The organism is Bacillus sp. IT-79MI2 (genome assembly GCF_949768135.1).
GTDB lineage: Bacteria > Bacillota > Bacilli > Bacillales > Bacillaceae_G > Bacillus_A > Bacillus_A pseudomycoides.
Window position 1 is genome coordinate 1 of the sequence record NZ_CATKPV010000045.1, and the last position, 57,671, is coordinate 57,671.

Genomic DNA, 57,671 nt, shown 5'->3' on the forward strand with positions numbered 1-57,671 from the left:
CATAGGACATGCTTTTTTATATCTTATAGCGTTTCCGAATTCATATGAATGAACAAAATAATACCGGCAACCACTAATATCATAATAGAACCTGCAAATAATGTAATTGCAACAAATACGAAGCTTGTGCTCAAATTCACTGAAATACTTTCAATAAAAATAGAAGTTACATACGTGATAAGGGCAATTCCTGCAAGAATACTTCCTGGAACAAAGCGCTTTAGACCATTTTGTTTTAACGTCATATATGCAAAAACAGTAGTCATACAAAGCGTAATCATCCAAAGAACGATCATCTTTTCTTCCCCCCTCACAAACCTTTTCTTTCTATTATACATGACATTTCGTAATTGTAGGAAATTTTACTGGTGAATGACCCCCTATGTCCTGCACGTGCTTGAGGAAGGGGATGAATGTTGGAGTACTGTTAAAAAGAGTATGCTAGAGGGAAGGAGATATAGAGAATTATCATACTTTACAAATTGATGATTTGTTAACAGGATTCAAAATAACTGCACAAATGTGTATAGATAATAATTTACGTAATACAGATGAACTATGGACGTTTATTGAAAATAATTAAGATCATAATCCATGTTATTCTTTTTTATTCGTACAGCTAAGAAGAATCAGTTGCTTTGAGTAATAGAAAAGTGCAGAGTTATGAAAATTCCTTCTCATAACTCTGCACTCTCCTCTATCTTTAAGACAATTCATGTAAACGAATGACACGCGAAAAATAAGGCAATATATCTTGATTATGTGTAACAACTACTATTGTTTTTCCTTTTTCATTCAATTGTTTCAAATACTCTAGTATTACTTTTTCATTTTCAGCATCTAAGCTAGCGGTAGGTTCATCTGCTAGTATTAAATCACTTTCTTGTAGAATTAGTCTTATGATTGCAATTCGTTGCTGCTCCCCACCACTTAATTGATAGACCATTTTTTCTTTCAAGTGAGATAGTCCAAACTCATTAAGAAGGGTATCAATTTTTTCGAGTTTCTCTTTTTTACTTAACTTCTTATATTCTAGGGCCAAATTTAAGTTCCATTTTACCGTTTCATCATCAACTAGCCCATAATTTTGAAATAAATAACCTATCTTTTCCCTTCTGAACATCATCGCTTCTTTCGAATGAATCGACGGATTTTTTGTATCAAATAACAATAAATCTCCTTTATCTTTTTTCGTAATTAAGCCAATAATATTTAAGAGAGTCGTTTTTCCTTTTCCACTTTTACCAGTAATTGCGATCATTTCACCTTGTTCTACAGTTAAATGAATATTTGAAAGTACTTCTTCCTTTTCATATGTTTTCGTAACGTTCACGAGTTTTATAATCTCCATCTTTATCCACCTTTAACGATTTTGTGCGTATCGTTTTTAATAATCTTCTTATAAAAATACAATAAAATAATAAAATCAACTACAAGTATCACAAGATAGAACGGAATGTTAAACTCTATAAATACATTCATAAGAGTCATCCCTAACAACATCACATATACAATCAAATGTAATTTAAATGTTTTCATTACACTGTATCCATAAATATATTGGATTGCGTACCTTTTACTATTCGAGACAATATCTACATAATTTGAAATACAAATTACAAAAATTAATGTAAATAAGAATAGTAGTGTGAAGATGAAAGAATTGTACATAATAAATTCTACAAAATGCACTTTATCCATATAAGGTGTTAACAGTGTACCAACGTTCACAAGTTTATTTAAATGATGCTTCGCAAGTATTTGGCTAAATTCATCCCTTTGGTTTAAATGAAAATAAACGTTACCTGAACTTAACTGATCATAATAATACAAGCTGCCAAAATTCCCTTGATCAATCATGATAATTGTGTCTTTCAGTTTCATATCGGAATCATCTTCAGACATATTTTTACCTAACAATTCATATTCCTGATTATTAGCAATATAGATAACTTCTACATTATCAATGTTCTTTGATTCGGATTTAGGAAGTCCAAAATTTTCATTATAATTCAGTAACTGATTATATTGTTCAATATAAATCTTTTTAATTTTTGATTCTTGGGATTTATATTTAGCTGGCACCAAGATTGTAGGCTTTGTTACATGAAAATTTGTTATTTTTATTCCTGCTTCATTCTTAATTTTCATAAAATCATGTATATATCTTTCATTAACTACTATGTAATTATCTTTTATAGAAGTGTATAAATCTTCTTTGTTTAAACCATTCATTTCTAAATATGTCGGTTTTAATAATTCAAGAATGTAAGCATCACTCACATATAACTTTTCTTTTTCATCAAAATGATGATACATTTTCTTAACAGCCTCACCGTATTCAGCTATTAATTTAGGATTATTTCGCACTTTTTCATCCTCATTAGAGTTAAAGCCATTCGATGTAAAGTAACCCTCTAGTTTCGTATATCGCTCTAAATCTCTTGATTTAGCTTTATACTCTCTGTAATTCGTGATAAAAGAAGAAATTGAAACTGTGATAGATAATATTAAGAGGATCTTAATTGCATATAAAATATAATTTAACCTGTTCGAATATACTTTATTTTTTATCATCAAATTTATATCGATAAATCTTAAGCTAATTTGAGTAAACAATAGCATGACAACATTTATCGCAATCACTAGTACTAAAAACGCTACCAATAAATAGAAATAACGAGGTACAACGTTATCGAGGAATACATAATATAGAAAATGAACGCCTAGTGTAATAATAAGTATGATGCTTTCCATGAATATAAAGTCTTTTAATGACGCTTGTACCATTTTAAATTTCGAATAACCAAGCATCTTTTTAATCGCATTTACTTTTATTCTTGTAAATGTATAAATCAATAAAACTAATTGTGTCAGTATGAAGAGAATAACAAAGTTTAAAATATTGTATGTAACAATTTGACTATAAGCAATATCGTTATGATACGGATTAATGGTAATTCCTATTTTCTTCGATAAATCATTTAATCTATCCAATGATAAGTTCGTATAAAATACGCCATTGCTATCAACAAAATCTTCTTTTGTTAATGGATGATAATTTAAAACTGTATCAGATGAAATTGATTTCGGTTTATTTATATCCTTTTCCTGACTATGATATATGTCATAAATAAACTGATTATACTTAGATACAGGTGTTTTGATAAGTTGTAATTGGCACGTTTTATTTGATAAGCATGCCGAATTCATTTCCTCATACAATTCGTTCAACTTATTCCCGGAAACATCTTCTACAATATAACCATCAAGAGTGGTATCTCCTAAATTATTCAACTCATATATATCATAAACGGATTTATTAAATATATAAGATAGCAGAAATAGCTGCCCAATTAGAAAGATAAATAATAATTTTTTCATACTATCCTCCTGCACATCATATTCAACCTAAAAATACATTTAGGAAGGGGGAAAAGGACAAAAATTTTTTAGATATTATCTTTGGTAGTAGTCGTAATGCGAAGTTTCATCACAATACCATTTTCTGTCCGCATCTTTATAAGCTTGATCTGCTTTCCATCCAGATGAATATGTGTTGCCACAAACCTTTACAGCTGCCCATACCATATATTTTTTATTATTAGTAGGCTTCGCATCTCTAATATCAGAGTATACTTTTGAATCCGTTTGTCCGCCTTTATAAATCAATTCCCCATTTGCTACTGATGCTGCCGAAACAATTCCTACCGGGATTGCAAACGTAATAATTGTTAAGAATGCAATGATAACTCGATTCATTTTTTTCATAGTATCCACCCCTATATTTATTGTCCTTTTTCCCCGAACTCAATATAACACAATTTTTAAATTTGTGATTATTTTCCAAAAACGGAAATTATAACTTTTCTCAACAAAACAAATCTTGACAAAACATGTGTAAACGAAAATATTCTAATGAAAACCTTACAAAAAAAGCTATTATAGTTTTTAAAATTTTATTTATTAATACATTGTTTTTTTGAGAGGAGCGTTTCAATATGAGATCAATTTTACTAATGATTGTACCCGCATACTTTTTATTTGTGACTCCGAGCCAATAATTACCTTAAAAGAAAAACAGAAAAAAATGAATATTTCTCAACCTGATCTGTCATATTTTCCGTTTCAACAAATTTAAAGACGGTAAATGAAAGAAATTACATCTTATATCATTAGAACAAAATAAAAACTCACAGGGTTCCCTGTGAGTTTTCCTATTCTTACTTCGTTGAATTTCTAAATTGAATACGGTGAGGTAAGATAACTGTATGATCTTCTACGTTTTCTTTGTTCATGTATTTTGTAAGTAGACGCATTGCTACTGCACCGATGTCATACATTGGTTGTACAACTGTTGAAAGCTGCGGGCGTACCATTAATGCAAGGCGTGTGTTGTCAAAACCAAGTACTTCTACGTTTTCTGGTACATTTAATCCTGCATCTTGTGCTGCATGAATTACACCTAGTGCCATTTCATCTGAAGATACAAAGATTGCTGTTGGTTTTTGATCAAGTTCCCAAAGCTTTTCAAATGCTTCTAGACCTGAGTCGTATGTGTAATCTCCGTCGATTACAAGATTTTCATCATAAGCGATACCAGCTTCTTCTAAAGCTTTTTTATAACCTTGTAATTTCTTTGCGCTTCCCGCTTTATCAATGTAAGGGCCTGATACAAAACCAATACGTTTATGACCCTGTTCTAAGAAATGCTTCATTGCATCATAAGCTGCTTGTATATAATCTATATTTACTGATGATGTTTCATTGTTCTCATCAAATGATGCTGCTAAAACGATTGGTACTGGAGACTTTTTAAACTCTTCTACATGAGTATCTGTAATATCTTCACCCATGAATACAATACCGTCCACTTGTTTACCAAGCATTGTATTTAATAAATGGAACTCTTTTTCTTTATTTTGGTCAGAGTTACTCAAAATGATGTTATATTTGTACATTGTTGCGATATCTTCGATTCCACGTGCAAGTTCTGCATAAAATGTATTAGAGATATCTGGAATAATAACACCTACTGTTGTTGTTTTCTTACTTGCTAGTCCACGTGCTACCGCATTTGGGCGATATCCTAAACGATCAATTGCTTCTAATACTTTCTTTCTTGTTGTAGGCTTTACATTTGGATTACCGTTTACAACACGTGATACGGTTGCCATCGAAACGTTCGCTTCGCGCGCTACATCATAGATTGTTACGTTCATCTCTTCGCACACTCCTTCTATATTATGTTATTTATCTTTATGTATCGGTTCACTAAAATGAAAAAAAGACATCAACTCTACTTGAAGATGTCACTCCCGAGTCCTTTTACTAATGATACGATAAAAATGCAGGCTCATACAATATTTTCCCGCAAAAGTTTCGAAAAAATTCGCTTCTTTTCTCCTATTTTCGTATTTTTTATGTGAAAAAGAACATTTTCTGCAAAAAAGCCTATACAACAAGTATCGCATAGACCCCACAAGCCATTCTGACTATCTACCGCGAAATGCCTTTAATTCTTTCATAAACTCATTGAATTCTGGAATATCCATTTGTTGTGCTGAATCGGATAACGCAACAGCCGGGTCTGGATGTACTTCAGCCATAACCGCATCAGCACCGATTGCCATCGCTGCTTTTGCAGCTGGTAATAAGAGATCACGTCGTCCTGTAGAGTGCGTTACATCCACTACGACCGGTAAATGTGTTTCTTTCTTCAAAATTGGCACAGCAGAAATATCTAACGTATTACGCGTTGCCTTTTCATACGTCCTGATGCCGCGCTCACATAAAATAATATCTCCGTTACCTTGTGCAATAATATATTCTGCCGCATACATAAATTCTTCAATCGTTGCTGATAAACCACGTTTTAACAATACTGGCTTTTTCACCGATCCAGCAGCTTTCAGCAGCTCAAAGTTTTGCATATTACGAGCACCAATTTGAATCACATCAACATAATCTAATGCCATTTCAATATCATTCGGATTTAAAATTTCACTAATGACCGCTAAATCATATTCATCCGCCACTTGTCGTAAAATCTTCAAGCCTTCTAAGCCAAGCCCTTGGAAATCATACGGCGATGTACGAGGCTTGAATGCACCGCCGCGCATTAGCTTTAACCCTTGTTCCTTCATTGCTTCCGCAACTTGGCGCACTTGCTCATAACTTTCAACCGCACATGGTCCCATAATAAAGTGAGGATTGCCATCACCAATTTTTTCACCTTTTATATCAACAATCGTATCCTCTGGCTTTTTCTTACGTGAAACAAGAAGTGCTTTACGGTGATCATCTTCTTGTAATTCTAGGCTTGTTTGAAAAATTTGTTTAAAAATATGTTGAAGAGTTGATGTTTCAAACGGTCCATCATTCTTCTCAGCAATTAAATCAAGCATATTACGCTCACGTACAGGATCAAATCGTTTCACACCTTGTACTTCTTTCAACTTACCAACCTCTTGAACAAGACGACCTCTTTCATTTAATAATTCTAAAATTTGTAGGTTCATTTGATCAATTTGAGAGCGTAAATGATCTAATTCTTGTGATGCCATAAGAAAGCCACCTCTTTCAAGTTATATATACAGATTACCTTATTATCATGGTTAAGATAATTTATTATATCCGATAGATATCAGGTTGTCACATGATATACACTGTAAATGGAATCGTTCTCTTATTTGAAATATATATTGTTTCCTTTCACTTACATAAAGCATACTCAACCTTCACTCGTTTTCTCTCTTTGTCTTCACTTGGCATGGGAGCAGAAGAGGCTCTGACCACTTCTATGCATGAGTAGATCCTCTCTTCCACCTAAAAAGAACGGTTTTCGATCAGTTTTTCAATCTGTATTTATATAGTTCATGAATCCTAAAAAAAGAAGCAAGCGTCTCCGCTTACTTCTCCCTACTTCACATTCTCTTCTAAAGTTTGCTTCTTAATATTCCAATGTGATGTATGCCATACCGCTACTCCATCTTTTATGTATAGTACTTGCGGCGACTCATGTTTAATACCAAAGTGCTCTGCAATACGATTCGAAACATCTCTTGCATCTTGTACGTATAAATAATAAGCAGGTGTTTCTTTTGCATCTTGACAATATGCCTCAAATTCTGCGTAGGCTCCTTGGCTAATTGGACATGTTGTACTATGTTTAAAAAGAATATATGGTTCCGCTGTTTCTAATAATGCTTCAAACTCTTCCATTGTTTCGATTTTTGTCATGCTCATGTTATTCACCTCTCATACGAATTGGAAGTCTAGAACGCTTCTCTTTTTTCTCTTCCTTCTCTAACTTCTTCTCAGCTTTTTCTAATTTCTTCTCTTGTCTAGTAGCACGAAAATGATTATACACTTCAATCGCTGCACTACTCCATTGTACAACTTGTGCAACTTTGTCTGCATTATTTTCAATTTCATTTGTTACAGAATCTGATACATTGCGAAGTTTCGTATTTAAAGAATGAATTGTTGTTCCAATTCCATCTACGCCTTCTACTACCTTATTTAATGACTGAGATTTCTGCTGAATATCATCAGCTAATGCATTCGTCTTATGTAATAATTGCTCTGTCTCTACGCTTATCCCCTGCATTTGCTTTTCTAAACCTTCTAGCGTGCTTGCAACATTTTCAAGCGTCTTCTGAACGGATAGTAACGTTCTACATGTGTACACCACCAATATGGCAAAAGCAATTGCAATTATGGCTGCACTTACGTATAAAAGAACTTGCATTTCATCACTTCCTTTATCTTTTTCATACTTTCTCCTATTATACAATCATTTTCCGTTTCGTTCTAATCCTTGCAATTCCACTAGAATTTTCACACTTGTTCGTCAAATGTACCATAAATCATTAAACAAATTCCAGCAAGTAGGGTACAATAAGGAAGGATACATAATTAGTAGGGGGGCTTTACATATGAAAGATGCACGTATTGAAACTTTAGCATATAATTTAATTAACTACTCAATCCGCTTACAAAAAGGCGAAAAAGTATTGATTGAAAACTTTGGCTTGCAAAAAGAACTTGTAACTGCACTTGTAAAAGAAGCCTATGCAGCTGGTGGTTTCCCATTTGTTTCATTGAAAGATCACGGGGTCGATCGCTCATTATTGATGGGCGCTACTGAAGAACACTTCGAGCAAATCGCTGCATATGAAGCAAGCGTAATGAAAGATATGGACGCTTACATCGGTCTTCGCTCTGGCGATAACATTAACGAACAAGCCGACGTTCCAAGTGAGCGCATGAAGATCCACGGTCAAACAGTTGGTAAAAAAGTTCATAGAGACATTCGTGTTCCAAAAACACGCTGGGTTGTTCTTCGCTACCCAAATGCATCTATGGCACAACTTGCAAAAATGAGCACAGAAGCATTCGAAGACTTCTACTTCGAAGTATGTAACTTAGATTATGGCAAAATGGATAAAGCAATGGATAACCTTGTTGAACTTATGAACAAAACAGATAAAGTTCGTCTTGTTGGACCTGGAACTGACTTAACATTCTCTATTAAAGACATTCCAGCTATTAAATGCTCTGGTCATTTAAACATTCCTGATGGTGAAGTATACTCTGCACCAGTTCGCGATTCTGTTAACGGTACAGTTTCTTATAACACGCCATCACCATACAATGGCTATACATTCGAAAATGTACAGTTGAAATTCAAAGATGGAAAAATTATTGAAGCAACTGCAAACGATACAGAACGCATCAATAAAATCTTTGATACAGATGAAGGCGCGCGCTACGTTGGCGAATTCGCAATCGGCGTAAATCCATACATCTTACATCCAATGGGTGATATCCTATTTGATGAAAAAATCGACGGTAGCTTCCACTTTACACCTGGACAAGCTTATGACGATGCATGGAATGGCAACAACTCTAACATCCACTGGGATTTAGTATGCATCCAACGCCCTGAATACGGCGGCGGTGAAATTTACTTCGACGACGTATTAATCCGTAAAGACGGTCGCTTCGTTGTACCTGAATTAGAAACTTTAAATCCTGAGAACTTAAAATAAAATGTGAAAGAGCTCTCCTTTTGGTGGGAGAGCTCTTTTGGTATGTCGCGTTTTATCGGACGGTCGATATTATTTCTCCACTTCCTGTCCTTTGCTTCTGATTTGACGAGAATGGTAATAAAACAAAAGTACAACTGCTAAAATGCCTACACCTATCGACAAATACAACGGCCACTCCCAACGAACATACCCTCTAACACAAACGACCAGTACCATCAATAATTCAAAACAAAATAACAGCCGAAAATGTTTCATTCCTCGTCCTCCATTATGCTTTTAAATCTATTTTCACATGTGGATTCGCTTCTTGAATGAGTGACAACAACTTTTCTTTATCTGTTGGCATAGCAATCATATGGACTTTGTATCGGTTCGTTGTAATTTCGAGTGATTTTCCAACTTGACGCACCACTCTTATATCAGATAGTGTAACGTCTTCGTTCAATATGCCATATTTCAATACACCATTTTCGACTGTATATTTCTTAATAAATACGTCCCAAACAAGCGGTACATTTACAATGAGGCAAATTGCGCCTCCTATAAGTGCCGATCCCCAGTTTCCTTTATTCATAATCAACATCCCGATTGGTAAAACAATCATAAGAATTAACATTGCACTTACAAAAATCATAATTGGTGTGCTTCTTTGGATAGGAAATTTCATACCATCACCTCTCACCTAAATTATACCATCATTTCCATTTTCCTTAACAAAAAAATAAAGATCATTCTCGATTTGAATGATCTCTATTCTTCACAAACCATACCTATAAAATTTCTTATCTACCTGCAGCACCGGAAAACTCCCTGGTAACTCTTCCACTTTCATACTCTGAAATCCATTTTTCTCATAGAAGCGATGTGCCGCCAAAAATTGTACTGTTGTTCCAAGATAAATTCCTTCTAATTCTCTTTCTTTTGCCCAAGAGATAGCCGTTTGTAGCAACTTGCTCGCGGTATTCCACACCTTCCCCCGGAATTCTTTTTTCACAAACATTTTCCTCAAGGCTACTTGCTTATTTCCAATATCCAATAAGGCTACAGTTCCAACTACTTTCCCATCATGTGTTGCTACCCAGAAACTTCCGTTGTCCCTTTGATAAAACTGCTCAATTTCCTGTAAATCTGACTGCTCTTCCTTTGTAATTGGTACGTTATATTCTTTTTGCTGAATGTGAATAATTAAATCGACTACTTCAGATTGGTACTTACTTTCATATGACTGAATGCAAATCGTATCGCTCATCGAATCTCCTTCCATTCTGAAGCTAGTAAACTATACACAGCAAGATCATGAAAATGGTCATAAAGCCACTCTTCATCACGCATAACTCCATCTAACTTAAAGCCAAGTCGCTCCGGAATCGCACGGCTTTTCTGATTCTCTACCCCACAACGGATTTCTATCTTATTCAATTTTAGTTCTTCAAACGCATATCGAAGTACCGCTTTTACACTCCTTGTCATAATTCCTTTTCCACCTGCTTCTTCTGCAAGGTAGTATCCAAGACTTGTTGCTTTCTTAGCCCAGTTCACCTCGTGAATACCGACCATTCCAACGAGCTTTCCTTTATAACGTATACCTGTTTCAAAACCGTTTCCATCCGCATATTTCTTTAGCCACATCGGAAGAATTTCGTCATATGCATCAGCAGATTTTGTCCCCTCTACCCATGGAAGCCATTTTCTTAAATGCTCCCTGCTTCGATCCACTAATTGATACAATTCTTCTTTATGATGTTTTTCTAACAATTGAAGTTTGATTTCATCATCGACTCGAAGTGTAAACATTGCTCTATCCCCCTCTAACACTTTTCTTATTATTCTAACATTTCTAATTATAAAATGTTAAGGGTTATATATTCACACTTTCTTTTTTGGATTTTATAGCAAGAAAACCGGAAGAATATAGAACACCTGTAATGACTAAAATCATCCCTAAACATTGCGAGATTGTGATAATCACTCCTTCTACAAAAGAAACAAGCATTGTAACAACGGGAACTAAATTAAAAAATAAAGATGTTTTTGCTGCTCCAATTTGTACGATTCCTTTATTCCACCAAAGATAGCCGAGCACACTCATTCCAATCGCCATAAATAAGATAGAAAGCCATGCTAATAGAGGAATTTCTGAAATAGGCACTACACTCTTTTGCGTGAGAGATACAATAAGGAAAGCAAGCGCTCCAACAGTCATTGTATATGTCGTTGTTTGTATTGGACTTCCGTTCTTAATAAACTTCCTACCTAACACACCATACAATGCCCAGCAAATATTCCCTAATAAAATATAGAAATCCCCTTTTGAAAATGCTAAATTTTGTATCACCAAAAATGATCCTTGTGTAATAACAAAAGCAACTCCAAGTAATGCGAAACCCATTCCAATTACTTGCTGTCTCACAATTTTTTCTCGCAAAATTAACCTTGCTAATATCGTCGTAACAAGCGGATTCGTTGCCATAATAAGCGAACCATTTATCGCTTCTGTATGTTTCATTCCTAAAAAGAAAAAGAAGTTAAATCCAAATACACCCACTATACCAAGCAAAATATAATAACCAATATTTTGTTTCCACACTTCCCTCTCAAGGTTTTTTCTTATCATTAAGATACTCAGCATCATAAAAGCAGCAATTCCAAAACGCCAAGCTGCGATGTGAACCGCTGAAAAATATTGTACTGCGTATTTGGAAGCATTGAACGTTCCGCCTGTAAATATCGCAAATCCTAACAACTGTACATATACTTTATTTTTCATTGTCACCCTCCACATCTTTGCCATCTAAAAAACCGTAATAAATTTCTAATTTCTCCTCTGTTAGTTCTACTACACGCTTTAATTGCTCTTGTTGCTCCTTTAAGCGATCTAAATGCGTTGTTAAAATCGCAATGCGCTTTTTCACCTTCGCAGGAACTTCCTCTTTTCTTTGTCTAATCTCTTCTATAATGCAGCCATCACTTGCAAACTCCGCCATCTCCTCTAGTGACATACCTGTTTGTTTTAACGAATATAAAAATTTTAACAAGTGTACATCAACTTCTGTATATTGGCGAATACCACTATTTCGTGTTGGCGGTGGTAATAACCCTAATTTTTCATAATAGCGAAGCGTATGAATACTCATCCCCGTTAACTCTGCTACTTCACCAATCTTATACATGTTATCTCCCCCTTGTTTTTCACATTCTTATTTTACAACCTAGAGTTAACTCTAGGTCAACACGTAAAAATAAAACAACTATATATGATTAATATATAGATTGGAATCATATATAGTTAAAGTATGGAAAAAAATGATAATTGGGTTGTTCAGTTACGTAAAGGTGTTTTTGAAATCGCAATTTTGTCTTTAATAAGTAAGAAACCTATGTATGGATATGAAATTACAAGTGCTTTACAAGAAATCCCTGTATTTCATATCCCAAATGGTTCGATTTATCCTATATTAAATCGAATTACAAAAAACGATTGGGCTCTTTCCTATTGGGAAGAATCAGGTGATGGACCGAAAAGAAAATATTATCGGATTACAGATGAAGGGAGAGAAGTTTTACATAATCGTTTAGAAGATTATGATGCAGTTTACCACGCTCTCATGTTACTAGCAAAAGGGGATGATAAGAAATGAACAAAGATGTGCTTTTTGCAGCTCAATATGTTACTTATTTCTTACATGATTTTAATCAACCTTTAATGAATTTACCTGTAGAAATAAGAGAACAGCACGTGTTAGAAATTAAATCTGACTTATACGAACATACATCATCAATATATCAGATCTTATTAAAATATAGCGACCATTCTACAACAATCGACATGAAAAAGACGTGCAGCCACCGCTGCACGTCTTCGCTTTATTACTTCTCCGCAACTTGCACTTCTTTCACGTAAGCCGCTTCGAATTTTTGAATATCGCCTGCGCCCATGAAAATAAGAACGCCGTTTTTATGTTTCTTTAATACATTCGTTGTTGTATCGGTAATCAATTCTGCACCATCAATACGCTTTTGCAGATCTTGAATTGTTAAGTCACCTTTGTTTTCACGTGCTGATCCGAAAATATCACATAGGTATACTTGGTCAGCTTTGCTTAGGCTTTCCGCAAACTCATCTAAGAATTTTTCTGTACGTGAGAATGTGTGCGGCTGGAAGACAGCGACAATTTCACGCTCTGGATGCTTTTGACGAGCAGCTTCAATCGTTGCGTTAATTTCTGTCGGATGGTGTGCATAATCATCGATGATGACCTGTTCTCCCATCGGTTTTTCATTAAAGCGACGTTTTACGCCTCCAAACGTTGTTAATTGATGTTTTACTGCTTCTACATCAACATTTTCATAGTGACAAAGCGCGATAACTGCTAATGCATTTAATATGCTGTGATTGCCGTAACCTGTAATTTTGAATGTTTCATAATACGTATTACGAACGAACACATCAAATACAGTACCATCTGTTCTCTTTTGGATGTTACGTGCTTGGAAATCATTATCTTCACCAAGTCCATAGAAAATAACAGGTACTTTCGCTTGAATTTTTTGCAGTTCTTCATCATCACCACATGCAATAATTCCTTTTTTCACTTGAAGTGCCATCTCTTGGAATGCACTAAATACATCATTAATGTCTGTAAAGTAATCTGGATGGTCAAAATCAATATTTGTCATAATTGCATAGTCTGGATAGTAAGACAAGAAATGACGGCGGTACTCACATGCCTCAAACACAAAATACTTACTATTTTCTACCCCATGCCCTGTTCCATCTCCAATAAGGTAAGACGTTGGGTGTGCACCTTGCATTACATGGGCTAACAAGCCGGTTGTTGATGTTTTTCCATGTGCACCTGTTACAGCAACACTTGTATACTTACTCATAAGATTCCCTAAAAAATGATGGTAACGGTGTACTGGGATATTTAACTCTTTCGCTGCTACAATCTCTTCATGCGTATCAGGGAACGCATTTCCTGCGATAATCACTTGTCCTTCTTTTACATTACTTTTATCAAAAGGAAGGATGGAGATACCACGCTTTTCCAAAGCTACTTGTGTAAAGAAACGTTTTTCAAAATCAGAACCTTGAACAGTATGCTTCATGTCATGAAGAATTTGTGCTAATGAACTCATTCCTGTTCCTTTAATTCCTACAAAATGGTAAACTGTCATCTTAAAGAACCTCCAACATTTCGAACTAATACAACGGCCTATCTATAAGACAGTATATGAATCTTTTCTTATTTTGGTAATCATCATACATTCTCGATACAGCGGAACTTTCATTAGCTCTCACCAATCGGGATAAACACGTACGTACTTCTTATATGTCCATAACAAACTTATTATAGCAAAAAACAATCCGTTATACTATGATAACAGAAAAACTGATAGGGTCAATTCCCTATCAGTTTTTCCTCTTCTTACATATCTTCTCTTTTTTCTAGTTGAACACGCTCTAAACGTGGGTTTGGACGATATTTACGTCCAGCTTTCGCTTCTGGTTTTCCATTTAATTCTACATTATCACCTGTAAAACCAATGTTCATTTTTAATAAACTGCTGCCCACTCCGTATAGATCTACAGGAACATTTTGCGCTTCAAATTCATGAATACGTTTTTCATCAAACCCACCAGTTACAACAATATTTACATGCTGGAACCCTTCTTCATCAAGCGCTTTACGAAGCGCGAAAACAAGGGATGGATTTACACCACGCGGGTCAAATGTGCCAAGTACTTCTGGATGACGAATGAAATACTGATCAATCATTGTACGTGATGTATCAATGCGTACACCTTTTAATTCTGAGCCGAATTCACGTGCAACACGAAGACCATCTGTAATCACATCATTATTGTAGTCAATTAGTACAACTAAATCATCCTCTGGAAACTTTTTATAGTACGCTTTTGCAGCTTCTACAACATCTCCATTAAACATTTGAATCAATGCGTGAGGCATTGTCCCCATTCCACTCTTGCCCCACCATTCATTCATTGCATGCGTTGCTTGTGCACTCATACCACCAATATACGCAGCATACCCATCACCAGCTTGCTGTGTATAATGATCATCACGGTCTCCCATGAAAATAACAGGTTTTTCTTTTTCACCACTGCGAGCAGCTTGTACAACATTATATACATTTGTTGCAACAGATGTACGACGAGCTAAGATCCCATCGATTACACCTTCTAAAAACCCGAAATATTCATAAGGTCCAGAGATTGTTAAAACTGTTTCAAATGGATTAATATTGTCCCCATCTTTTAAAGAATGGATTTCAAGCTCTTCCGGATGTTCAGCAAATGTTTGTAACAATGCTAATACTTCATCTGTTCCGCAAAGTACCGCATGTTCCTTTTGGAAAAATTGCATTGTCACAACACTTTTCGGGCGAAATTCTTGAATAATGTCACGAGTTTTTAAAAAGTAAACGGCAGAGAACCAACCTTCCCCAACTCGTTCATCAAATTTAAATGTTTTATTTGTTAGTCGATTGATTTCACCTTTTAATTTTAATTCAATTTCTTTCATGTCGTTTACTCCCTACTTTACTATCCAACATTTTCTCTTAGTATACAGCAAAACCGCTTCCTATACATTCGTTTCCTGCATCGCAGCAAACTCATCCTCTGAAATAAGAACATCCCTCGGTTTTGTTCCCCTTGCTTCGGAAATAATACCTTGTGCTTCCATCTCTTCAATAAGACGTGCCGCACGATTATAACCGATGCGGAATTTTCTCTGTACAGAAGATGTGGACGCTCCCCCTTGTTCTACAACAAATTGACATGCATCAAAAAACAGTTCATCTTCGGCTTCATGTTGTTCTGTTTTCGCCAATAAATCCTCTTGCTTAAATAAATAGTTCGGCTTCATTTGCTTTTTCACATGTTCAACTGTTTTTTCAATTTCATCATCCGATACGTATACCCCTTGTACACGAACGGGTTTTGACGTACCGTTTCCTAAAAATAGCATATCACCGCGACCAAGTAATTTTTCCGCTCCTCCAATATCAATGATTGTACGTGAATCTACTTGAGATGATACTGTAAACGCAATACGCGTTGGAATGTTTGATTTAATCAATCCTGTAATAACATCCACAGACGGACGCTGCGTTGCAACTAATAAGTGAATACCACAAGCACGTGCTTTTTGTGCAATGCGGCAAATTGCTTCCTCTACATCACCAGGAGCAACCATCATTAAATCGGCTAACTCATCAATTACAATAACAATGTACGGCAATGTTTCCCCTGGAATTTCTCGGCTACTTACGATGGTATTATAACGAGCTAAATCACGTGCACCAGCATGCGCAAACAATTCATAACGGTGTTCCATTTCTTCTACAGCCCATTTTAACGCTGCTGTAGCAGCTTTCACATCTGTAATAACAGGTGCTACAAGATGGGGAATAGAATTATATGGTGCGAGCTCAACCATTTTCGGGTCAATCAACATCAGCTTCACTTCATGTGGTTTCGCTTTATATAAAATACTCGTTAAAATCGCGTTAATGCACACACTTTTCCCTGAACCAGTCGCACCAGCAATGAGTCCATGCGGCATCTTTCGAATATCGGTTACAATTGGCGCTCCAGAAATATCAAGTCCAAGCGCAACTGTAAGCGGTGATTCACTCTTCGTAAACACAGGACTTCTTAAGATTTCCCGAAGAAATACCGGCTTACTTTCTTTATTCGGAACCTCAATTCCGATGGCACTTTTCCCTGGAATTGGTGCTTCAATTCGAACATCCTTTGCAGCTAAACTCAGCTTAATATCATCACTTAAATTTGTGATTTTATTTACTTTCACACCCGGATCAGGTTGTACTTCGAAGCGCGTTACAGCTGGTCCTTGTGAAACATTGATAACATGAGCCCCAACATGGAAATTATTAAACGTCGTATCTAATAATTCTTTCTGTTCTTCTAACCATTCCGTATTATCTAATGTCGACTGACTTGGAATCGTCAATAGTGTTAATGGTGGCATAGCATATTCAGGCGGTGTTTGCAGTACATTACGCATATCATTCTCTCTTCGCGCTATAACGTATGCTTTCTCTTGTACTCCTGCACTTGCAACAGGTGCCTTCATTTCCGTTTGTTGAACTGGCTCCTCTGTTACTTGATCTTCCACTGCAACTCGTTCTACTGGTTTCTCTTCCACTTGAGTTTCCACTATAACTCGTTCTACTGGTTTCTCTTCCACTTGAGTTTCCACTATAACTTGTTCTACTGGTTTCTCTTCCACTTGAGTTTCCACTATAACTTGTTCTACTGGTTTCTCTTCCACTTGAGTTTCCACTATAACCTGTTCTACTGGTTTCTCTTCCACTTGAGTTTCCACTATAACTTGCTGTGCAGTTTGCGCTTTTCCTTGTGGTGCTTCTTCCACTTGTTGTACAGACTGCTCGTGCACCTTTACTGGTTCTTCAGCTTGTTTTATAGGAGTCTGCGGCGTTTTCATTCCTGCCACATGTCTCTCTATTAACTTTCTTCTATCTTGTTTTAACATCACAACATTAAACGGCACATGGCGCTTTTTCTCACGTTTCGGTTCTTCTTTTTGCTTAACAGGCTGTTCCACAGCAACTTCTTGCTTTTCTTCTGCCTCTTCGATTAATACATTTGCAAAGTTTTGAACTGCTTCCTTCGTGTGCTCGTCTGCTGCTGAAGATGTTTCTGAAACATTGTTTTCCGCTTTAGAAACCAAATTCTCTTGTTCTGTCGTTTTTTCAACTACTACTTGAGCCGTTTCTTCTGCAGACTCTTTCGCTGTTTCGGCAATTTTTGCTTCTTCAAATGTTTCTGCTACCAGCGTTTCTTCTGGTTCCTCCACTGCTTCAACTTCCGGCGTTGGTTCTTCAGCTTCTTCCACTTCTTCAACTTCCGGCGTTGGTTCTTCAGCTTCTTCCACTTCTTCAACTTCCGGCGTTGGTTCTTCAGCTTCTTCCACTTCTCCAACTTCCGGCGTTGGTTCTTCAGCTTCTTCCACTTCTCCAACTTCCGGCGTTGGTTCTTCAGCTTCTTCCACTTCTCCAACTTCCGGCGTTGGTTCTTCAGCTTCTTCCACTTCTTCAACAACATTTTCTTCTAAAGTAGTTTTCTCCACTAGCTGTTCTTCTTCTATTTCTTTCTTATATTCATTTTCTTCCGTTGACGCTGTATCCATATTCTCTACCGTAGAATCTAGCAACTCATCTTGCAAGATTTCTTCCTTCGCTTCGTTATCATATTGTGATAACGCCACTACATCTGGTTCTTGCTCAAATACCTGTACGATTTCAACAGTATGCTCTTCTTTCTTATTATCCTGTCCAACTGATTTATGTAACAAGTTATCAGTTTCAAATGGAAGAGAGTCTGAAATGACATCTACCTTTTCTTGCCCCTCTAACGAAGTGAATGAACGCTCAGAATCGTAACCGTTTTTCTCTAGCCACTGATCAACAACTGACTTTTCCTCTTCTGGGCTTTCTTGTTGCCCAGTATGCTCCAGGTTTTTCTCCTGCTTCTTAGAAGGAATAAAGGATTCGTCTGAGAAATTCGAAATAGAGTATCCTTTTTTCTCCAACCAAGCATCGACGACAGATTTTCCTTCAACGGATATTTCAAGATCTTCCTGCCCTTTTTCTTCCGTCTTAACTTCTTGTTTCTCTCTCGAAGGACGTTTATATCCAAAGATAGGCGAAATCATTTCTGTCGGGCGAAATGGTCTTCGACGGCTTTCTTGTACTGGCACAGATTTTTTTGGCACGATAGGCTCTGGCTCAATTTCTCGTTCAATTTTTGGCGGGGCAAATGTATGAACTGGTTCTGGTTCTTCTTCTACATATCTTGGCCTGCGTCTCTCCATGTTCGTTACTCTTGGCAGAGGTTGCTGCTCAAAATGTGTTGATTCTTCCACATTCTCCTCATCAAATCCATCATCAGGTATTAACGGAAATCGGCATTTCACACCTAAATTCCGACTAGCCATTTGTGCTTCTCTTGCTTCAGTGTAGTGGTTTACACGAGGAATTTTCGGCTTACTTTCAGTGTTCTTCGGTACTGCTTTATTTATCGCTGCTTTTTCTTCCTGATGTTCCTCTTTGTTAAACAGCTTTTTCATCCAATCTAACATGTTTACCACTCTTTCTACTAAATAGTAACATCCTTTATTGTATCAGCATTCGGCAAAAAGTGCAGGTAAAATTACGCTCTTGTATTTTGTCTACCATATTCAAATTTTCAGTAAGTACAATAGATTCTCAACATACAAGTCGCGGCTATGAACACAAAAGAGGGCCTACTCTCTCCTTCTCCCTTTGTTTTAAACCCGGCACGGGGCTCAAAAAGGACCTGACCGCTTCTATACATAGCCGGTCCCCTCTCTCACACCCAAAAAGAAAGGTTTTCACTTGTATTTATACATAAAAAAACAGCCTCATATATAAGACTGCCGTTTAAGCTTTACTCTTCCGATATTCTTCTACACTATCGGTTACACTTTGCAGTAAAGAGTCTAAATATTGTGTGTCTGATAGTTTCTGATCTTCTTCAGGATTCGACATAAATCCAAGCTCAAGTAAAACGCCTGGAACTTTTGACCAATTAAATCCAGAAAGATCATCTCGAAACTTGATTCCATTTACTTTTACCTGGCTGTTTTCTTTCATTTTCTTTACGATTATTTGAGAAACTTGTAAACTTTCTGCATAGATTCCTTTTGTATATGTATTTCCTTCCGCTGGCGTCAACACAGCAAACCCTTTTTGTGCTCGATTTTCTGAACCATCCGCATGAAGGCGTAAAAATAAATCTGCTTGATGCTCATTCGCAAATGTCGCTCGCTCCTTATTACTTATATCAACATCATGTGTTGTTCTTGTCATAAGTACTTGCATACCTTTTGCTTCGAGCTTCTCTTTCAATATGACAGCAGCTTCTAATACAAGAACAGATTCTCTTTTTTTCGTCACAACACCTGTCGTTCCATCAGTCACTTTATACTTTTGCTCAGTTGCCCCCGGGCCAATTGGTTCTAAATTTAAATTTGCTTTCTCTTGATGCCCTGGGTCAATTACAACAAGAAATTTTGCTTGTTTTTGCTCAGCATTTCCTTTTACCTCAAGGGTTTTGGCCGATTCCTCAGCCTGTGGTACTTGCTCTACCTTTAGCTCTTGTTTTTCATCTTGCTCCACGGATGGTTCTTGTTCAACATTTTTCTCTTGTTCTCCATTTTGTTCCACTGGTAATTCAGCTTCTATTTTCTTCTCTTTTTCCGCTTGCTTCTCTGGTGGCGTTTCTTTCGTTTGTTCTACAACCTTTTTATTCTCTTCTTGCACAGTAGATGGTATTTTCTTCTCTTGTTCCTTCGAGCACGCTCCCATATATATTCCAAGTAATACAACTACACACATCATTTTTATATATTTCATAGCTTCCTCCTCCCATCTACTTTGCGCATACTCTATTTATATATCCATTTTGGTTTCCAAGTGTATAAGTCGCTGCTATGAAAAACAAAAGGTGACCTGTACTCGTTCTCTCTTTTTGTTTTCACTTGGCATGGGACTGAAAGAGGGACTGATCGCTTCTATGCATGGCCAGATGTTCTCTCCCACCTAAAGATTGGGTTTTATGTCGGGTTTTCAATTTGCATTTATATAAAAACACCCTAAATTTCTTTTAACTGTTTCATAATCTCATCTATACTACGTGCTATACAAACTGGTTCCCATATTTCCGATCCTTGTTCAGCTGTGTAGATCGGATGGAGTGGATTATCTATATCAACAAAGATAGGATCACCCATATCTGTATCATATCCAATAACAATCCAACTCTCTTGCCAATCTCCCTTTTTCCCACTCATGAGTGAATTTTTGTTTTTATCATATCGATATCCAATTTGTCCCTTTTCCAATTCATTTTCATGCAATAAATATATTTCAAATGATTGTAATTCAATATCATGTTTCTTCGAAGTTTCGATAAGCCCCAGAAGCTCTTTCACTTTTGGAAATTGTCTCATATGTTCCTATCTCCTTCTATATAACTCCATTTTGATTTTTCAACATATAAGTCGCTGCTATGAAAAACAAAAGGTGACCTGCACTCGTTCTCTCTTTTTGTTTTCACTTGACATGGGGCAGGAAAAGGGGCTGACCGCTTCTATGCATGGCCAGATGTTCTCTCCCACCTAAAGATTGGGTTTTATGTCGGGTTTTCAATTTGCATTTATATATTTTTCTAAATTTTAACTAATTTGTTTTTGAAATACAATATAGATTTTGAGAAAAGCGTTACAATATAAGGACATGTAAATAAAAAAATAGCCTCATTTTATCATGAGACTATTTTTTCTATATAATTCTATTTTAATTTTCCGGCATATCGTTCGCTGCTACGAAGAACAAAAGATGATCGCTACTTGTTTTTTCCCTTTGTTTTCACTTGGCATGGGGCAGGAAAAGGATCTGACCACTTCTATGTATGGCCGGATGCTCTCTCTCACCTAAAGATTGGGTTTTATGTCGGGTTTTCAATTTGTAATTATATATCAATTAAAATTTGAACTCTTGTCCAACCTCATAGCTGTCTTCTAATACAAGAATACCTTTTTCCTGAGGAGCATCCGGAAGCTCTAATTCACGTGCAGAACAAATCATTCCAGAAGATGGAACGCCGCGAAGCTCAGCTGGTTTAATTAACATACCACTTGGCATTACAGCACCGATTTTTGCGACAACAACTTTTTGTCCTGCATCAATGTTTGGTGCACCACATACGATTTGTAGTGTATCTGTACCGATTTCTACTTTACAAATGTTTAGTTTATCTGCATTTGGATGCTTTTCTTTTTCAGCTACGTAGCCAACGACAAATTTCGGCGTGAGGTCTGCTTCTACTTTTTCTTCAAAGCCATTCTTTGCTAAAATGTCATTGATTTTTTCAACAAGCTCTTTTGTTAAAGTAATGTTTCCTGTTTCCTTTACTTCTACATAAGAAGACGCATTAAAGATGTTGAATCCTCCTGTTACGTTGCTTTCACGATCATAAACGCGTGCAACATCTCCTTTGCGGTCAAATGTACGGTTTTCTAATGTGATATCTTGTAAGGCAACGATTAATGTGTCGCCAATTCCTTCAAGGTTGTAAAAAACGTTCACTTTGTTCATCCTTTCTCTTTTCCATTTGTCTTCTTCCGATTCTTCGCTAAAATAAAGATTGGCTCAAAGTCCCCATCTTCATATACGAATGAAAGTGATGTAATCGGAACATGACCTTCGGCAAAAAACTTCATTGTCATTTGTGCAATAATATCATAACCGATTTCGTTCACGATATCAGCAATAATTAATACATCTTGGTGTGGAACAGCTACAACCATGTCACCTGAAATCTTTTCACGCATCGATTGTAATAATGATTCATTCAAAATACGACTCGCATCATAGCCATCATTTGTGTTTAAGAAATAAAATGTATTCCCCGCCACTTCATCTTGTTTAAATGAATGACTTAAGGAACGTACATTAAACAATGCCATTTCACGTACTTGCTGCTCTGTAAGTCCTAGTTTTTGTAACAAACGTTTATCAATTAATCGATATGTTTTATTGGAATCTAATGCATAATAAATGCGCGTTTCTGCTGTATGATCTGTCATTACGAAAGGGTTTCCTTCTTCAGCTTGCTTTGGAAAAGAAGTGGATCGAATAACCGGTAAAATTTTTGCCGCGCCGCTTTCTTCTTTATGCATCGCAAGTAGCGCCTCTTGTACGTAATACACAACATCTTCAATCGCTGCTTCCTTCTTCACTTCCCATTTCGCCACAACTCCTGGAAGCGAAACATTAATTCCCTTTTTCGTATCTTTTTGTTCAATACGGAGCGTATCCTTCTCGCTATCATAATGAAATTCCCACTCTGGACGAGCTAATCTAGTCATTAACTCGTCTTTCATCTTTTTGCTTGTCATTTTCATTTCGTTTGCCTCCCTTCCAAAAAAATAACCTCCCCCGCGAAGGTAGAGGTTGTTTTTACAATTTAATTGGCGAGATCGCCTTATTTTAACCCTTCAATAAACGCTTCGATTTGTTCTTGTGTTTTACGATCTTTGTTTACATAGCGTCCAGTTTCTTCACCTTTATTGTACGCTACAAAGCTCGGAATGCCAAATACGTCTAATTTCACGCAAAGGTCAATAAATTCGTCACGATCTACATAGTAAAATGAGAAATCGCTATATTTCTCTTCTACTTCTGGCATAAATGGATCAATAAAACGGCAGTCTGGGCACCATTCTGCTGAGAACATAAAAATGACGTTCTCTTCATTTTTTAATTCTTGAAATTGTTCCATGCTTTCTAATGATTTCATCTATATTTCCTCCTCTAACGAAGTGTATCTTTTCATCTCTAATCTTCTTTTATACTACCATACATCACGTATGGTGCAAGGTTTATGCTTGTTTTTCGTCATACTTATATTGCCCAATTAACAGCTTTACAACATGTACAAATAATTGTGTACGATCCACATAATGATCTGTAAAGATTCCGATTGCACCTTCATGGCTACGAATGTCTTTTCGTTTTACAAATGCCTCCATTACTTCACTTAACTCTTTTCCATCTTCAAGAGGAGAAAGAAAATCATCAGGAAGCATAATCCGTGCCCCGCCTGCGACAAATACTTTCCCCGCGCTTGTCGCCAAAGCACCCCAATTGCACATAAACAAACCGTGCTCTGTTTTCATTACGCCGCCTTCTAGTCCGATACCGATGTCAGCTTGTTTTTCTTCTAGTGCTCGCTTCGCTCTATTGATTGCGCCTTGCATCGTTTCCTCATCAGAAAATGGCTGTGCTGCAACTCCTGAAGGAACAGAAACTGAAGTAATACTTACCTCTTTCCATACTTCTTGTACGGCTCCTACTTTTGTTTGATTTTTTGAGCCGACTGCTACTTTCATATTGTTCACCTCTATATAAGTCATTGCTACAAAGAACAAAAGGTAATTGACACTCTTGTTCTTTCTTTGTTTTTAACTCTATATGGGATAGGAAAAAGTCTGAACTTTGCTATACATGAGCGGACGCTCTCTCCTATCTAAAAAAGAGTGTTTTGTTCAGTTCTTCATCATATGTCCTCTTCCATTTCCCAACATATACATTACGGCTATGAGACCCAAAAAAGACCTCCACTCATTGTCTCTTTTTGGTTTCACATGGTATGGGGCTAAAAAGAGCACTGACCGCTTCTATGCATGAGCGGACGCTCTCTCCCATCTAAAAAGAGTGTTTTTATTTCTTTTCATATACGAAAAGAAAAGGCCGAATTCGGCCCTTTCTTTTAAGCATTGTTCTTAATTGTTTCTAATGTTGTTTTATCTGTTGCTTTCACAAGTTTTGTAATCAATTCTTTCGCTGCTGCATAATCATCAACATGTAAAATAGAAGCATGTGTATGAATGTAACGAGCGCAAACACCAATTACTGCTGACGGAATACCTGAGTTACTCGTATGTACACGACCTGCATCTGTACCACCTTGTGAAATAAAGTACTGGTACGGAATGTTATGTGTTTCTGCTGTATCTAAAATAAATTCACGCATTCCTCTATGTGTTACCATTGTACGGTCATAAATGCGAAGAAGTGCTCCTTTTCCTAATTGACCGAACTGCGTTTTATCCCCAGATGCATCATTTGCTGGACTCGCATCAAGCGCATAGAAAATATCTGGCTGAATCATATTAGCTGCTGTTTGTGCGCCGCGAAGACCAACTTCTTCTTGTACAGTCGCACCAGAGTATAACGTGTTTGGTAATGTTTCATCTTTTAATTCTTTTAACAATTCAATCGCAAGACCACAGCCGTAGCGATTATCCCAAGCTTTCGCCATAATTTTCTTTTCGTTTGCCATTGGTGTAAACGGACAAATTGGAACAATTTGTTGGCCTGGTTTCACACCAATCTCAAGCGCTTGTTCATAACTATCTGCACCTATATCAATTAACATATTTTTTATATCCATTGGTTTCGCACGTTGTGCATCACTTAATAAATGAGGTGGAATCGAACCAACAACCCCAACAACCGGGCCGTTTTTCGTCATAATTTGTACACGCTGCGCCAGCAATACTTGACTCCACCAGCCACCTAGCGTTTGAAAACGAATCATCCCGTTTTTCGTAATTTGCGTAACCATAAAACCAACTTCATCCATATGACCAGCTACAAGTACACGTGGGCCATTTTCATCCCCTTTTTTCAGACCGAACACGCTACCTAAACCGTCTTGGACGATTTCATCTGCATATTTACTTAACTCCTCTTTCATAAAACGGCGCACATCATGTTCAAATCCTGATGTACCTTGTAATTCTGTTAACGTACGAAATAATTCTAATGTCTCTTTATTCACGAAGTTCCCTTCTTTCAAACCTTAGTAGAATACCTCTTTTATTGTAACGAAATTTTCGAAATGTTTCTAGTTTCTTCTTTTTTCGTTAAAATTGCATTATAATTATCATCAATACACTACTTTATAGAATTGAGGTGAATATATGAGCTGGAAAGGTTTACTAGCTGGTGTTGGTGTTGGTTTTGCAGCTGGTTATCTTGTTGCAAACAAAGTTCAAGAACAATCCCATATTTCTTCAGAGAAAGCATTAAAAATGGTGAAACAAGCATTAAGTCATAAAGGCGAAATTACTGGCTCTTGGGTACATATGGTTCCAGAGACGTTTGAAAAATATGATGTCGCGTACGAAGTATACCGCGGCGGTCTTACAACAATTTTAAATGATATACAAGAACGATTTGAATTTTTAGTAGATGCAAAAACAGGTACCGTTTTAGAAGTAACGGCTGCTTAAAATAACTTAGAAAATCAAAAAGCATAAAGTGAAATTTTGATCAGTGGAGGGCCTCATTCCCACATTGATTATTCACTCCCGGCCAATTAGATTGTTACGGACAATAATACTCCGCTTGCATAACTTTGAGGTGAGGGCTACCACTCATGAGTAGTGAGATTAAAGTGTGCAGATGAATTTCTGCACACTTTTTCACATTCTTTCAATTATCATCGCTGTCGACATCCCATGTCCGATGCAAATTGTCAGTAGGCCGTACCTTCCCTGCCTCCGCTCCAATTCATGAAGAAGAGAAGTCATTAATTTCGCACCAGTTGCCCCAAGTGGATGACCTAGCGCAATCGCACCACCATTAACATTCACCTTTTGTAAATCCGCTTCCATTTCCTTTTGCCATGCTAAAACAACCGATGCAAATGCTTCATTGATTTCTACAACATCCATATCACGAATTGTTAAATTTGATTTTTGTAGCACTTTTTTTGTTGCAGGGATAACGCCATCAAGCATTGTTGTCGGGTCAGAACCAACAACCACTTGATTAACAATACGAGCACGTGCTTTACAACCTAGCTCTTTAGCCTTTTCACTATCCATCAGCAAGATTGCTGCAGCACCATCACTAATTTGACTTGCATTCCCTGCTGTAATCACTCCATTTTCTTTAAACACTGTTTTTAAATTTGATAACGCTTCATAAGAAGTATCCCTTCTCGGACCTTCATCATTTTCAACTAATATTTCATTGCCTTCTTTATCTACACCACGCAGTGGTACAATCTCTCGCTGAAAGTGTCCAGATTCAATAGCTTGAAGTGCGCGTCTATGACTTTCTAGCGCGTAAGCATCTAACTGTTCACGTGTAATACCATATTTTTCTGCAATCATCTCAGCAGATACACCTTGATGCACAATTTGATACTTTTCGTGAAGACTACTCGGGATCGTCTGCTCATTTCCATCACTTAAAATAGGAACTTTTGTCATATGCTCAACACCAGCTGCAATCGTAATGTCCATATCCCCTGATTTAATTTCTTGCGCAGCAAAGTGAATAGCCTGTTGCCCTGAACCACAGAGCCTATTAATCGTTACTGCTGGAACCGTTATAGGAAAATCTGCTTCAAGTGCCGAAAGTCTTCCAATATTAAAACCTTGTTCGTTAATTGGCGTTACACACCCCATAACTATATCTTCTATAAGTCCTTTTTCTATATTCCCCCGTTTTGTTACTTCACTCAGTGCAACTGCCGCAAGTTGTATGGGGTGAAGTAAACGAAATGCCCCATTTCTTTTACCAACTGGCGTACGTACAGCTTCAACAATAACAACGTCCCGCTTCATATTTTCTCGCCTACTTTCCCTTTTGAATAATCATAAAAACCTTTCCCAGTCTTTCTTCCAAGATGTCCTGCCTCTACAAGTTTCACAAGTGTTTGCGGCGCTCTAAACCTATCGCCAAATGCTTCCATTAGTCCTGTACTCGCAAATAGCATCGTATCTAGCCCTACATAATCCGCTAATTCAAATGGTCCCATTGGATAGTTCAAACCAAGCTTAATTGCCTTATCAATGTCCTCTTTACTTGTAATTCCTTCTTCATACATACGCATGCACTCTAACATATGAATAGCAATTGCCCGCGACGTCACAAATCCTTGCATATCTTTCACAACAACCGTTTCTTTCCCAATTCCTTCTGAGACTGTTCTTACTGCTTGTATCGTACTTTCTGCTGTAACCACTCCTCGTACAATTTCAACGAGCTTCATAACAGGAGCGGGATTAAACCAATGCATCCCCACTACTTTTTCTGGACGACTTGTTACACTTGCAATTGCAGTTACACTTAATTCAGACGTATTCGTTGCTAGAATAGTAGATTGCGATGTATACAAATCTAGCTTTTGAAAAATCTCCTTCTTTAACTGTAATATTTCTGGTACTGCTTCAATAACAAGCTCTACATTTTGGCAAGCTTCTTCCAATATAACTGTAGAAGTAATATGAGCTAGAATGCCATTTTTTTCTTCCTCTGTCATACGTCCTGCGTTCACGAAACGACTCAAGCTTTTGGTGATAGTTCCATAAGCTTTTTGTAAACTTTCTTCTGATATATCATACATTTTCACATGTTTATCGCCCATCGCTAACGCTTGGACAATTCCACTTCCCATAATTCCTGCACCAATTACTGCGATATTTTGAATCATTATTTTCCTCCTTTAATTATTTTCTTTTCATTTCCACAACATACATTTCAACAACGAATCAATACTTTTCGAAATAGTCTTGCATATTCACGAGAAATAAATGTCCCCTTGATTCTCTATCTTCTCTCTAATTATTCATACACGAACTCGCTCAATTACATCTAATTGTTCCAATCTCTCAATCTCTAACTTCGATAATCCAAGCTTTTGCAACACTTCTTCGGTATGCTCACCAAGCTTCGGTGGATTCGCAAATGCATGACTCGTATGTGTAAATACATATCCTTTCTCATTTACTAGATGCCTTGTAAATGGTGACGACGATAATTCATTTGTCTCCAAAACAGGCGCTAAACAACAATCCACTTCCATCGCAAATTTCGTCCAGTACGCCAATGGCTTACTAGCAAAGAGTGCTTTCATTTGCTCATAAATGATTTGACCATCTTGAGTTAGTTCATATTGCTTATCCCCCCATTCTACTCTTCCTACCGCTTCACAAAAGGAATGCCAAAATTTCTGTTCAACTGCTCCGAGCGCAACAAACCTTTCATCGCTCGTTTCGTAGAGGGAATAACATACAATCTTACCGCTAAGCAAATCTAGCCCATGACGTTTGTTATACATTTTTTCAAGCATGATATGATTGTTCATTAACATCATTAAGCTATCTGTGAGGGAAATATCGTGATAACTCCCTTCCCCAGTTCGCTCTCTTTGAAACAATGCTGCCATAATTTTTTCTGAAGCCATCATTCCGCCTATCTCATCCCCAAGGGTAATTTTGGGATGAACCGGAATTCCTTCTTGATCTTTCAACTGTGCTAATACGCCGCTTACTGCCATAAAATTTATGTCGTGGCTTGCAAGATTCGAATGTTCTTTATTTTGTCCATATCCAGTTAATGAAGTATAAATGATACTTTTATTTATCCGTTTAACTTCTTCATATCCAAGACCAAGACGGTTCATTACGTTAGGCCGAAAGCTTTCTATTAAAACATCAGATTTTTGAAGAAGTTTTTTCACTACCGCTACTCCTTCTGGATGCTTTACGTTTATTGCAATACTTTTCTTGTTACGATTATTCGCATAAAAAAACGCCTGATTACCAGATTCCAACCCTCTTGCTAAATCACCATAAAGCGGTTCTACCTTTATCACTTCTGCACCTAAATCAGCAAGGCGAAGTGCTGCATACGGACCTGGTAAGTAGTGAGAAAAATCAACAACTGTTATTCCTTTCAACATCATAAGCCCATACCCTTCGCAATTATGTTTTTCATAATCTCATTCGTACCAGCATAAATCGCGCTTACTGGAATATCACGATAACGCCGCGCAATCTCGTATTCTTCCATATATCCATATCCACCGTGCAATTGTATGCACTCTGCTGACACTTTTTTTGCAAGATCTGTCAGCCACCACTTCGCCATCGATACTTTCGTTACGATGTTCTCACCATTCATGTGATTGGCAATACAGTCATCGACAAATGTTCTGCCAATTTCAATTTCCGTATACATCTCTGCTAATCGAAACTGTACTGTTTGAAAATCGCTTATACTTTTCCCAAATGCTTTTCGCTCTTGGACATAGTTTTTCGTTATATGTAGCATCACTTCCGCGGCTGTTTTAGCTGCAATTGCAACAATGAGACGTTCTTGCTGCAACTTTTCCATGAGATAATAAAAACCTTTTCCTTCTTCCCCTAACAAATTCGAAGCAGGCACTTTTACATCTTCAAAAATAAGTTCTGCTGTATCTTGACTATGTAAGCCGATTTTTTTTAGTTTTTTTCCTCTTTTAAATCCCTCCATTCCTCTTTCTAAAACAAGTAGACTCATGCCTTTATGAGCCGGTTTAATATTTGTATCTGTCTTACAAACAACGATAACTAAATCTGCATGAATACCATTTGTAATAAATGTTTTTTCTCCATTCACGACATAATAATCACCTTCTTTTCTTGCAGTTGTTCGAATACTCGCTAAGTCCGAACCTGCTCCTGGCTCCGTCATCGCAATTGCAGTTATACATTCACCGCTTACACATTTTGGTAACCAACGTTTCTTTTGTTCTTCTGTTCCATACTGCATGAAGTATGGAACGACAATGTCATTGTGCAAACCAATTCCGATTAAACTTGATCCAACCTTTTCAAGTTCCTCGTTAATGACAACCGAATATCCAAAATCAGCACCTGCTCCACCATACCGCTCATCTACCATTGGACAAAGAAAACCTTTACTCCCCATTCTTGTCCAAAAAGCACGAGGAATTATTCCTTCTTTTTCCCATTCGTTATAGTATGGATATGCTTCCTTTTCTAAAAATTTATGAAAAGCATCACGAAAAATGTGATGCTCCTCCTGTAAATATTTATGCCTCATCATATCCTCCCCTTAGCTTCCGTTTCTGCATTACGCAAAATAAACTTTTGAATTTTACCGCTTGCATTTCTTGGCAGTTGTTCAACAAACACATAGCGACGTGGACGTTTATAATCAGCAAGCTTATCACTTGCTTTGCAATACTCATCTAATATCTCTTCGGTAAGAGACTGATCTTTTGAAACGATGTATGCTAGAACACTTTCTCCCCAAAGCTCATCTTTCTCTCCAAGCACCGCAACATCTAAAACACTTTCATGTGTATACAAAAAATCCTCGACCTCACGTGGGTAAATGTTTTCTCCACCACTAACAACCATATCGTCAACGCGATCCGCAACGTATAAATAACCATCTGTATCTACATACCCCAAATCTCCTGAATGGTACCATCCTTTATATAATGCTTTTGCTGTTGCCTCTTCATTGTTGTAATACCCTTTCATCAAACAGGAACCTCGCACAATAATTTCTCCAATTTCATACGGTCGTAATATATCATTCGGCTCAGATGGTCCTTCTTCATTTGGACGGACAACACGAATTTCATGATTATAAGCAGCTTTTCCTGCAGAACCTACTTTAGTAAGTTGCTCATTCTCTCGTAAAAAAGTAACTGCCGGTCCCATTTCCGTCATACCATAAGCTTGTACTAATGAAACATTCAATTTTTCATCACAAGCTTTTACAAGTGCCGGTGCCATTGAAGCTGCTCCATATAAACCGTACCTAAGAGAAGATAAATCATACTGCATTAAATCTTCCTGCAACATCATATTCCACATTGTAGGTGCCGCAAACATAACAGTAACCTTCTCTTTTTCAATCGTTTCGAGCACATTCTTTGCATCGAAATGGTGTAGAATAATATTCGCCCCGCCGCTATGTACCCTTGGAACGAAGCAACAATGCAGCTCAGCACAATGAAACATCGGTGCTGTTACAAGACCGCGACTATTCTCGGTATAATGTAAATATGCGATTCCTATCAAGCTTTGATCGATAATTTCTTGGTGACGGTGAAGTACTCCCTTCGGATAACCGGTTGTTCCACTTGTATACATAATGGAACAAATATCATCTTCTTTTACTTCTACTGTTTCAAAATCCGGTAATGCATTGGATAATTTTTCTTCATATGAAATAGAAAACGATGGATGATTTTGGTCAATGTACCAGAACTGAATATGAGGAAATTGTTTATAAATGCTTTGTACTTGAGAGGATAATTGCTGTTCAAAAAGTACGATTTTTGGAGAGGCATCTTCTAATATATAAATGAGTTCTTGTGGTTTTAATCTGAAATTGATTGGGTTAAATATGGCGCCAATTTTTGCACAAGCGAAACATGTAGTTGCTAGTTCACTACTATTAAAGAGAAATGTCGAGACACGGTCACCTTTTTGTATACCACTTTTTTGGAGCGCATAAGCTAGCTTATTCACCTGTTCATTCCATTCTGTATACGTCCAGCGAATATTTTTTTTCGGTTCAACAATCGCTTCTTTATTTGGATAATTTCCAGTAGTCAGTTCAAGCAAATTTCCAATCGTTATATACAATACGTTTCCCCCTTTCGAATAAAAAGTTTCTCATATAGAGCATGTCACAATGCAGTAACTCAGAGATATTATAACAATTTTCAGAATATTTTAACAGTATTTCTTTCGACAAATCCTTGCCATGTGTTTGTAGGTGAACAAGAACATAAAAAATTTACTTTTTAGTGGAGGGGGTGACCCTCCACTCCATACTTCTATCTTTCTTACACTTCACTTAATACATTTTCCTCTTTTCGTTCTACCTTCTCAACCATATTCCCTTCCTCATCCCACTTCACAGCGCGATAATAGGCATCATGATAAAAAGTGAACCATGCTTTCTTTTCTGTGCCATACTTCATCCATTTTTGCTTATGTTCAATTGAAGTCATTGGATAATCATCATATGCCATCACCCATAATACGTTTTGATGAGCATGCGTTGGCAAGAGATCCGCTAAATGAAGCATCGTTTCTCCTTTACTTTCAAGAACAATTACAGCATGACCATCACTATGCCCTCCTGTATGTACCATTCTGATTTCATCTGAAATTTGTATTTCGTCTTTGAAAGTGACAATTTGCTCTACAATTGGCTCCCAATTTTCTTTCCAATATGTATTACGAGAGCGGATATTAGGGTTTTTCATTTCATTCCATTCTATTTCTGATACATACACTTTTGCATTTGGAAACGTCGGAACAAGCTCACCATCTTCCGATTTTGTTAATCCTGATGCATGATCAAAATGAAGGTGTGTCATTAATACATAATGAATATCTTCAGCTGTTAGACCGCGCTCCACTAGAGAATGTTCAACTGACGATTCTTCTGTTACCCCTTGATTCCGCTTCATTTTTTCATTCATTTTATTATTTCCAATTCCTGAATCAATGAGCATATTTCCTTCTTTCGTTTGTACAAGCAACGGATCTGTTCTTAAATAAATATGATTTGTATCATTATGTTTATATTTGCGTGACCATAAGATTTTTGGTACGACACCAAACATCGCTCCCCCATCTAAATGAGTGTTCCCTCCGCGGAGCCATGTCACTTTTATTTCTCCGATTTTTAAAGATTCCATTCCACATTCCCCCTTTTCCATTTTACCCCGCTATTCGTGTGCAGTAAGACTCCCACCTCAAAATGCAGCAAATGCAAAGAAGTTAGTCGGGGAATCAACTGCCCGTAAAAGCCCGATTGGTGCGGGCTGATTAAAGTTCCTCTTTATTCTAACACAAAATTCAGAATGTTTTTTTACAACAAAAAAACCTGCGCATTACTGCGCAGGTTCTGTTCTATATTTCGCTTCAACACGATAAATACGATGTCCTTTACTAGAAAACTTCTCTTCGTATTCCGTCATAATGTTACCTTCGAAATCACTGTTATGAAGATCTAAGCTAAGGAATGTGAGTAGCATGCCATATTCAGCCATACTCATAAGAGAGTATTCAAATAAACTTTGGTTATCCGTTTTAAAATGAATCTCTCCGCCTGTTACTAACACTTCTTCATAATTGCGTAAAAATGTTTTATACGTTAAACGACGCTTCTCGTGACGATTTTTTGGCCATGGATCTGAGAAGTTTAAATACACACGGTCAATTTCGCCTTCCGCAAAGAAAACTGTTAAATCTTCAGCATCTTTATTAATTAATTTTAAGTTTGGTACTTCTTCTTCAATTAACCTATCAAGCGCATCTACGATAACACTTGTGAATTTTTCAATTCCGATATAGTTAATATGCGGATTCGCTTTTGCCATCTCATAAACGAAACGACCACGACCTGTTCCTACTTCAATATGGATCGGATGGTCATTTCCAAACACTTCTTTCCAATTGCCACAACGCTCCTCTGGGTTTCCAATTACAAACTGTGAATACTCATTAATTCGATCCATTGCATATGGTTTATGTCTTAAACGCATAGATGTCTTCCTCTCTTTACCAGACTATTTTTAGAAGGTTTATTCCTTCTTTCTTTTTTAATCAATCTATCAAACAAAAAACCAAGTACGTACGAGCACTCGGTCCGTTTCTTTCAAGTATAAGGTGTTCCATTTTGATACAAACTACAAAGAGCATAGAACGAAACTCTCCTGTAGAAACGTTTCGTTAGCCAATGATTAGCTACTCCATGACGAAATAGAAAATTTCTCTTACTTGTTCAAATTGAACAACAATCGAAAGGATGATCCAATCATGCCGATTAATCAACAACATCAATTAGAAATTTTAAAAGATATTCTAGTCAATCACCAAAGCGATTGCTGTGGAACGGTTTCTGAGTGCGAACAATTAGAACGGCTCATTCAATCATTGCTTGCAAACGATAGTGTGAACAGCGATGTAAAAGCAATGCTAAACGATGTATATTACTATAGTCAATCGGGTAAATATTCTCCTGATTTAGACAATCATATTTCCAATAATCAAGAGCAACTCACGCAATGGATTTCTGGAATGGACAATTTCTCTTAAATTATTTATTACTCTGAAGCAAGTAGTTGCTGTAAATATTGATGCCAATATTCAGCTTCTGCTTGCTGTTTTTTTGTTGTATGCCATTGAACAGATAAAATAGTTTGTGCCACTACATACCACTTCATACGATGAACCAATGATTCATTCATTTCAATTCCATAATACGCTAACCATTCGTCCCATTCGTGACGCGGAACATACCAATATAATAACATACCAAGATCAAGAGCAGGATCCGCAATAAGCGCTCCATCCCAATCAATTAAAAATAATTCATCTTCGTTCGATAATAACCAATTGTTATGATTGACGTCACAGTGGCACACGACAAACTCATCATGTTCAACATCTTTCAGTGTGGTTTTTAAATATCGTAGCCCTGTCTGAATCGTTTCATCCGTTCTTAAATCTCCTCTTAAAACAAAATACAATTGTTGCAATAACTCCTGCGCATAGAGCGGCTGTTTTCCAAGCCTTTGTATCATCTGCACAAGCGCTTTAGATGAATGTATTTTTTTTAAAAGCTTTGCAACACGCTCAAGTTTCATATCCTCTGGCTCTAGCTTTTGCCCTGGAAGCCACTTTTGAGCTGAAATCACATCACCGTTCGTCACTCTTCTTGTCCAAAGTAATTTTGGAACAATTCCTTCTGCTGACAATACCGCTAAAAAAGGCGATGTATTCCGCTTTAAAAATAGCTTTTGTTGTCCATTTTGCGCAATATATGCATCGCCTGTTGCCCCACCAGCTGGTATAAGACTCCACTCTTCTCCTAATAATTGTTCCAACCATTCCATATTCATTACCCGTTAACAAATCCTTATCTTTTATAGTTATGAAAAGAAAAACCGCAACACCTTTTGAAGATGTTGTGGATTCATATGAAAACTCCCGCCACTTAGCTCCTTTGGCTCTTAAAGTAGGGGTTTCTCGTGTTAATCATCTCTAACAGATGATTAACACGAGTAGAGTTGACACAGCTGCCTGATGCACAACCCCTCTATTCCATTGGCAAACGCCCCTGGAACTAATTTTTTAATATATTGTATAAAGACAGTTACTAGCAATTCATCTTCATCCTCAAAGACTATACTAAGCATATTCCTTGAAAGTGGAGTTTTCTTACTTTTTTTGATAAAAGAAAACTTGGCATGGGCCAAGAAATCAAAACAAACTAACCGTCTATTCTTTTATATTTTACAAAACCAATAATACAATGACAACTTATCGAAATCGTCACCTTTGTCAATTCTACATTTATTATATTCTCATCGTCAAGTAGCGATTTGTCACATTATCGCCAATATATACGAGCTAATCGGAACCATTTGAAGTTCACTTCCTTGAAATGAAGAAATCGGATGTACTTTCGCTTTTGTACTGTCTGCTAATACGTACCACATTTCGTGTTTCGGCAGTGAAATCGTTTCTAATTGCACACCATTATGAAACAACACCACAATTTCCTTCCAAGGACCGAACTTTCCTATATTTTGTAAATGATAAGCAACAACAGTAGGAGATGTTTGTAAAAATGTCATATGCTTCTTTATAAGATTCGCTGACTGTAAGCGAAACGCTCTATGTGCCTTACGAATCGCAATCAAGCCTTGTATATAAGCAATTGTTTCTATTTCTTTCTCTTTTTGATCCCAATCGAGTTGATTAATTTCGTCAAGCGCATTATAACTATTTTCATTTCCTTTCTTAGAACGATAAAACTCTTGTCCTGCATGTAAAAATGGAATTCCTTGTGAGAGTAATGTCATCGCTGTCGCTAAACGATGACGCCTTTTTTGCACTTCTTCCGTTTCCTGATTGCTACGCACGAGTTTATCCCACATCGTCATATTGTCATGACATTCCACATAGTTAATACTTTGAATGGGTTCTAAAAATAACCCGTCTCCTTTTTCATTTACAAGACTTCCTGTTAACACATATTGCAAATGCGCGGGGTCTACACTTCCTCCAAATGCAAAACCACGTTTACTTACATCAAACGTGCTACCTTTTATTCCATCACGAAATTGATCGTTGAACTGCGCGATTTGTGGCATTTTGTTTGCATTGTTAAGCGTTGCCTTCTCTTCTGCCGGAAGCGGTGTTTGTAAATCCCAGCCTTCCCCTAATAACAGTGCATCCTTTTTTCTTTTCCTTATTTCCTTTTCTAATTCATTCATCGTTTCTACATCTAAAATTCCCATTAAATCAAATCGAAAACCATCCACGTTATATTCAGTAAGCCAATATAAAACAGAATTAATAATAAATTTCCGCATCATTTTTCGCTCTGATGCTAGATCATTCCCAACTCCAGTTCCATTTGATGGCATACCATTTTCATCATGTCTGAAATAGTATCCTGGTACAAGCTTTTCAAAAGATGATGTTTCTCTTTCATATACATGGTTGTATACAACATCCAAAATAACGCGGAGTCCATGCTCATGAAACTTTTCAATAAGTTGTTTACATTCCTTGATTCGGTTATAAGGGTCGGTAGGATCACTTGCATACACTCCCGTTGGAACGTTGTAATATAATGGATTATAGCCCCAGTTATACGTTACAAAAGGGGTCGTTTCATCTACTCCAGCAAAATGATGAAGAGGTAAAAGCTCAACATGTGTAACTCCTAATCCTTTTATATAAGAAAAGGCCGTCTCTGTCCCAAGTCTCCCCTTCGTATTCTCTTCTGTTAATCCAGTATATGTCCCCTTTTTTTCCACACCACTATTTGGATGCATAGTGGCATCACGAATATGCAATTCATAAAGGATTGCATCCGTAAAAGATTCAAGTTTAGGTAATGAATTTTGTTCTTTTACATATGTCTTCGCAAGATCAATTACAATTCCATACTTACCATTCACCGATACCGATTTTGCATATGGATCTACAACTTCATTCCATATTAAATTAATACAAACGAGAAATGTATACCTTGCTAATTCAAAGTCTCCTTGTAAAATACGAGACCAAACACCATTCTCTTCTCTTTGCATCTCATAATCCGTATACTCTTTATCATTTTTATAAATTCTTACTTTCGCAAGTCTTGCAGTTGGTGCCCACATTTTAAAAGTTGTTTTTTCCTTTCTATAACAAGCTCCTAAATCGCTACCATCATAATAATATTTTTCATCAAATACAGCCGTTCGAATAACCGCTCCAATTTGTAAATCTGTTTCTTCATTCCGCTCATCCCGCACTGTATAATACTTCCCCACATCAAGTGGATATTCTATATAACATTCATACTTTGTTACATCTGCAAGGGAAATAATTTGAGCAACCTTAAGCTCCCATACATGATTTCCTTCCTGCATAAAAAATGTCCGGCTTGTTCCATACGTATGCGGGAGCAAAATTGTAATTTTATTCATTTCATCTAAATAAGCTTCAAATGGACGCTTTACTTTCAGCATAAAAAATCACCATCATTCTCGAAATTAAAATGAAACTATATGAATACAATTTGAAAAACCGACATAAAACCCAATCTTTAGGTGGGAGAGAGCAACTGGCCATTCATAGAAGCGGTCAGAACCTCTTCCTGCCCCGTGCAACGCTAAAACAAAGAGAGAAAACAAGTAGCGATCACTTTTTGCTTTACATAACAGGGGATTTTATGTTGAAAAATCAAAATAGATTTATATATCTGTAAGAAATAGGTATCCCCTAAAGATAAAGTGAAACTTCCATCAGTGGGGGTTTTCTTCATCTTCCACCCATCTCCCTTGTTTCTCTCTGAATATTGAGGTGGGGGGTCTTACTGCCCGAAAATAACAGGATAAATGGGACGTTACACAAACTTACTATTTTCTATAGTATATTCACATTCATAAGAAACGTTTTCACACTTTAAGATTCTGTAACTTTATTTCATAAATTGACTCATACTTTGGAGTTTGATGGATGTGAGACTCATACAATGTAATCGTATCAGCCTGAAACAATATCGCATCTAATTGCTTCAGATCTTTAAGATTAAATGTTTCTTCTCCCATCCACTTACGAGCAACAGTAATATGCGGATGATAGGGACGTGTTTCAAGCGAAAAACCGTTTCTTTCACAAATAGCATGCACCTGTTTTTGCATATCAAATAACGCTTGATTTTCTTTTAATCCAGCCCAAAATATACGTGGGCTCTCTACTAGGCCAAATGTAGAAAAATTTTGCAGCGTGAGATCTAATTCCGTTTTATTTGTAAGGAGTTGTAATCCTTTCTCTATTCCTTTCAATTGTTCCTGCGCCGCACTCCCTAAAAAAGCAAGTGTAATATGATAGTCTTCCTTATATACCCATGAGCGAAATGGCAACTTATCCTTCATTTCTTCTTTGTAATTTCCAAGTATTTCTTTTATATGATCCGGCAGGGTAACTGCTAAAAAATAATGTGGTACCATTTGTATCTTCTCCTTTCTTGTTATTGTTGCTTTTCTTTTGTATCTCATTCAATTGGATAAAAAGAATCCGCTCCCTAAAATAGGGAGCGGTCATATATCACAGGAAAATCAACCTATTTCGCTAATTCATAAATTGCCTGTGCATAAATTGCTGTTGCTTTTAGTAAATCTTCTATTTCAATATACTCATCTTTTTGATGAGCAAGTTCTTCTTTTCCAGGGAAAAGCGGACCGAATGCTACACCAGCTTTTAATGAACGAGCATATGTACCGCCACCAATTGCTAATAGCTCCGCTTTCTCTCCTGTTTGTTCTTCATACACACGTTGTAATGTACGAATTAAAACATGATCTTTATCAACGTGATGCGGACGTGAGTTAGAATAATCAGCTACTTGGAAGCCTTTGTTGCCGACATAGTCTTTTAATTTCTGCACCGTCTCTTCAAAATTCGTTGTTACTGGATAGCGCACATTTAAACCTAAGTTTCCGCCTTCTTCTTTCGTATAAGAAAGGCGACCTACATTGACTGTTAACGGTCCGCTAATTTCATCTTTATAAGCGATTCCTGCTTTTTCTCCAAGCGTATCATTCGTAAATGTTTCTGTAACAAACGCCGCAAATGAAGCGCCTTTACCGTCAAGAGCAATCGTTGTTAAAAAGTTCGCTAATAAGAGTCCTGCATTTTCACCTTTTTCAGGAGTAGAACCGTGAGCTGAAACTCCTTCTAATTGTAGTGTCACGGTATTTCCTGCTACATTTGCTTTACCTGTCTTCTTCACAGTTTGTAAGTATTGTTCATAAGCATTGCTGAGTTCCTCTGCTTTTTCAGTCGTAATCACTGCTTCCGCAAAATCAGGAACCATATTTAAACGGCGACCTGAAGCAAATGAAACAAGCTCATATTCCCCGCCTTCTGTTTCGCTATTCTTTTGCACAACTTGTATATCAGAAATCCCTTTTTCCGCATTAATAATAGGAAAATCTGCATCTGGCGCGAACCCCATTGTTGGCATTTCTTCATTTTTGAAATAATGATCGACACATTTCCAGTTGCTTTCTTCATCCGTTCCTAAAATCATGCGTACGCGTTTTGAAAGCGGCAATCCTAATTCTTTTACAATTTTCATTGCATAGTAAGCAGCCATTGTTGGCCCTTTATCATCAATTGCACCGCGTGCAAAAATCTTTCTGTCACGAATATCAGCGCTGTATGCAGGAGTTGTCCAACCATCTCCTTCTGGTACAACATCAACGTGACAAAGAATGCCAACTAACTCTTCTCCTTGTCCCATTTCAAGATGCCCTGCATACCCTTCTAAATTTTTAGAAGTAAATCCTTCTACTTCCCCTTTATGTAACATGAAGGATAATGCCTTTGCTACACCTTCTCCAAACGGTGCACCTTCTTTTTCCGTTTCTTCTTCCCATACACTTTTAATTTGCAGGAATTGCTGCGCGTCATGAATTAATTCATCTTTTCTTTTCTCAACTTCTTCTGTCCAATTAATTGCTGACATAACTCATTCACCTCTTCTATATTCTCTCTTTCATCATAGCAAACGAAAATCCGATATGACAACAGGAGAACATCCAATAATGAACAATTTTAATTTTTCAGACACTTCATATTAGTTTTTCTTTTATTTTTCTAAAAAAATTTGCAGGAATTTGGCGTTTTACGTAGAAATTTATGTGGTAGTTGATAGAAGAGACATAGAATGTCAACTACCAATATTTTTATATTTTATTATTTGTTAAACTTTTGTAAAATTTAACTAGGTTAAAGCATGAAATTTGTCAAGTGGAGTACAATGGAAGTAAGGACCTTCTTTCCTGAATGGGGTCAAAAAAACTAGTAGAGGAGTGGTTTTCTCTTGAAACCTACGACTACTCGTATGCTAACACGCATTAAATCAATTTATATGTACATCAATGAGAATGGTACGGTAACGACGAAAGACCTTGTAGATGAGTTCGGGATCACACCGCGAACAATACAACGTGATCTGAATGTGTTGCAATTTAATGAACTCGTGTATAGCCCTTGCCGCGGTAAGTGGACAACAACAGGAAAGAAAGTGAGAATGACCTCATAACGAAAACAATTGTATCTAAAATATAATACATACCCCTTTCTGTAAAATCAGAAAGGGGTTCTTTCTATTTTTTAGAATCGGTCTCAATCTTGACTCTCTGTTTGAACTTGATACGTTTTTAACATTTCCACTTCTTCATCTGTTAATTCACGGTATTGACCAAGTTCTAATTCTCCATCTAACACTAAAGGTCCCATCTCCGTTCTCTTTAAGTAGACAACCTTTTTCCCTACCGCTTCAAACATGCGCTTTACTTGATGGAATTTTCCTTCTGTAATGACAAGCTCGATTTCAGACACATCATCGCTTTTCAAAATTGTAAGTTCACCTGGCTTCGTTTCATAGCCATCATCTAAAATAACACCTTTTGCAAATTCTTCTACATCTTTTTCTGTTACAACTCCAGCTACGTGTGCATAGTACTTTTTCGGAACGTGCTTTTTCGGAGATAATAACTGATGCGTAAGCTTCCCATCATTTGTTAATAATAGGAAGCCTTCTGTATCAATATCAAGTCTTCCAACTGGAAACGGATCAAAGATTGCATCTTCTAATTCCAATAAATCAACAACTGTTTCATGATTATCATCTTCTGTTGCCGAAATGACCCCTTGTGGTTTATGCATCATTAAATATACAAATTCCTTATATTCAACAATCTCACCGTGAATCGTAACCTCTTGTTCTTCTACATTCACATGAAACTTCGCATCTTTTACTGAAATTCCATCAATTTTTACAACGCCATCCTTTAATAACTTCTTTACTTCTTTTCTACTTCCGTATCCCATATTTGCTAATAATTTATCTAATCTCATTTTTTCACCTTCTTGTATTTATCATAGAAAAGGGGACGTGTATTACGCCCCTTTTGATTTCATCTTTATTTTCAGCTTACCGCCAAGCTTACGCTGAATCTTCTCTAAAGCTTCTCCGCTAAATACTCTTTCAAGTACACCTGTGCGAATCGCTAACAATCCGTAAGTAAGGCCACCAATACCTGCACAAACCGCAACTGTAATCAGTGCACCAAATCGGCCCTCAGGCGAAATCACAAAGGATAAAATTCCTTGTGATAGTTTTACGACAATGACCATCACAATTGTTAATATTGCAATTTGGAATGTTCGTTTATATACAACACCGAATGAATAGTGTGCATGTTTTCGAATTTGTTTATTCGTATACCAAATGGAAGCTAGGAATCCAATACCTGTTGCTAAAACAGCTCCAACTGTACCGAAGTAACGAATTAAAATCACATTACATAAAAACTTCAAAATAACGCCCATGCCAAGCGCAATAACCGCATGCTTCTGCTGATTAATCCCTTGCAATATCGCTGCAGTCACTGTAAATAACGCGAATAATAACGCAACTGGCGCATACCACATCAATACTTGTCCACCTAATGGATCCTTTTCATAAAACGCTGTATAAATCGGATACGCAAGCGTCGAAATACCAACTACCGCTGGTAATGTCAAGAACATATTTGCCTGGAATGTTTGTGTAATTTGTAGTTTTAAATAGCGAAATTGTTTTTCTGTAAATGATTTTGTAATTGCTGGAACAAGAGTTAAACTAAACGCCGTTGCAAGTGACACAGGAATCATAATTAATTTATGCGTCCACATCGTAAAAATACCAAGTGCTCGCTCTGCAATATCACCTTGTCCAATCGCTTGCATAATAGAGTTGAATGTTAATGTATCAATTTGTTGATATAAAGGAATTGTTAATCCAATAACAACATAAGGAATTGCATATGCAAATAATTCTTTAAATAATTGAATTGTACTTACTGTTGATTCTGGTACAGTTTGTTCAATTAAATATTGATCGAGATGCTTTTTGCGTTTTAACCAGTACCATATTAATACACCAAGCGCTCCCACAGCTGAAACAAACGCTGCGAAAGTTGCCACTCCAACTGCTGCCGCTACTGATCCACCTATTACTTTAATGACAATAAAACTACCCGCTAATAAAAAGATAATGCGAATAATTTGTTCAATAATTTGCGATACCGTAGTCGGTCCCATCGATTGATGACCTTGGAAATAACCACGAATTAAACTTGCTGCTGGTACAACAATAAGCGCAAAACTTACGAGGCGAATAATCATCGTAACATCTTCTATACTATTGTGTACACGTTGTTTACCAAGCATTGCCTCAGCAAATAATGGCGCAGACATGTAAAGAACTAAGAAGGAAAGGATTCCTGTTGCAATCATCATAACCATTCCCGAGCGGAACATTCTCCGGCTCGTCTTATAATCTCCAAGCGCATTATATTTAGAAACAAACTTTGAAACAGCAAGCGGCACTCCCGCCGTTGCAATACTTAAAAAGATCGTATATGGAATATATCCATACGTATAGAGCGTTCCGCCTTCTGTGCCAACTAAGGCATGAAATGGAAAGACATAAATCATGCCTAGAAACTTAACTAAAAAAGTTCCTAACGTCACAATAAGCGTTCCGCGCAGAAATTTTGAATCGGACATAGATGATCCTCCTACATATATAACGCTGAACTCTAACCTTTGTATTGTACCACAATTCTTCAGCGAAACAGTATATCACTGAATTTTTCTTTTCTACGAAAACATGCTATTCTTTTAGGCAGGAAATGTAGAAAATGAGGTCGATATACTATGCATTATGATGTGATTGTCATCGGAGGAGGCCCTTCAGGATTAATGGCCGCAATCGGTGCTGCTGAAGAAGGCGCACGCGTCTTGCTTCTTGATAAAGGAAATAAACTAGGACGTAAGCTTGCGATTTCTGGCGGTGGACGCTGCAACGTAACAAACCGCTTACCGCTTGATGAAATTGTGAAACATATACCAGGAAACGGTCGCTTTTTATACAGTGCCTTTTCTATCTTTAATAATGAAGATATTATTACGTTCTTCGAAAAGCTTGGTGTAAAGCTAAAAGAAGAGGATCATGGGCGCATGTTCCCTGTCTCAAATAAAGCGCAATCAGTTGTCGACGCTTTATTAACAAGACTAGAAGAACTAGGCGTTAAAATGCGTACGAACACACCTGTTGAAACGATCGAATATGAAAACGGTCAAACAAAAGCCGTTGTTCTCCAGACAGGCGAGGTTCTTGAAACAAATCATGTTGTAATTGCTGTTGGCGGAAAATCTGTCCCTCACACTGGTTCAACTGGGGATGGCTACGCTTGGGCTGAAAAAGCGGGACATACAATTACAGAACTTTTCCCAACGGAAGTCCCAATTACTTCAAACGAACCATTTATTCGTGACCGTACATTGCAAGGTCTTGCTTTACGCGATGTAAACTTAAGCGTATTAAATCCAAAAGGAAAAGCTGTCATTTCTCATAAAATGGACATGCTCTTTACCCACTTTGGTATTTCTGGCCCAGCCGCTCTTCGCTGTAGCCAATTCGTTGTAAAAACGATGAAAAAATTTAAAATGCGCGCAGTAGAAATGAGCATCGATGCACTGCCAGAAGAAAATAGCGAACAGCTCTTCCAACGCATGATGAAACAAATGAAAGAAGAACCCAAAAAAGGAATCAAAAATGTGTTAAAAGGATATGTTCCTGAACGTTATTTCCTATTCTTATTAGAAAGAAACGGAATTGACGGTAGCGAACAAGCTGGGCAAGTTTCACATGAAAAAATCCGTGCACTTGTGAAAGACTTCAAAGAGTTTAAAGTAACAGTAAACGGCACACAGCCACTTGAAAAAGCATTCGTTACAGGCGGCGGCGTTTCTGTTAAAGAAATTCATCCGAAAGAAATGGCTTCTAAATTAATGAATGGTCTATACTTCTGCGGAGAAGTTCTTGATATTCATGGCTATACAGGCGGCTACAATATCACTTCCGCTCTTGTCACAGGGCGAATCGCCGGAACAACTGCAGGACAAAACGCAAAAGTGCGGTACTAAAAAAGAAACACGGGTGGATTCTTCCCCCTCCTGTTTCTTTTTTGTTGCCTTATATAGCTTAGTAGCTTTATATTTTATATTGTTGAATATTATAAAGGGGAAAACATATGAGAAAAAAAGTCATGATATCTTTAATGTTAATGACGTTTCTTTCCGCTGTGGAAGGAACGATTGTTAGTACGGCAATCCCTCGTATAACGAGTGATTTATCTGGCGTTGAACTTGTTAGTTGGGTGTATGCAATTTATATGCTCGCAACTGCTGTCTCGACTCCAATCTACGGAAAACTAGCAGATTTATTCGGACGTAAAAAAGTACTGCTCATCGGTGCAGCCATCTTTTTAATCGGTTCTGCATTATGCGGAGTCGTGACATCGATGGAACAATTAATCGTCTTTCGCGCTCTTCAAGGTATAGGTGCCGGCGCTGTTATGCCAATTACAATGACGATTATCGGAGACTTATATAGCGAAGCAAAAGACCGTGCAAAAGCACAAGGCTGGATGAGTGCTGTTTGGGGCGTTTCAGGTGTTGTAGGACCGTTAGTAGGCGGATTTTTAGTTGACTCTCTTTCTTGGCGCTACATCTTCTTCTTAAACGTTCCATTTGGAATCCTTGCTTGTGTGATGATTGCCACTTCTTATAAAGAGTCGATCAAACCAGCGAAACATCATATCGATTATCCTGGTGCGATTATCTTCTCACTAAGTACAATCGCTTTACTTTACGCACTCTTAACAGGAAGCAGTAAGCAAAACTGGGGCGACATTACAATTATCGGCCTCCTAATCTTTGCAGCTGTTTCATTCATTATTTTCTTATTCGTTGAGAAAAAATCTCCGGAACCATTAATCCCGTTAGCACTTTTCTCAAACCGTACATTATCAACAATAAATGTACTAACGCTTATTGCTGGCGTAATGATCATTAGTATTACAATGTACCTTCCAATTTGGAGTCAAGGTGTATTAGGAAAAAATGCTACCGAAGCTGGAATTATTCTCATGCCAGTTCCCGTTATGTGGACATTTGGTGCGATTCTTTCCGGGAATTTAGTTGGTAAGTTGCAAACAAAACAAATTATTTTACTTGGAGCTAGCATTTTATCAGTCGCTACCTTCTTATTATTCATATTATCAACTCATTCACCAGCATTTCTAATTTATGTTGCGGTCGGACTATTCGGCTTAGGAATGGGACTTATTACACCAATTTATATGGTAACCATTCAAGCAGCTGTCCCTGCACATACACGCGGAACAGCAATTGGTTTAAACACATTTGTTAATACATTTAGCCAAACATTAGGTGCCGCTATCTTCGGAACAATCTTTAATACGATGATTCATGCACAAGGCATGCAAAATGTTGATCTTGTCTCAGGTGGACATGGCGGTACAACAAATGTAGTAACAAAATCACAAGAAGTATTAGCTTCGAGCGTACACATCATTTATATGAGTACATTTGCACTTGCACTACTTACACTATTTATCGGGTGGCTTCTATTAAAGCCAGCTACGCAAACAACTGAACAGTAAAAAAGAGGATGATCGTTCATAGCGATCATCCTCTTTCTATATATCGGCGATTTTTTAAATATATCCACCGTTTCTCACGATATATCGGCGATTCGACACAGAATATCGACCATTCGACAATACGTGACAACACTTACTCTTCATGTTCCACCACATATTTGAGCATAGACAATTTATTATTCCAAAACTGTTCATAATAGGAAAGCCACTGCTGTAATTCGGCCAACGGCTCAGGCTGCAACCGATATATCTTTTCTCTCCCAACTTTTCTTCTACTTACTAATTTCGCTTCTGAAAGAATGTGAAGATGTTTCGCTACAGCTGTACGACTCATTGGAAAATGATCTGTTATTTTAGAAATCGGCAATTCTTTTTCAGTTAATAACCGGAGTACTTCGCGGCGTGTTGGATCAGCAATTGCTTGAAAGACATCGTATTTCGCTGCTGATGAGGACACTTATCCTTCAACAACCTTTTTCAGTTTTTCATTTACAATTGTTACCCAGCCACCTGCCATTCTATCGCGAATAACAGAACTTTTCTCGTTTGCTTTCGGAAGAATTGTATCAGCCTGCTTCCATCCACCATGAATAAGAGTAAACTCCGTTTTATCTCCTAAATCTTTCAAAACAAATGAAACGACCCAACCATCTGTATCCCATGAAAAAGATAAACGATGAGGCTCATCAATTTCTAATACTTTACACGGAGATGGTCCAAAAGGTGATTGCACATGAAACTCATGCCCTACCTTAGGTTCAAAGTCATTTGGCATAAACCAAGATGCAATCCCTTCTGAAGTCGATACTGTATTCCATACTTTTTGAATAGGCGCTTCAAAAATAACTGTTTGTTTAATATCTTGTAATGTATTTTGCTCTTCCATATTATATCTCCTTTACGAGGCATCAAAATATAACACCTTTTGGTTTTACCTCTTGATAATATAACACCTTTTGGTTTCACGTCAAGAAACCTCCATTTGCCTGTTGAGAAATTATCAACATTTTTTCAACAGGACAAACACCAGTGCAACATTTCGTCATAATATACTCACAAAAGCAAACACATCTCAATCCTTAGCCTCCCTCCTTCCCTTGGGATTTATTTAGAAAACACATTGATATAAACGAGATATGTATACGCAATGTAATTTGAGCAGGTGGCGATTTTCAAAAACAATAAACTGACTACCTACTCACTCTTTTTCTTTAAAAATTTTTAACAATAAAAGGAGATGAAAGATATGTATTACTGCATTCATTGCTCTGAAATTCATCATGAAAGAGGTTTGACTGATCGAGTCTTCAAAAATGGTTTTTATATTGATCCATTCCTAGGTGAACGCTACCATCTCGGTATGTGTAAAGATGCTACCATTGGTGAAAAAGTTCTATCTACAAAAGAAAACCTGGCACCACAATCCATTATGAATGCTTTACCAACCCATATAATTTCTACTTAAAAACATAAAAAAGAGCTGGTTCCCCAGCTCTTTTTTATGTTTTATAGATAACCATTGCCGAAAAACAATAAATTTGATTTTCATCGTCATTAATGGATACACCAACTTGATATTTAATATCTACAAGCTGTTCGTCATTCAGCTTCTTTAGAAACACATTTACGGAGTCTTCCAAGTCCTTTTCATGACTTTCATCAAACACCTTAACGCGAATCATGTTAACACCATCCTAGATCACAGCTCTCCGCCGCTCGATTATTGCCACGGTGCGTATCTATGATGCGATAAAACTTACCATCTTCATATACATATCCGTCTTCTAACACATATTGCTTATCTTCAGTATAGACATAAAACTTACCTATCATAAATTTATTTGTATATAATTCTAAATAATTTGATTTAAATCTTGCTACTACCTTATTCGTAATATCAATTTTAATTGTGCGCCCCACCATCTCTCCCTCCTTTAAAAAGAACGGATTTAGGTATATTGTATTAACGATTTTGTATTTTATGATTAAAAAAGAGTGGATATGCCTTGTATTTTTCTGTGAGAGTTCCTCAGAATATCATTCCTTTTCACTTGCAGTTCTTTCAAAAAAAATGTTGTGATTTTTTATCTAAAAACAAGATTTAAAAAACGAACTAAAACCATTGACACGGATAGATAACATATGGTAATATAATAAATTTGATATTTTTATCCATATGTGTTATCATTACATATAGTTACCACATATGGAGGTGGATGATTTGTTTCAAATTGGTGATAAAATTGTTTACCCTATGCACGGAGCAGGAATAATCGAAGCGATTGAGGATAAAGAAGTGTTAGGAAAAATACGTCAGTATTGTGTAATACACATGGTTATTAGCGATATGCAAGTGATGATTCCTATGGATAAAGTAGAAAATTCAGGCATACGTTATGTTGTTGACAAAAATACATTAAACGATGTATTAGTTGACATTCATAATGGTGAAGCTGACCACTCACTCTCATGGAAACAAAGATATACCATGAACATGGAGAAAATGAAAAACGGGAAGCTTCTAGACGGTGCTGAAGTTGTTCGCGATTTAATTCGCCGCAATAAAGAAAGAGCATTAAATGCGAGTGAAAAACAGATGCTAGACAACGCGCGCAGAATTTTAATTAGTGAAGTTGCACTTGTGCAAAATGTTTCAGAAAATCAAGCAACTTATATCCTACAAGATACCATCAGTCATTAATCTAAAAATATATATTCAAATTGAAAAACTGATATACAACCTTTCTTTTTTGGTGAGAGAAAGCATCCGGGGCCATGCATAGAAGCGGTCAGACCCTCTTCCTGCCCCATGCCAAATAAAAACAAAAGGAGAAAACAAGTAACGGTCACCTTGTACTCTTCCCTTCAAACCAATACAAATAGCAGCATGACTCCAGTACAAGAACTAGAATCATGCTGCTTTATTTTTCGATTTTTTTAAGAAACAGTGTAATTGTTCCCTCTATTTGTTATTTAACATCACTAACAACTTTTCTTGACTATACATCCACACTGTAATAATTAAACAAGCAAGCGCTACTTCTGAAAGTGCCATAAATCCAATTGCATAATGACCAGTTAGTTGGAATAGTAACGTTAAAATTAACGGTGGGAAAAAGCCCCCTAAGCCGCCTAAAGCTGCAACAAGTCCGTTTACAACCCCTGCTTGCGCAGAAAAGTACATTGGTACAAGTTTGAAAATTGTTCCATTTCCAATTCCTGCGCAAAATGCGACGAGCAAGCAACCAAATGTATATACGTTCATACTTGGCATAAACGATAAAATAATACCAGATAGTGTTAAACCGATGAATACAAAGATTAAAATTTTAAATGGGTTAAACTTATCACCGAGCCAACCACCAATTGGGCGCATGGCTGTTGCCAATACGATGAATCCAGCTGTCCGCATACCTGCATCTACTTTCTCTAATCCAAAGTGAGATACTAAGAAGTTTGGTAAGTATACTGTAAATGCAACAAATGACCCAAAAGTTAAGAAATAGAAAATACATAAGAACCAAAGTTTTTCATTTTTGTATACACCTTTTAACTGTTCCATTAATGGTGTATTTACTTTTCGCTCACTCCGATCACCTAATAAAAAGTTCAGAAGTGCAAAAATAGCAAGTAAGATTAAAAAGGATTGCACAGTTGCTCTCCATCCAAATGAAGTCGCAATGACAGGTGCTAAGAAAGATGTAACTGCTGTTCCTGCATTACCTACACCGTAAATACCATTTACAAAACCGTGACGCTCTTTCGGATAATATTTCGGCAGAGACGTTACACCTACAGAGAATACAGCTCCGCCAATCCCTGCAAATAAACCGCCGATAATTAAATCCATCATCGAATTCGCAATACTAATATAAAAGACAGGGAATAATAGCATAATAAAGCTTATAAAGAATAATTTTCTCGCTCCGTAACGATTGGTCCAATAACCAATTGGTATTCGAAGCACCGACCCTAAAATAACAGGTACTGCTGTGACAAGGGAAATTTGTCCTGCTGTTAACGCAATGTCTACTTTAATAAATGGCATTAATGAAGATAAAATCACCCACACCATAAAACCAATAATAAGATTAGAAGTTTGTAAACCTAACTGAAAATTCGGACTTTTCATCCTTTTCGCCTCCTATTTTGCTCATTTTTTCACAATGTATATTAATTCCCTCCAGTCTAATCACGTACTTCCGTGATTAGACTGGAAAAAATCAACCACCGCTCACTGGGGGAATCAATGCAACAATATCACCAGATTTTATTTTGTCATCTTCATTCGCATATTCTTCATTGATAGCGACCATAATCTGCTCTGAAACTGCGATATGATGTTCTTTCGTAATAATATTTTTTAATTCTGCAACAGTAATATTTTCACAATCTACTTCTAACTCGTTTGTCCCCGCATCTTCTTGTAAATGTGCAAATAATAACACCCGAATCATTTTTTCATCTCCTTTCCAGGCTCCCCGTCTGGATACGGTATTTTTTCTAATTGATCACCAATCCATGAGTCACCATCTTCCCAAAACTCTTTTTTCCAAATCGGAACAATTTGTTTGATGCGCTCCATAATATATTCATTTGCTTCATATGCCGCTTTTCGGTGTGGTGTTGATACAGCAACAACAACGGCAATATCAGAAATTTGAAGTGTACCGATGCGATGTGTAATCGCAACGTGTGTCCCAGGCCACTTCTCTTTCACTTCATCTCCAATTTTCGCAAGCATTTTTCCAGCCATTGTCTTATAGGCTGCGTACTCTAAATATAACGTGCGACGCCCTTTCGTAAATTCTCTTACAGTACCAGTGAAAGTTGTCACAGCACCACATTCACGGCGAATCACTTTATTTGTAACCTCTTCAATCGAAATTGGTGTATCTACTACTTCATAATGTGAAATTGTCATCGTGCACCTCTCATCGTTTGTGTAAACCAATCCATGTATGCGTCTTCCTCTGTTATATGAAATGTTTTATACGCTTTTGGTAAACTTTGTGTAACCTCTTTCCATATAATGACCGCTATTACATTCTCCATTTTATCTAGTAAAGCAATATCTTCATTCCTCCGAAGCAAAACCACTTTTGGATAGTTTTCTTTTTTATATCCTTCAATCAAAATGAGATCTACTTCAAAAAATTCATATAGTCGAATAATTTCCTGTAAAGACCATTCATCCCGAAGAGAAGAAAGTGATAATAATCCTGCTCCTTCTACAGCACTTACGGCAGCGCCTGCTCGCCTATGACGTTCACTATCCTTTTGAGGTACTTCCGGGTAGCCACCATGTCCGTGATGCTTAATTGTGGCAACTTTCATACCTTCATCCGAAAAAGCTTGAATCATTTTCTCCGTGAGCGTCGTTTTTCCGCTATTTTGATAGCCAACTATTTGTAAGATTGGAGCGGTTCTGCCCACGGCCACTCACTTCCTTGGCTTGATTCTAGTAATAACACCGAAACTTTCATTCCTGCTTCAAATCCTCTTGTTCCTCCTGGCAATACAATCAAAGCATTGCTATCTGCAAGAGAAGAAATCGCACTTGATTTATCGAGCCCTACTGGTATAACTTGCAGCTGACCATTGATAAACGTTGCTTTCCCCCTTACAAATCGTGTAAATGGGTTTGCCTTTGGAAAATCTTTCTGCAATATAGCATCTGTACGATATGCATGTGGTTCTTTCGTATGAAGGAATGCTTGAATAACTGGATAAACGAGTAATTCAAATCCGACATAACAAGCAGACGGGTTACCAGATAACCCAAACAACAGCTTCCCGTTTACTTCAGCTACAGTTGTGACACTACCTGGTCGCATCGCTATTTTATTAAAAAGAACATTGGCATTTAATTTTTTATAAATAGCAGGCAAATAATCGTAATCACCTACCGAAACACCACCAGTTGTGATTAAAATGTCTACTTCATCCACCGCGGCTTTCACTGCCTCATAGCAAGCTTCTAAATCGTCAGCAAGTTGTCCATAATATCGTACTTTCCCGCCAGCTTTAACAATTTGAGCTGCGATCATATAGGAATTACTATTTCTAATTTTTCCTGGTTCAAGTGGTTCATGTACTTCTAACAACTCACTTCCCGTCGTTACAATCCCGACAACAGGCTGTTTCATAACGTTTACTGAACTGTAGCCAAATGTCGCCAAAAGTGCTGCTACACCTGGATTAATCTTCGTACCTTTTTTCACAAGTATTTGATTTTGTTTTACATCTTCACCTTTGAATGAAACATTATCACCTACTTGAAAAGAACGCTTTAGCTTCATATACGTTCTTCCGTTTCTTTCAAATCCCTCCGTAAGCTCTAACATAACTACCGCATCACAATCTTTTGGAATCGCTGCTCCTGTCATAATTCGAACCGCTTCGAAGGCCTTTACATCGTCTGTAAAAACAGAACCAGCTCCTATTTCTCCTATCACTTCAAACTCAATTGGATGCTCGTTCCCCGCCTCTTTCGTATCTTCTGCCCGAATCGCAAATCCGTCATATGGAGAGCGGTCAAAATGCGGAACATCGTGATCTGCCGCAACATCTTCTCCAAGAATTCTTCCGTAGCTTTCGGTAATAGAAACTTTTTCTATTTCACCTTGGTGTGCATATGTCATAACTCGCGCTACTGCTTCAGCAACTGGAATTGGTACTCGTTTTTCTAACATTGTTTTCACCCCATATTTGCAAAATATCACATCTTGATTACACTTTATATTGTACAATGCTAATTATAATAGCAATTACTTCAAGGAGGAATTCCATGTCTTCATTCACTCACTTTAACGACCAAGGCCGTGCCAAAATGGTCGACATTAGCGATAAAAAAGTGACAGTGCGAACAGCAATTGCTTGCTCTAGCATCCTTGTTACGAAAGAAATTTATGATAAAATCTCTCATAATGAAATTGGGAAAGGCGATGTATTAGCCGTCGCACAAATCGCCGGTATTATGGCTGCCAAACGCACTTCTGATATTATTCCGATGTGCCACCCTTTACTTCTAAAAGGAGTAGATGTTTCATTCGATTGGGAAACGGCGAAAGGGAAATACCGTTTACGAATTGAAGTAAAAGTAAAAACAGAAGGTAGCACTGGCGTTGAAATGGAAGCCTTAACAGCAGCTTCTGCGACCGCTCTTACCGTGTATGATATGTGTAAAGCTGTTGACAAAGGTATGATTATCGGCGAAACATATTTACTTGAAAAAACAGGCGGAAAAAGTGGAGATTATATTAGAAATTCACAATCCTAATTTAGTCCCCTGAACCTAAAGGACAACCTTTAGGTTCAGCCTATATATCTTGCATATAATCGCTTCGCCACTTTCATATCATTTGTCCCATGAATAAATGCCCTGCCATCTGTAAATAACACGAAGCGATATTCATCAACACGAAACGATAGTAAATATGGTGTTGTTTGCACATCCACACTTTTTTGTAAGCGCTTTTTAATTTCTTCTAAATTAAGAAGTTGCGGCGCCCCTGGACGGATTTGAACTGTATTTCGCCCACATAGAACCTCTGTTTTCATCTGTGATTCAAACGTTAAACTTGGGTACGTGCGCAGTTTTCCGCAAGATGGACATTTGTCTTTTTTCTGTCTATTCACTTTAAACGCCATGTGCTGATTGTTCCAAAGATCAAATGACAGCATCGTTTCACGAAGCGCTCCAAAATCTTCTACCAATATTTTAAGTGCTTCTGTCACTTGATGCGCAACGACCAATTGTACAGCTGGCTGTATAATTCCTGCCGTATCACACGTTGCACCACTAGATGGATGCTCCATCAAACAGCGAAAACATGGTGTTTTTCCCGGAAGAATTGTATATGTGACGCCATAGCTTCCAACGCATCCTCCATATATCCAAGGAATATTGTATTTTTGCGAAATGTCATTAATAAGAAGACGCGCTTCAAAATTGTCAGTCGCATCTAATATTAAATCCACATTCTTAATTAACTCTTCCATTTCTTGCACCGCTACATCTGTTACAACTGGTACAATTTCTACTTCAGAATTAATCTGCCTTAAACGCTCAAATGCTGCGACTGCTTTCGGCTTATACTGCTTTGCATCTTCTTCTGTATATAACTGCTGCCGCTGTAAGTTACTCCACTCGACATAATCACGGTCAGCAATCGTCAGTTTTCCAATTCCCGCTCTGACAATCGCCTCTGCACTTGCTGCTCCTAGTGCACCGGCACCTATAATGAGTACATGCTTTTCTCTTATTTTCCTTTGGCCTGCTTCGCTAACCCCGGAAAATAACATTTGTCTTGAATAACGCTCTTGCACGCGGCATCCCCCTTTCTTACCCTCCGATATAAGACATTTCAATTTTCGGACGGTTATTTGCGCTTTCTTCAGTCCGCTCATCAGAATACCGGTCTTCTCGATATTCCCATACATCTTGCACTACCTTTAATAAATCGGGATCAGAAATACCTTCTCGAAGGAGCTTCCGTAAATCCGTTCCTTTCGTCGCAAACAAACACGTATAAAATTTACCATCTGCCGAAATCCGTGCTCTTGTACAAGAAGAACAGAAAGATTCAGAAACTGAAGTGATAAATCCAACTTCCGTATCACTGCCCACGTAACGATAACGCTTCGCAACTTCTCCAAAATAATGAGGATCTACAGGCTCAATTGGATATACCAGACTGATTTTCTCAATCAATTCTTGTTTCGTAATGACCTGCTCAAAATTCCATCCATTCGTACTGCCAACGTCCATAAACTCAATATAGCGGAGCGAGATTCCCTGTTCTTTGAAATAAGCGGCCATCGGAAGAATTTGACTATCGTTCATTCCCTTTTTCACGACCATATTTACTTTCACATCGAGTCCAGCTGCTTTTGCTGCGGCAATCCCTTTCAGCACAGGTTTTGTACTAATATTCCGGCCGTTAATTTTGCGAAATACCTCGTCCTCTATCGCATCTAAACTAACATTCACTCGGTGTAATCCAGCATCCTTTAACGCCTTTGCTTGCTTTGTTAAATGAATTCCATTTGTTGTAAGTCCAATATCTGTTAAGCCCTCTAGCTTCGCAAGTCTTGCAATAAGCTTTGGCAGGTCTTTACGTAGTAAAGGTTCACCGCCTGTAAGCCTAATTTTCTTTACACCCATGCCTACAAACAATTTTGCTAATCGTTCAATTTCATCAAATGTAAGCAAAAATTCTTCTTGCAAAAATGCATAATCAGGTCCGAATACTTCAGCTGGCATACAATATGTGCACCGAAAGTTACAACGATCAATGACAGAGATGCGTAAATCTTGAAGCGGACGCTGCAAAGAATCTGTAATCTTCTCGCGCATCGTCATCCCTCCTTTTCTGCTAAATTCTATCTGTCTTCATTCTATTATAATATATTTTCAAACTGCGATGTTATTGCTCAATTTCTTTATTCACTTTCTATGTTTTTTAGTTGCCTCCATCATAAAAAAGAAGCAGGATATACGTTGTGATATTTCTCACATCGTACCTGCCATTCAAAAATTCTTCACAAATCCGTTCGAATTTTGTTCACATTTCAGTTAAAATCACTGTATCACACTATTGGTGGGGCTACTATCAGTGGGACTGAAGCCCCCACTGATAGTAAAGTTTCACTTTATTTGTGTACGATACTCATTTCCCCACTCACGCATAAGTGTAATAATTGGTGTAAGAGACCTTCCGAATTCCGTTAAAGAATACTCCACTTTTGGCGGAACTTCTTTATATACTTCTCTGTGGATTACTCCAGCGGCCTCAAGTTCTCTTAGCTGCCTCGTTAGCATGCGTTGTGTAATACCGGGCATCAATCGTACAAATTGATTAAAGCGAATCTCTTTGGCATTCATTAAATGAAATAAGATAACTCCCTTCCATTTCCCACCAATTACATCTAACGTTACTTCGACTGAACAACGATTTATATCTTTCTGTTCCATTTTGTCACTCTCCATTAGTATACAAATTGATACTATATGCTAAAAATGTGCGTACTTACATCATTCATTGTACTATTGTAGAATCGATTTTGTAATCAACTTACTATAAAAAAGTAAATAATTAAAAGGTGGTTATTTAAATGGAACATACAAAAGAAGAAATTTTAAAAGCTTATCAATTTAGACATGCATGTAAAGAATTTGATGTAAATAAAAAAGTCTCTGATGAAGATTTTCATTTTATTTTAGAAACTGGTCGACTTTCTCCAAGTTCATTTGGTTTTGAACCTTGGAAATTTGTTGTGATTCAAAATCAAGATATTCGCAACAAACTTCTCCCTGTGGCTTGGGGAGCTCAAAAACAATTACCAACAGCGAGCCATTTTGTCGCTATATTAGCTCGTAAAAAAGAAGATATGATTTATGACTCTTCCTATATTTCTAACTTCATGAAAAATATTCAGCAGCTTCCCGACGAAGTCGTAACAATGAAGCGTGGTTTTTATAAGGCGTTTCAAGAAACTGATTTTCAATTATTAGAAAGCGACCGTGCCATGTTTGATTGGGCTTCTAAACAAACATACATCGCTCTTGGTAATATGATGACTGCAGCCGCCCAAATCGGCATTGATTCTTGCCCAATTGAAGGGTTCCATCAAGAAAAAGTAGAAGCGATTTTAAAAGAAGAGGGAATTGTTTCAGGTGATACATTTGGTGTGTCTGCTTTAGTTGCTTTTGGTTATCGCGCGGAAGAACCAAAACGTGATAAAACTCGTCAAACAATGGATATGGTTGTTGAATGGATTAAGTAATGTAAAAGAAAAGAGTGTCTACAAAGGAAGGCACTGAAAAAGTGTTTACTTTGAAAAAATAACACGCATTTTATCAATATGTTAAAAAGAGAAAGGAGTCCATTACCTATATATAGTAGGTGATGAACTCCTTTTTCTTATGAAGTGGACTTTTTCAATGGCCTACTACAAAGGACACTCTTTTTTTCATTGCGAAAAGTGCGCTTGTTCACAGCTGAAAATAAACTTATTACTTATAATAAAAAGATATTTCTTGCATTTTTACCATGTTTACATCCAAAATAGGAAATAGA

Annotated in this window: 61 protein-coding genes; 12 read left to right on the top strand and 49 right to left on the bottom strand. The window is 37.2% G+C overall.

The window, feature by feature from the left end:
• Positions 1 to 23: 23 nt before the first annotated feature.
• The 8 genes from ACM6HU_RS03455 to ACM6HU_RS03490 all read right to left on the bottom strand — a co-directional run bounded on the left by ACM6HU_RS03455 (position 24) and on the right by ACM6HU_RS03490 (position 7,798).
• The gene (locus ACM6HU_RS03455; protein WP_016116657.1) at positions 24 to 296 is read right to left on the bottom strand and encodes a DUF3917 domain-containing protein; all 273 of its coding nucleotides are present in this window, start codon (positions 294 to 296) and stop codon (positions 24 to 26) included.
• Positions 297 to 703: 407 nt separating this feature from the next.
• Entirely contained in the window at positions 704 to 1,351 is a 648-nt protein-coding gene (locus ACM6HU_RS03460) for a putative bacteriocin export ABC transporter (protein WP_016116658.1), read from the bottom strand.
• A gap of 2 nt (positions 1,352 to 1,353) precedes the next feature.
• Positions 1,354 to 3,384 carry a hypothetical protein gene (locus ACM6HU_RS03465; RefSeq protein ID WP_414847995.1) on the bottom strand — a complete coding sequence of 677 codons (2,031 nt, stop codon included), beginning with the start codon at positions 3,382 to 3,384 and terminating at the stop codon, positions 1,354 to 1,356.
• Positions 3,385 to 3,459: 75 nt separating this feature from the next.
• A complete protein-coding gene (locus ACM6HU_RS03470) occupies positions 3,460 to 3,771 on the bottom strand; it encodes a hypothetical protein (protein WP_016116660.1) in 312 nt (103 codons plus the stop codon).
• Positions 3,772 to 4,223: 452 nt separating this feature from the next.
• Positions 4,224 to 5,222 (bottom strand): catabolite control protein A, encoded by a 999-nt coding sequence (ccpA, locus tag ACM6HU_RS03475; RefSeq protein ID WP_016116661.1) that lies wholly within the window; start codon positions 5,220 to 5,222, stop codon positions 4,224 to 4,226.
• A gap of 273 nt (positions 5,223 to 5,495) precedes the next feature.
• Positions 5,496 to 6,566 (bottom strand): bifunctional 3-deoxy-7-phosphoheptulonate synthase/chorismate mutase, encoded by a 1,071-nt coding sequence (locus ACM6HU_RS03480; protein ID WP_016116662.1) that lies wholly within the window; start codon positions 6,564 to 6,566, stop codon positions 5,496 to 5,498.
• A gap of 355 nt (positions 6,567 to 6,921) precedes the next feature.
• Entirely contained in the window at positions 6,922 to 7,248 is a 327-nt protein-coding gene (ytxJ, locus tag ACM6HU_RS03485) for a bacillithiol system redox-active protein YtxJ (protein ID WP_016116663.1), read from the bottom strand.
• 1 nt (position 7,249) lies between these two features.
• Entirely contained in the window at positions 7,250 to 7,798 is a 549-nt protein-coding gene (locus tag ACM6HU_RS03490; protein WP_033671532.1) for a DUF948 domain-containing protein, read from the bottom strand.
• A gap of 142 nt (positions 7,799 to 7,940) precedes the next feature.
• Between ACM6HU_RS03490 and ACM6HU_RS03495 the strand changes: the two genes are divergently transcribed.
• Positions 7,941 to 9,056 (top strand): aminopeptidase, encoded by a 1,116-nt coding sequence (locus tag ACM6HU_RS03495; RefSeq protein ID WP_016132118.1) that lies wholly within the window; start codon positions 7,941 to 7,943, stop codon positions 9,054 to 9,056.
• Positions 9,057 to 9,125: 69 nt separating this feature from the next.
• On the opposite strand, the gene ACM6HU_RS03500 is transcribed toward ACM6HU_RS03495, so the two are convergent.
• The 6 genes from ACM6HU_RS03500 to ACM6HU_RS03525 all read right to left on the bottom strand — a co-directional run bounded on the left by ACM6HU_RS03500 (position 9,126) and on the right by ACM6HU_RS03525 (position 12,226).
• A complete protein-coding gene (locus ACM6HU_RS03500) occupies positions 9,126 to 9,311 on the bottom strand; it encodes a hypothetical protein (RefSeq protein ID WP_016116666.1) in 186 nt (61 codons plus the stop codon).
• 13 nt (positions 9,312 to 9,324) lie between these two features.
• Positions 9,325 to 9,723, bottom strand: coding sequence for a PH domain-containing protein (locus ACM6HU_RS03505; RefSeq protein ID WP_016116667.1), 399 nt, complete (start codon positions 9,721 to 9,723; stop codon positions 9,325 to 9,327).
• 90 nt (positions 9,724 to 9,813) lie between these two features.
• Positions 9,814 to 10,305 (bottom strand): GNAT family N-acetyltransferase, encoded by a 492-nt coding sequence (locus ACM6HU_RS03510; protein ID WP_016116668.1) that lies wholly within the window; start codon positions 10,303 to 10,305, stop codon positions 9,814 to 9,816.
• A complete protein-coding gene (locus tag ACM6HU_RS03515) occupies positions 10,302 to 10,850 on the bottom strand; it encodes a GNAT family N-acetyltransferase (protein ID WP_016116669.1) in 549 nt (182 codons plus the stop codon). The genes ACM6HU_RS03510 and ACM6HU_RS03515 overlap by 4 nt, the downstream gene beginning before the upstream one ends.
• A 64-nt stretch (positions 10,851 to 10,914) precedes the next feature.
• A complete protein-coding gene (locus ACM6HU_RS03520; RefSeq protein WP_016132119.1) occupies positions 10,915 to 11,823 on the bottom strand; it encodes a DMT family transporter in 909 nt (302 codons plus the stop codon).
• Entirely contained in the window at positions 11,813 to 12,226 is a 414-nt protein-coding gene (locus tag ACM6HU_RS03525; RefSeq protein WP_016116671.1) for a MerR family transcriptional regulator, read from the bottom strand. Before ACM6HU_RS03525 ends, ACM6HU_RS03520 begins: the two co-directional genes overlap by 11 nt.
• 123 nt (positions 12,227 to 12,349) lie before the next feature.
• On the opposite strand from ACM6HU_RS03525, the gene ACM6HU_RS03530 reads away from it, so the two are divergent.
• Positions 12,350 to 12,694, top strand: a complete 345-nt coding sequence (locus ACM6HU_RS03530; protein WP_016116672.1) for a PadR family transcriptional regulator — start codon at positions 12,350 to 12,352, stop codon at positions 12,692 to 12,694.
• Positions 12,691 to 12,957 carry a hypothetical protein gene (locus ACM6HU_RS03535; protein ID WP_139350061.1) on the top strand — a complete coding sequence of 89 codons (267 nt, stop codon included), beginning with the start codon at positions 12,691 to 12,693 and terminating at the stop codon, positions 12,955 to 12,957. The genes ACM6HU_RS03530 and ACM6HU_RS03535 overlap by 4 nt, the downstream gene beginning before the upstream one ends.
• On the opposite strand, the gene murC is transcribed toward ACM6HU_RS03535, so the two are convergent.
• From murC to ACM6HU_RS03585, 10 genes are all read right to left on the bottom strand, one after another.
• Positions 12,924 to 14,234 carry a UDP-N-acetylmuramate--L-alanine ligase gene (gene murC / locus ACM6HU_RS03540; protein ID WP_016116673.1) on the bottom strand — a complete coding sequence of 437 codons (1,311 nt, stop codon included), beginning with the start codon at positions 14,232 to 14,234 and terminating at the stop codon, positions 12,924 to 12,926. The genes ACM6HU_RS03535 and murC overlap by 34 nt on opposite strands.
• A 251-nt stretch (positions 14,235 to 14,485) precedes the next feature.
• Positions 14,486 to 15,604 (bottom strand): nicotinate phosphoribosyltransferase, encoded by a 1,119-nt coding sequence (locus tag ACM6HU_RS03545; RefSeq protein ID WP_016116674.1) that lies wholly within the window; start codon positions 15,602 to 15,604, stop codon positions 14,486 to 14,488.
• A gap of 60 nt (positions 15,605 to 15,664) precedes the next feature.
• Positions 15,665 to 19,210 (bottom strand): DNA translocase FtsK, encoded by a 3,546-nt coding sequence (locus tag ACM6HU_RS03550; protein ID WP_414847996.1) that lies wholly within the window; start codon positions 19,208 to 19,210, stop codon positions 15,665 to 15,667.
• A 322-nt stretch (positions 19,211 to 19,532) separates the two neighbouring features.
• Positions 19,533 to 20,507 carry an N-acetylmuramoyl-L-alanine amidase gene (locus tag ACM6HU_RS03555; RefSeq protein ID WP_016116678.1) on the bottom strand — a complete coding sequence of 325 codons (975 nt, stop codon included), beginning with the start codon at positions 20,505 to 20,507 and terminating at the stop codon, positions 19,533 to 19,535.
• Between the two features lie 239 nt (positions 20,508 to 20,746).
• Complete coding sequence (locus ACM6HU_RS03560; RefSeq protein ID WP_003201263.1) at positions 20,747 to 21,103, bottom strand: hypothetical protein; 357 nt, start codon at positions 21,101 to 21,103, stop codon at positions 20,747 to 20,749.
• A gap of 532 nt (positions 21,104 to 21,635) precedes the next feature.
• The gene (ytpR, locus tag ACM6HU_RS03565) at positions 21,636 to 22,250 is read right to left on the bottom strand and encodes a YtpR family tRNA-binding protein (protein ID WP_016116679.1); all 615 of its coding nucleotides are present in this window, start codon (positions 22,248 to 22,250) and stop codon (positions 21,636 to 21,638) included.
• Positions 22,247 to 23,059, bottom strand: a complete 813-nt coding sequence (locus ACM6HU_RS03570; protein WP_016116680.1) for a DUF1444 domain-containing protein — start codon at positions 23,057 to 23,059, stop codon at positions 22,247 to 22,249. The genes ytpR and ACM6HU_RS03570 overlap by 4 nt, the downstream gene beginning before the upstream one ends.
• An 80-nt stretch (positions 23,060 to 23,139) precedes the next feature.
• The gene (locus ACM6HU_RS03575; RefSeq protein WP_003201257.1) at positions 23,140 to 23,454 is read right to left on the bottom strand and encodes a thioredoxin family protein; all 315 of its coding nucleotides are present in this window, start codon (positions 23,452 to 23,454) and stop codon (positions 23,140 to 23,142) included.
• Between the two features lie 82 nt (positions 23,455 to 23,536).
• The gene (locus tag ACM6HU_RS03580; RefSeq protein ID WP_003201255.1) at positions 23,537 to 24,046 is read right to left on the bottom strand and encodes a DUF84 family protein; all 510 of its coding nucleotides are present in this window, start codon (positions 24,044 to 24,046) and stop codon (positions 23,537 to 23,539) included.
• A 380-nt stretch (positions 24,047 to 24,426) separates the two neighbouring features.
• Positions 24,427 to 25,500 carry a M42 family metallopeptidase gene (locus ACM6HU_RS03585; RefSeq protein ID WP_016116681.1) on the bottom strand — a complete coding sequence of 358 codons (1,074 nt, stop codon included), beginning with the start codon at positions 25,498 to 25,500 and terminating at the stop codon, positions 24,427 to 24,429.
• A 142-nt stretch (positions 25,501 to 25,642) separates the two neighbouring features.
• On the opposite strand from ACM6HU_RS03585, the gene ACM6HU_RS03590 reads away from it, so the two are divergent.
• On the top strand, positions 25,643 to 25,954 hold the full coding sequence (locus ACM6HU_RS03590) for a PepSY domain-containing protein (protein ID WP_016116682.1): 312 nt from the start codon (positions 25,643 to 25,645) through the stop codon (positions 25,952 to 25,954).
• Between the two features lie 192 nt (positions 25,955 to 26,146).
• On the opposite strand, the gene ACM6HU_RS03595 is transcribed toward ACM6HU_RS03590, so the two are convergent.
• The 7 genes from ACM6HU_RS03595 to trmB form a co-directional block, all read right to left on the bottom strand.
• Positions 26,147 to 27,298 (bottom strand): thiolase family protein, encoded by a 1,152-nt coding sequence (locus tag ACM6HU_RS03595; protein ID WP_414847997.1) that lies wholly within the window; start codon positions 27,296 to 27,298, stop codon positions 26,147 to 26,149.
• On the bottom strand, positions 27,295 to 28,167 hold the full coding sequence (locus ACM6HU_RS03600; protein ID WP_016116684.1) for a 3-hydroxyacyl-CoA dehydrogenase family protein: 873 nt from the start codon (positions 28,165 to 28,167) through the stop codon (positions 27,295 to 27,297). The genes ACM6HU_RS03595 and ACM6HU_RS03600 overlap by 4 nt, the downstream gene beginning before the upstream one ends.
• A gap of 135 nt (positions 28,168 to 28,302) precedes the next feature.
• A complete protein-coding gene (locus tag ACM6HU_RS03605; RefSeq protein WP_016132124.1) occupies positions 28,303 to 29,418 on the bottom strand; it encodes a CaiB/BaiF CoA transferase family protein in 1,116 nt (371 codons plus the stop codon).
• Positions 29,418 to 30,563 carry an acyl-CoA dehydrogenase family protein gene (locus tag ACM6HU_RS03610; protein WP_016116686.1) on the bottom strand — a complete coding sequence of 382 codons (1,146 nt, stop codon included), beginning with the start codon at positions 30,561 to 30,563 and terminating at the stop codon, positions 29,418 to 29,420. The genes ACM6HU_RS03605 and ACM6HU_RS03610 overlap by 1 nt, the downstream gene beginning before the upstream one ends.
• Complete coding sequence (locus tag ACM6HU_RS03615; RefSeq protein WP_016116687.1) at positions 30,563 to 32,125, bottom strand: fatty acid--CoA ligase; 1,563 nt, start codon at positions 32,123 to 32,125, stop codon at positions 30,563 to 30,565. The genes ACM6HU_RS03610 and ACM6HU_RS03615 overlap by 1 nt, the downstream gene beginning before the upstream one ends.
• A 203-nt stretch (positions 32,126 to 32,328) precedes the next feature.
• The gene (locus tag ACM6HU_RS03620) at positions 32,329 to 33,192 is read right to left on the bottom strand and encodes a YtnP family quorum-quenching lactonase (protein ID WP_016116688.1); all 864 of its coding nucleotides are present in this window, start codon (positions 33,190 to 33,192) and stop codon (positions 32,329 to 32,331) included.
• Positions 33,193 to 33,387: 195 nt separating this feature from the next.
• Positions 33,388 to 34,041 carry a tRNA (guanosine(46)-N7)-methyltransferase TrmB gene (trmB, locus tag ACM6HU_RS03625; RefSeq protein WP_003201235.1) on the bottom strand — a complete coding sequence of 218 codons (654 nt, stop codon included), beginning with the start codon at positions 34,039 to 34,041 and terminating at the stop codon, positions 33,388 to 33,390.
• A 274-nt stretch (positions 34,042 to 34,315) separates the two neighbouring features.
• Here trmB and ACM6HU_RS03630 point away from each other — a divergent pair, with 274 nt between their 5' ends.
• A complete protein-coding gene (locus ACM6HU_RS03630) occupies positions 34,316 to 34,594 on the top strand; it encodes a YtzH-like family protein (protein WP_016116689.1) in 279 nt (92 codons plus the stop codon).
• Positions 34,595 to 34,602: 8 nt separating this feature from the next.
• On the opposite strand, the gene ACM6HU_RS03635 is transcribed toward ACM6HU_RS03630, so the two are convergent.
• The 4 genes from ACM6HU_RS03635 to pepV form a co-directional block, all read right to left on the bottom strand.
• On the bottom strand, positions 34,603 to 35,400 hold the full coding sequence (locus ACM6HU_RS03635; protein ID WP_016116690.1) for a phosphotransferase family protein: 798 nt from the start codon (positions 35,398 to 35,400) through the stop codon (positions 34,603 to 34,605).
• Positions 35,401 to 35,886: 486 nt separating this feature from the next.
• A complete protein-coding gene (gene pulA / locus ACM6HU_RS03640) occupies positions 35,887 to 38,028 on the bottom strand; it encodes a type I pullulanase (protein ID WP_016116691.1) in 2,142 nt (713 codons plus the stop codon).
• 429 nt (positions 38,029 to 38,457) lie between these two features.
• Positions 38,458 to 39,012: an RNA 2',3'-cyclic phosphodiesterase gene (thpR, locus tag ACM6HU_RS03645; RefSeq protein WP_016116692.1), complete on the bottom strand. Its 555-nt coding sequence runs from the start codon at positions 39,010 to 39,012 to the stop codon at positions 38,458 to 38,460.
• 113 nt (positions 39,013 to 39,125) lie between these two features.
• Positions 39,126 to 40,532, bottom strand: coding sequence for a dipeptidase PepV (gene pepV, locus ACM6HU_RS03650; protein ID WP_414847998.1), 1,407 nt, complete (start codon positions 40,530 to 40,532; stop codon positions 39,126 to 39,128).
• A gap of 357 nt (positions 40,533 to 40,889) precedes the next feature.
• Here pepV and ACM6HU_RS03655 point away from each other — a divergent pair, with 357 nt between their 5' ends.
• Positions 40,890 to 41,111 carry a DeoR family transcriptional regulator gene (locus ACM6HU_RS03655; protein WP_000805512.1) on the top strand — a complete coding sequence of 74 codons (222 nt, stop codon included), beginning with the start codon at positions 40,890 to 40,892 and terminating at the stop codon, positions 41,109 to 41,111.
• An 83-nt stretch (positions 41,112 to 41,194) separates the two neighbouring features.
• Here ACM6HU_RS03655 and ACM6HU_RS03660 read toward each other — a convergent pair whose 3' ends face one another.
• Together ACM6HU_RS03660 and ACM6HU_RS03665 are read right to left on the bottom strand one after the other, a co-directional pair.
• A complete protein-coding gene (locus tag ACM6HU_RS03660; protein WP_016116694.1) occupies positions 41,195 to 41,929 on the bottom strand; it encodes a pseudouridine synthase in 735 nt (244 codons plus the stop codon).
• A gap of 42 nt (positions 41,930 to 41,971) precedes the next feature.
• Entirely contained in the window at positions 41,972 to 43,624 is a 1,653-nt protein-coding gene (locus ACM6HU_RS03665) for a polysaccharide biosynthesis protein (RefSeq protein WP_016132126.1), read from the bottom strand.
• A gap of 150 nt (positions 43,625 to 43,774) precedes the next feature.
• Between ACM6HU_RS03665 and ACM6HU_RS03670 the strand changes: the two genes are divergently transcribed.
• Positions 43,775 to 45,046 carry an NAD(P)/FAD-dependent oxidoreductase gene (locus ACM6HU_RS03670; RefSeq protein WP_016116696.1) on the top strand — a complete coding sequence of 424 codons (1,272 nt, stop codon included), beginning with the start codon at positions 43,775 to 43,777 and terminating at the stop codon, positions 45,044 to 45,046.
• A 107-nt stretch (positions 45,047 to 45,153) separates the two neighbouring features.
• Positions 45,154 to 46,587 carry an MDR family MFS transporter gene (locus tag ACM6HU_RS03675; protein WP_016116697.1) on the top strand — a complete coding sequence of 478 codons (1,434 nt, stop codon included), beginning with the start codon at positions 45,154 to 45,156 and terminating at the stop codon, positions 46,585 to 46,587.
• A gap of 133 nt (positions 46,588 to 46,720) precedes the next feature.
• Here the strand turns inward: ACM6HU_RS03675 and ACM6HU_RS03680 are convergent, their stop codons facing one another.
• Together ACM6HU_RS03680 and ACM6HU_RS03685 are read right to left on the bottom strand one after the other, a co-directional pair.
• On the bottom strand, positions 46,721 to 47,044 hold the full coding sequence (locus ACM6HU_RS03680) for an ArsR/SmtB family transcription factor (protein WP_016116698.1): 324 nt from the start codon (positions 47,042 to 47,044) through the stop codon (positions 46,721 to 46,723).
• Positions 47,045 to 47,473 carry an SRPBCC family protein gene (locus ACM6HU_RS03685; RefSeq protein ID WP_016116699.1) on the bottom strand — a complete coding sequence of 143 codons (429 nt, stop codon included), beginning with the start codon at positions 47,471 to 47,473 and terminating at the stop codon, positions 47,045 to 47,047.
• Positions 47,474 to 47,833: 360 nt separating this feature from the next.
• Between ACM6HU_RS03685 and ACM6HU_RS03690 the strand changes: the two genes are divergently transcribed.
• Positions 47,834 to 48,052 (top strand): DUF3973 domain-containing protein, encoded by a 219-nt coding sequence (locus ACM6HU_RS03690; RefSeq protein WP_016116700.1) that lies wholly within the window; start codon positions 47,834 to 47,836, stop codon positions 48,050 to 48,052.
• Positions 48,053 to 48,086: 34 nt separating this feature from the next.
• Here the strand turns inward: ACM6HU_RS03690 and ACM6HU_RS03695 are convergent, their stop codons facing one another.
• Together ACM6HU_RS03695 and ACM6HU_RS03700 are read right to left on the bottom strand one after the other, a co-directional pair.
• Positions 48,087 to 48,269 (bottom strand): sporulation protein Cse60, encoded by a 183-nt coding sequence (locus ACM6HU_RS03695; protein ID WP_003201211.1) that lies wholly within the window; start codon positions 48,267 to 48,269, stop codon positions 48,087 to 48,089.
• A 1-nt stretch (position 48,270) separates the two neighbouring features.
• Complete coding sequence (locus ACM6HU_RS03700; protein WP_033671564.1) at positions 48,271 to 48,507, bottom strand: DUF2553 family protein; 237 nt, start codon at positions 48,505 to 48,507, stop codon at positions 48,271 to 48,273.
• A 286-nt stretch (positions 48,508 to 48,793) separates the two neighbouring features.
• Between ACM6HU_RS03700 and ACM6HU_RS03705 the strand changes: the two genes are divergently transcribed.
• Complete coding sequence (locus ACM6HU_RS03705; RefSeq protein WP_077295330.1) at positions 48,794 to 49,288, top strand: CarD family transcriptional regulator; 495 nt, start codon at positions 48,794 to 48,796, stop codon at positions 49,286 to 49,288.
• A 261-nt stretch (positions 49,289 to 49,549) separates the two neighbouring features.
• Here the strand turns inward: ACM6HU_RS03705 and ACM6HU_RS03710 are convergent, their stop codons facing one another.
• The 5 genes from ACM6HU_RS03710 to glp all read right to left on the bottom strand — a co-directional run bounded on the left by ACM6HU_RS03710 (position 49,550) and on the right by glp (position 53,282).
• Entirely contained in the window at positions 49,550 to 50,719 is a 1,170-nt protein-coding gene (locus ACM6HU_RS03710) for a nitrate/nitrite transporter (protein WP_016116703.1), read from the bottom strand.
• 91 nt (positions 50,720 to 50,810) lie between these two features.
• Complete coding sequence (gene moaD, locus ACM6HU_RS03715; protein ID WP_016116704.1) at positions 50,811 to 51,044, bottom strand: molybdopterin converting factor subunit 1; 234 nt, start codon at positions 51,042 to 51,044, stop codon at positions 50,811 to 50,813.
• On the bottom strand, positions 51,041 to 51,511 hold the full coding sequence (locus tag ACM6HU_RS03720; RefSeq protein ID WP_016116705.1) for a molybdenum cofactor biosynthesis protein MoaE: 471 nt from the start codon (positions 51,509 to 51,511) through the stop codon (positions 51,041 to 51,043). The genes moaD and ACM6HU_RS03720 overlap by 4 nt, the downstream gene beginning before the upstream one ends.
• On the bottom strand, positions 51,508 to 52,029 hold the full coding sequence (mobB, locus tag ACM6HU_RS03725; RefSeq protein WP_016116706.1) for a molybdopterin-guanine dinucleotide biosynthesis protein B: 522 nt from the start codon (positions 52,027 to 52,029) through the stop codon (positions 51,508 to 51,510). The genes ACM6HU_RS03720 and mobB overlap by 4 nt, the downstream gene beginning before the upstream one ends.
• Complete coding sequence (glp, locus tag ACM6HU_RS03730) at positions 51,993 to 53,282, bottom strand: gephyrin-like molybdotransferase Glp (protein ID WP_016116707.1); 1,290 nt, start codon at positions 53,280 to 53,282, stop codon at positions 51,993 to 51,995. The genes mobB and glp overlap by 37 nt, the downstream gene beginning before the upstream one ends.
• A 95-nt stretch (positions 53,283 to 53,377) precedes the next feature.
• On the opposite strand from glp, the gene moaC reads away from it, so the two are divergent.
• A complete protein-coding gene (gene moaC / locus ACM6HU_RS03735; protein ID WP_016132130.1) occupies positions 53,378 to 53,869 on the top strand; it encodes a cyclic pyranopterin monophosphate synthase MoaC in 492 nt (163 codons plus the stop codon).
• 35 nt (positions 53,870 to 53,904) lie between these two features.
• On the opposite strand, the gene ACM6HU_RS03740 is transcribed toward moaC, so the two are convergent.
• The 3 genes from ACM6HU_RS03740 to ACM6HU_RS03750 form a co-directional block, all read right to left on the bottom strand.
• On the bottom strand, positions 53,905 to 54,918 hold the full coding sequence (locus ACM6HU_RS03740; protein WP_016116709.1) for a molybdopterin-synthase adenylyltransferase MoeB: 1,014 nt from the start codon (positions 54,916 to 54,918) through the stop codon (positions 53,905 to 53,907).
• A 16-nt stretch (positions 54,919 to 54,934) separates the two neighbouring features.
• Complete coding sequence (gene moaA / locus ACM6HU_RS03745) at positions 54,935 to 55,948, bottom strand: GTP 3',8-cyclase MoaA (RefSeq protein ID WP_016116710.1); 1,014 nt, start codon at positions 55,946 to 55,948, stop codon at positions 54,935 to 54,937.
• A 291-nt stretch (positions 55,949 to 56,239) separates the two neighbouring features.
• Complete coding sequence (locus tag ACM6HU_RS03750) at positions 56,240 to 56,566, bottom strand: winged helix-turn-helix transcriptional regulator (RefSeq protein WP_016116711.1); 327 nt, start codon at positions 56,564 to 56,566, stop codon at positions 56,240 to 56,242.
• Positions 56,567 to 56,706: 140 nt separating this feature from the next.
• Between ACM6HU_RS03750 and ACM6HU_RS03755 the strand changes: the two genes are divergently transcribed.
• Positions 56,707 to 57,378 (top strand): NAD(P)H-dependent oxidoreductase, encoded by a 672-nt coding sequence (locus ACM6HU_RS03755; protein ID WP_016116712.1) that lies wholly within the window; start codon positions 56,707 to 56,709, stop codon positions 57,376 to 57,378.
• Positions 57,379 to 57,671 lie beyond the last annotated feature (293 nt).

Coding starts and splice junctions, on each gene's coding strand:
- ACM6HU_RS03455 (WP_016116657.1), bottom strand. CDS start 296: ATGATCGTTCTTTGGATGATTACGCTTTGTATGACTACTGTTTTTGCA.
- ACM6HU_RS03460 (WP_016116658.1), bottom strand. CDS start 1,351: ATGGAGATTATAAAACTCGTGAACGTTACGAAAACATATGAAAAGGAA.
- ACM6HU_RS03465 (WP_414847995.1), bottom strand. CDS start 3,384: ATGAAAAAATTATTATTTATCTTTCTAATTGGGCAGCTATTTCTGCTA.
- ACM6HU_RS03470 (WP_016116660.1), bottom strand. CDS start 3,771: ATGAAAAAAATGAATCGAGTTATCATTGCATTCTTAACAATTATTACG.
- ccpA (WP_016116661.1), bottom strand. CDS start 5,222: ATGAACGTAACAATCTATGATGTAGCGCGCGAAGCGAACGTTTCGATG.
- ACM6HU_RS03480 (WP_016116662.1), bottom strand. CDS start 6,566: ATGGCATCACAAGAATTAGATCATTTACGCTCTCAAATTGATCAAATG.
- ytxJ (WP_016116663.1), bottom strand. CDS start 7,248: ATGAGCATGACAAAAATCGAAACAATGGAAGAGTTTGAAGCATTATTA.
- ACM6HU_RS03495 (WP_016132118.1), top strand. CDS start 7,941: ATGAAAGATGCACGTATTGAAACTTTAGCATATAATTTAATTAACTAC.
- ACM6HU_RS03500 (WP_016116666.1), bottom strand. CDS start 9,311: ATGAAACATTTTCGGCTGTTATTTTGTTTTGAATTATTGATGGTACTG.
- ACM6HU_RS03505 (WP_016116667.1), bottom strand. CDS start 9,723: ATGAAATTTCCTATCCAAAGAAGCACACCAATTATGATTTTTGTAAGT.
- ACM6HU_RS03510 (WP_016116668.1), bottom strand. CDS start 10,305: ATGAGCGATACGATTTGCATTCAGTCATATGAAAGTAAGTACCAATCT.
- ACM6HU_RS03515 (WP_016116669.1), bottom strand. CDS start 10,850: ATGTTTACACTTCGAGTCGATGATGAAATCAAACTTCAATTGTTAGAA.
- ACM6HU_RS03520 (WP_016132119.1), bottom strand. CDS start 11,823: ATGAAAAATAAAGTATATGTACAGTTGTTAGGATTTGCGATATTTACA.
- ACM6HU_RS03525 (WP_016116671.1), bottom strand. CDS start 12,226: ATGTATAAGATTGGTGAAGTAGCAGAGTTAACGGGGATGAGTATTCAT.
- ACM6HU_RS03530 (WP_016116672.1), top strand. CDS start 12,350: ATGGAAAAAAATGATAATTGGGTTGTTCAGTTACGTAAAGGTGTTTTT.
- ACM6HU_RS03535 (WP_139350061.1), top strand. CDS start 12,691: ATGAACAAAGATGTGCTTTTTGCAGCTCAATATGTTACTTATTTCTTA.
- murC (WP_016116673.1), bottom strand. CDS start 14,234: ATGACAGTTTACCATTTTGTAGGAATTAAAGGAACAGGAATGAGTTCA.
- ACM6HU_RS03545 (WP_016116674.1), bottom strand. CDS start 15,604: ATGAAAGAAATTGAATTAAAATTAAAAGGTGAAATCAATCGACTAACA.
- ACM6HU_RS03550 (WP_414847996.1), bottom strand. CDS start 19,210: ATGTTAGATTGGATGAAAAAGCTGTTTAACAAAGAGGAACATCAGGAA.
- ACM6HU_RS03555 (WP_016116678.1), bottom strand. CDS start 20,507: ATGAAATATATAAAAATGATGTGTGTAGTTGTATTACTTGGAATATAT.
- ACM6HU_RS03560 (WP_003201263.1), bottom strand. CDS start 21,103: ATGAGACAATTTCCAAAAGTGAAAGAGCTTCTGGGGCTTATCGAAACT.
- ytpR (WP_016116679.1), bottom strand. CDS start 22,250: ATGAACAAAGTGAACGTTTTTTACAACCTTGAAGGAATTGGCGACACA.
- ACM6HU_RS03570 (WP_016116680.1), bottom strand. CDS start 23,059: ATGAAAATGACAAGCAAAAAGATGAAAGACGAGTTAATGACTAGATTA.
- ACM6HU_RS03575 (WP_003201257.1), bottom strand. CDS start 23,454: ATGAAATCATTAGAAAGCATGGAACAATTTCAAGAATTAAAAAATGAA.
- ACM6HU_RS03580 (WP_003201255.1), bottom strand. CDS start 24,046: ATGAAAGTAGCAGTCGGCTCAAAAAATCAAACAAAAGTAGGAGCCGTA.
- ACM6HU_RS03590 (WP_016116682.1), top strand. CDS start 25,643: ATGAGCTGGAAAGGTTTACTAGCTGGTGTTGGTGTTGGTTTTGCAGCT.
- ACM6HU_RS03595 (WP_414847997.1), bottom strand. CDS start 27,298: ATGAAGCGGGACGTTGTTATTGTTGAAGCTGTACGTACGCCAGTTGGT.
- ACM6HU_RS03600 (WP_016116684.1), bottom strand. CDS start 28,167: ATGATTCAAAATATCGCAGTAATTGGTGCAGGAATTATGGGAAGTGGA.
- ACM6HU_RS03605 (WP_016132124.1), bottom strand. CDS start 29,418: ATGTTGAAAGGAATAACAGTTGTTGATTTTTCTCACTACTTACCAGGT.
- ACM6HU_RS03610 (WP_016116686.1), bottom strand. CDS start 30,563: ATGAGGCATAAATATTTACAGGAGGAGCATCACATTTTTCGTGATGCT.
- ACM6HU_RS03620 (WP_016116688.1), bottom strand. CDS start 33,192: ATGGAATCTTTAAAAATCGGAGAAATAAAAGTGACATGGCTCCGCGGA.
- trmB (WP_003201235.1), bottom strand. CDS start 34,041: ATGCGTTTAAGACATAAACCATATGCAATGGATCGAATTAATGAGTAT.
- ACM6HU_RS03630 (WP_016116689.1), top strand. CDS start 34,316: ATGCCGATTAATCAACAACATCAATTAGAAATTTTAAAAGATATTCTA.
- ACM6HU_RS03635 (WP_016116690.1), bottom strand. CDS start 35,400: ATGAATATGGAATGGTTGGAACAATTATTAGGAGAAGAGTGGAGTCTT.
- pulA (WP_016116691.1), bottom strand. CDS start 38,028: ATGCTGAAAGTAAAGCGTCCATTTGAAGCTTATTTAGATGAAATGAAT.
- thpR (WP_016116692.1), bottom strand. CDS start 39,012: ATGGTACCACATTATTTTTTAGCAGTTACCCTGCCGGATCATATAAAA.
- pepV (WP_414847998.1), bottom strand. CDS start 40,532: ATGTCAGCAATTAATTGGACAGAAGAAGTTGAGAAAAGAAAAGATGAA.
- ACM6HU_RS03660 (WP_016116694.1), bottom strand. CDS start 41,929: ATGAGATTAGATAAATTATTAGCAAATATGGGATACGGAAGTAGAAAA.
- ACM6HU_RS03665 (WP_016132126.1), bottom strand. CDS start 43,624: ATGTCCGATTCAAAATTTCTGCGCGGAACGCTTATTGTGACGTTAGGA.
- ACM6HU_RS03670 (WP_016116696.1), top strand. CDS start 43,775: ATGCATTATGATGTGATTGTCATCGGAGGAGGCCCTTCAGGATTAATG.
- ACM6HU_RS03675 (WP_016116697.1), top strand. CDS start 45,154: ATGAGAAAAAAAGTCATGATATCTTTAATGTTAATGACGTTTCTTTCC.
- ACM6HU_RS03685 (WP_016116699.1), bottom strand. CDS start 47,473: ATGGAAGAGCAAAATACATTACAAGATATTAAACAAACAGTTATTTTT.
- ACM6HU_RS03690 (WP_016116700.1), top strand. CDS start 47,834: ATGTATTACTGCATTCATTGCTCTGAAATTCATCATGAAAGAGGTTTG.
- ACM6HU_RS03695 (WP_003201211.1), bottom strand. CDS start 48,269: ATGATTCGCGTTAAGGTGTTTGATGAAAGTCATGAAAAGGACTTGGAA.
- ACM6HU_RS03705 (WP_077295330.1), top strand. CDS start 48,794: ATGGAGGTGGATGATTTGTTTCAAATTGGTGATAAAATTGTTTACCCT.
- ACM6HU_RS03710 (WP_016116703.1), bottom strand. CDS start 50,719: ATGAAAAGTCCGAATTTTCAGTTAGGTTTACAAACTTCTAATCTTATT.
- moaD (WP_016116704.1), bottom strand. CDS start 51,044: ATGATTCGGGTGTTATTATTTGCACATTTACAAGAAGATGCGGGGACA.
- ACM6HU_RS03720 (WP_016116705.1), bottom strand. CDS start 51,511: ATGACAATTTCACATTATGAAGTAGTAGATACACCAATTTCGATTGAA.
- glp (WP_016116707.1), bottom strand. CDS start 53,282: ATGTTAGAAAAACGAGTACCAATTCCAGTTGCTGAAGCAGTAGCGCGA.
- moaC (WP_016132130.1), top strand. CDS start 53,378: ATGTCTTCATTCACTCACTTTAACGACCAAGGCCGTGCCAAAATGGTC.
- moaA (WP_016116710.1), bottom strand. CDS start 55,948: ATGCGCGAGAAGATTACAGATTCTTTGCAGCGTCCGCTTCAAGATTTA.
- ACM6HU_RS03750 (WP_016116711.1), bottom strand. CDS start 56,566: ATGGAACAGAAAGATATAAATCGTTGTTCAGTCGAAGTAACGTTAGAT.
- ACM6HU_RS03755 (WP_016116712.1), top strand. CDS start 56,707: ATGGAACATACAAAAGAAGAAATTTTAAAAGCTTATCAATTTAGACAT.